Source organism: Novosphingobium sp. (assembly GCF_049240505.1).
GTDB lineage: Bacteria > Pseudomonadota > Alphaproteobacteria > Sphingomonadales > Sphingomonadaceae > Novosphingobium.
The window spans coordinates 1-57671 of the sequence record NZ_JBMLSM010000005.1 but is presented as its reverse complement, the minus strand read 5'-3'; the positions used below and the strand labels follow the sequence as shown (position 1 = coordinate 57671).

Below are 57671 nucleotides of genomic sequence, written 5' to 3'. Positions count from 1 at the left end.
GGTTGCGCGCAAGTCTCCCGGCCTGGACGGCACGAAGCGATAGAGCAGTCCGTCTTCGCGATCTTCGGTCAGATAGACGATGCCGGTTCGAGGATCGACTGCGGCAGCTTCGTGGTTGAAACGGCCAAGTCCTTTGAGCGGCACCGGATCGACCAACCCGCGCCCATTGGCGGGCACTTCGAACACCCAGCCATGATCCAGCCCAAGATTGGCCCCGGCGCGCGACATATCTTCCTCGCAGCTCAACCATGTGCCCCACGGCGTAATCCCGCCTGCGCAATTGCGGATGGTTCCGGCAAGCGAGGCGTATTGGGCCTCCACGCGCCCGCTCTTGAGGTCATAGACAAGCGTGGATGTGCCGCCGGGCAGGGCGCGGCCACCTTGCCAGCGATCGAAGGTGCGCTCTACGGTTCGGTCTGCATAGGGACCGCGTGCGGCATCCTTTGCAGAAAGTTCATGGTTGCGCACGAGCGCGACTTTACCCGGCGCAATGGCAAAACAGCCCATGCCATCGGCCTTGTCACCCACCACATGGCCATCGTCCATCGCATCGCCCATGCGCGAGATGATGGTGTAGCGCCATCCTGCCGGCAGATCGAGAATACCTGCCGGATCGGGCACCAGCGGGCCAACCGTGCGGCGTGATGGCGCATCTGCCATGCGTTCCGCACCGGCGCACCCTGCGAGCATCGTTGCAAGGCCACCGAACGCGGTAGCGGCAAGATTGCGGTTGAACGTGCGGCGGTCCATAGTGGTCAATCCTCAAGGCGAGCAGGCTTTATGCGCGCGCCTAGCAGGATTGACGTTTCACGATGATGACGCAAGTTCGGCGTGATCAGCGCCGGTCTTCGAGAATCAGTTCCGCCGCGCGTTCGGCCACGGCCATTGCGGGGCCATTGGTGTTGCCTGAAACCGGTGTTGGCATGATTGAACAGTCCACCACGCGCAAGCCGCCCACACCATGCACGCGGGCGCGCGCATCGGTGACGGAGGTGGCGGGATCGGTTCCCATTGAACAGGTGCCGGTGCCGTGCAGGCCGACCTCGACCATCTTGGCGAGTTCGGCAGTGATGGCGTCTTCGTCCTGCACATCGGGTCCGGGCATCCGTTCGGTGCCGATGAAAGGTTTCAACGGGTCCGACGCAGCAATCGCGCGGAACAGGCGGAAGAGTTCGAGGCTCTTGGCCTTGTCATAGGGATCGGCCCAGATTGCGGGATCGACCACGGGCGCATCGCGGAAGTGGGGCGAAGTCAGCCGGACGCTGCCACGGCTGCGCGGGCGCAGGTGGTAGCCGGAGAACGTAAGGCCGGGGTTGGGGGTAAGGGGGCTGCCGGGGCGGGCGGCCATTTCGTTTACCGTGCGCATGGCGAACGGCGCAGCGGCAACCTGCAGATCGGGCCAGTCGGCGTCTTCACCCTCACTGGCGATCAGCCCGGTCAGCGGCATTCCCACGCGGGCGAGGTGACCCGTCCCGGTCAGGAAATACTGGATCGCATTGCGATAGAGCCGCCAGCCAAAGAATTCGCGGTTGGTGCCGGGATGGTTGGTCAGATCGAACGACACGCCGAACTTGGTGTGATCGGCCAGTTGCCGTCCCACCATCGGCAGATCGCTGACCACCGGAATCCCCAGCCCCTGCAAATCGGCCCCTGCGCCAATGCCCGAAAGCTGGAGCAGTTGCGGCGAACCATAGACGCCCGCCGACAGGATCACTTCTGCGGCAGCGGTGTGGATGCGCTCCTCGCCGTGGGCTTCGGTGACCACACCCGTGGCCCGGCCATTTTCGATCAGCACTTGGCTGACCGCCGTGTGCGTCGCGATCGTGAGGTTGCTGCGCGAAAGGATCGGCATGACGAACGCCTTGTAGGCGCTTTCGCGCACGCCCTTGCGATCCACCGTATATTGGCTGCGCCCCACGCCATGCGTGTTCGGCGTGGTGATATCGTCCAGCCAGGGCATCCCTTGCGTGCCGAACCCGGCGGCCAGCGCATCGAACACCGGCGATTCATATGTCGATGCGGTAACCTGCAATTCGCCATCGCGCCCGCGCCCCGGATGCGCGCCGGGTTCGCGATAGGATTCGAACCTGGCGTAACAGCGAGCGATCTCGTCCCAGCCCCAGCCCGGCAGCCCGCGCTGCGTCCAGCCATCGAAATCCTTTGGCATACCGGTGAGATACCAGGTGCCGTTGATGGCGGAAGACCCGCCAAGCCCGCGCCCATAGGTATGGATGCCGGGCCGCATTCCCGGACGCGCTTCCATCGGGAACACGCGGAAGAATTCAGGGTTGCCCATGATCTTCACAAAGCCGCCCGCCATCTTGATGAACGGGTGCTGGTTATCGCCCCCATCCTCGATCAGCAGCACGCGATTGCGGGGATCGGCAGTGAGCCGGTTGGCCAGCACGCATCCTGCCGAACCTGCGCCCACGATGATGTAATCGAATTCCGCCATGACCCCTTGGCACCTGTCCCGAAATTAAAATAGAACTAGAGTTCGTTTTTTATCTGCCGGGCGCTTGACCGCGTGTCAAGCCACGATTAGAAAACATATTCTAATTGTAAAAGCGGGAGAGCAACGGTGCTGCCAGTCGAACGGGTTATCGGAGAAGAGGGGCTTGCCGCCACCAGCGGCGGGCTGAAACTGGCCATGCGCCTGCCGTGGTATCGGTCGCTGCCCTTCTCGGTGGTCGAAGTCGGACCGCTGGAAATTGATGGGAAAGCTGTGGATTTGTCGGACGCGCGCATCGAATACGATGGGCAGCAGTGGCCGCTTTCCGAAAACGGCGAGAAGGTCGACACGTTCTGGTTCGTGCGCGATTCGGCGTTCCTGATCCTGCCGTCGCACACCGCGGACGTTGGCAGCGATCACGAAGTCTCGCTCAACCTCTTCGTCAGCCCGCCCTACATCCCCGGCATGAAGCGGACCAATCCGCAGACGTCCACGCTTACCGTCGCTGCCTGAGAGAGGATCACCACGATGGCCACTACCTCAACCGGCCCGCAGGTCGGCGTTACGCTCTATTCCTTCACCAATGAATTTCTGACTCGCCAGTTCGAACTCGACACCTTGCTTACCGAAGTGGCCAAGCGCGGACTTGGCCCGAACATAGAGATCATCGGGTTCCAGAACTTTCGCGAATTCCCCGACGTTTCGGATGCCTTTGCCGAAAAATTCAAGCAGATGATCGCCGAGACGGGCCTCAACCCCGTTTCATGCGCGATCAATTCGGACCGCTTCCTCAAGCCCGGCCAGCAGCCGATCGACGACGCGGCGCTGGTCGAATATCACAAGCGCCAGCTGCGCTCCGCCAAGAAGATGGGCTTTTCGCTCGTGCGCTATCAGTTTGCGCTGCCGGTGCATCTCCTGCCCGAAATCGCGCCTTACGCCGAAGAACTGGACATCCGCATGGGCGTTGAAGTCCACGCGCCGATGTGGGCGGGCCACCCTGCCGTGCAGGCCTATGGCGAAATGTATGACAAGCTGAACACGCCCTATCTTGGCTGGATTCCCGATTTCGGCGGCACCGCCAGCCGCATCCCGGAATCGATGCTCGATGCCGCGCGGGCAAAGGGTGCATCGGAAGACCTGCTCGACAAGCTGAAAGAGGTCTGGCTGGAAGATGGCATGAGCCATGAAAAGGCCGGTCGCCTGCGCGAATGGGGCATGGCCCACGGCCACGCGCCGCTGCACATTCAGGCCGCGTGCCTGGCCTTCTTCATCCTTTCGAACCACGATCCCAAAAGCTGGGCCGCACTGGTTGATCGCACCATCCACATCCACGGCAAGTTCTATGGCGTGAGCGAGGATCTGGTCGAAGAAGCCATTGATTACGAAACGATTCTGCCGCTGTTCAAGGACGGTGGCTTCACCGGCACGATGGTTTCCGAATGGGAAGGCCACGCCTATGACACGCGCGATGCCTTCGAACAGGTCCGCCGCCATCAGGCGATGGCCCGCCGCATTTGGGGGGCCTGATCGCGATGGCCTATGACCTTTCCGTCAATCTCGAATATGGCTTCACCGAAGCGGGCGAGAAGATCGAGGACCGCATCGCCGCAGCCGCAGCAGCCGGTTTCCGCAAGGTGGAACTGTTCCTGCTGAAAGGGCGCGATCTGGCAGCGATCAAACGCGCGCTGGATGAAAACGGCGTCGAACTGGTCAGCACCGTGGCGGATTATGTCACGCAACTGGTCGATCCCGCTACGCACGAAGGCTTTTGCGATGTGTTCCGTGAAGCGGCGCAGGCCGCAAAGTCACTGGGTTGCAGAAACGTGGTAGTCACTTCAGGCCGAGGCGTGCCGTGGCTGAAGCGCCCGGTACAGCTTGCCATCTTCGCCGATGCCTTGCGCAAGCTGGTGCCGATTGCCGATGAACTGGATGTCACCATCCTGCTCGAATCCGCAAACACCCGCTTCGATCATCCCGGCGTGCTATGCTCCACCACGGCAGACAGCGTGGTCGTGGCCGATATGGTCGATCACCCGCGCGTCAAGGTACTCTACGATCTCTATCACTCGGTGGTAGAGGGTGAAGATCCCGAAACCGCACTGAAAGCGGCGATGCACCAGGTCGTTCACGTTCAGGTGGCAGACGCACCGGGCAGGGGTGAACCGGGATCGGGCGAACTCGATTGGCCGGGGGCCTTGGCGATGTTCGAACGGCTTGGCTATCGCGGCACGATCGGGCTGGAACTGCAGCCGACAAAGCCTTCAGCAGAAGCTCTGACCTATATCCAGCAGGTCTGCGCTGCCTGACCGCTTATTTGCACCGGGACCGCATCGCCGGTCCCGGTGTCTTACCAAAATTGCACGAGCCGCAAAGGTTCGGCCACCAAGGAGCAGGATCGTGAAAAAAGGCATCGCGCTGGCCATCGCCATCGGGCTTTCCGCAACATCGCAGGTCGCACTGGCGCAAGCCGTGGTTGCCACTACCGACGGCGCGGTGCGCGGGACGGACAAGGGCCTTGCCACGGCTTTCCTCGGCATACCCTATGCCGCGCCGCCGGTAGGGGAAAACCGCTGGCGCGAACCGCAGCCTGTCACAGCGTGGCAGGACGTGCGCGATGCTTCTGCATTCGGCCCGGTGTGCCAGCAGGGTGTGCCCGCGCCGTGGGGACCATATACGGCCGAATTTCTCGCCGCTCCACCGATGAGCGAGGATTGCCTGACGCTCAACGTGTGGAAGCCTAAGGCTGCGGCAAAGGCCCTGCCGGTGCTGGTGTTCATACACGGTGGCGGTTTTGGCGGTGGGGCAGGGAGCCTGCCGATCTATGATGGCGCGAAGCTGGCGGCAAAGGGCGCGGTGGTCGTGACGATCAATTACCGCGTTGGCGTGTTTGGTTTCATGGCGCATTCGGCGCTGACGGCGGAATCGCCGCTGGGATCGTCGGGCAATTATGGTCTTCTCGACCAGATTGCAGCGCTGCGATGGGTGAAGGCCAACGCCGCAAAGTTCGGCGGCGATCCTGCCAATGTCACCGTATCGGGCGAAAGCGCGGGCGCGGCTTCCGTGGCGGATCTGATGGTATCGCCAATGGCCCAAGGCCTGTTTGCAAAGGCCATCGCGTTCAGCGGGGCCAGCATGGCGGTGGATGTGCCGCCGCTGGCTGCAAACGAAAAGGTCGGCGTAGACCTTGCTGCGAAGCTCGGCACCAGCAGCACTGCGGCAATGCGCGCGGTTCCGGCGGAAAAGCTGATCGAAGCCACCCGCTATGTCCCCGGCGCAACCAGTGGCCCGCCACGCCTGATGTTCGTGCCCAATGTCGATGGCAAAGTGGTGCCGTTCGATCCCGTGCGCGCCAGCGGCCCGGTGGCCAGTCCCGTCCCGTTGATCAGCGGATACAACAGCGCCGAAATGATCGACCCATCGGTGCGCACCCCTGCGTAGTTCAAGGCTGCGGTTGAGGCACGATACGGCACTTCGGCGCAAAGCCTGCTCGCGCTCTATCCCCACGCCACTGATGCCGAAGCCGTCGCGTCGAACGCTCTGCTCGCGCGCGATCGCTACATGGCCGGGCTGATGCTGTGGTCGCAAGAGCGGACAAGAACCGCGCAACAGCCGGTCTATGCCTATCTTTATGATCACGCCTATCCCGTGGTCAAAGACGGTCAATCGTGGAGCGCGTTCCATTCGTCCCACCTGCCTTATGTCTTCGGAAACATCGGCCTTGGCGAACGCAAGTTCACCGCTGCCGATACCCGCGTGGTGCGGCAATGGCAGGACCGTCTGTTGGCCTTCATGCGCACCGGCACACCGGGCAAGGGCTGGGCGAAGGTCACGAAGACCAGCGCCACGATTATGGGATTGGGCGACAGCGAAACCATGCGCCCCGCCGTTTCCTCACCCGCCCGCTTCCAAGCGTTCAAGGCCTATGCTGCCAGCGGGGGCAAGCTGGGGTTGATGTGATAGCGTTGTTGGCGGGCAGGTTTTGTGCCGCCCGCCCACAAGACTTCACTTCGTCGGATAGTCCTTCGCTTCTTCCAGCACCGGCAGAGTGACTTTGCCCGTTGCGGCCCATTCGGTGCCTCGCAGGATCAGGGTTTGCAGTGGCTGGAAGTGCAGCGAAACCTCATCGTGCCCCAGCGTTACCGAAAAGACGCGGCCCTTGCCGTAATCGGCGGTCCACACTTGCGGGTGATCGGCGTCTATCCCCTTCATCGCCTTCAGCTTTTCGGGCGTATAGGCAGCAGCGGGATATTTCGGCCCGGTCAGCTTCGGGTCATAGGCGGCAGCGGCATCGTGTGCGGTGGCAAGGACGTGGATCTTCGCTTCGGGGTCCATCGCCATGTTGGTGTACATATCGTCGTTATAGGTCCAGACGAACTCGCGCATTCCTGCCGTGATCGGGTGGTTCCGGTCAACGATATGGACGGGGAAGGCTCCCGGTGGCGCACGACGGCTTGATCCCGGCTCCATCGCGCCGCCGATCAACCGCTTGTATTCGGGAATATCGCGTCCCCACGTGAAGCTGGAATGATAGGCGACCAACCCGCCGCCCTCGCGGACATATTGGTAGAGTGCCTTGAACGCGCCATCGGACCACACCTTTTGCACGGGGTCTGCGTAATTCCAGCGGCTCGAATAGTTCAGCAGCACCACATCGTAGGCTTTCAGCGTTTCCAGCGTGCCATTGTCGAAATCCTCGGTCACGCGCACGTCGAACCGTTTGGTGTCCTGCATCATGGTGCGCAGCATGTTGTTCACGCCGGTCCAGTCATGCTCATAGGAATTGCGGCCCGAGATGATCAGGACTTTGACCCGGTTCTCCGCCGGGTTCACCGGAATGCCCACGCGCTGCACCGTTTCTGGCGGGCGGTAATCGATCGTGACGATCACCTGCGCGGCTGCAGGCACGGCGATGCACGCCGCAAGAAGCGCGGCGACAGCTTTCTTCATGATACTCTCCCTTATTCCGCCGGAGCAGGGCTACGCCCGGCGATGTCGTTGCGGATCGTTTCGCGCAGGGCGTCCATCGGCCACGCCAGCATGACCACGGTCTGCAGGCCCAGCAGCAGCACGGCGCTGCCATAATAGGCCCAGCGGATCGCATCGCGCGCGGTGTCTGTCACGGCATCGGGCGCATATCCTGCGGCGCCCAGCACGAAGGCGAAGCCTGCCGTGCCGATGGCCATGCCGACTTTGGTCGAAAGGCTGATTCCCGCCGAAAGCAGGCCCTCGCGGCGGCTGCCGAACTTCCATTCGTGGTAGTCTACCGTCTCGGCAATCATCGCGAAGGCAGCGGTGATCGTGATCGATGTGGCAAGGCAGGCCGCGATATAGACCGTCAGGAACAGCGGGACGCTGCTTTCCGCCAATGGCAGCAGCGCAAATAGCACGGCGGACAGCCCCAGCACGAACACGCAGCCGCGCCGGATGCCGGTGCGCGCCAGAATGGGCGGTGCCACCACCGATGACAGCAGCAACATGCCCGATACCGCCGGCAGCATGATCGAAATCATCCACGGCTTGCCCAGCACATCGATGGCGAAATAGGCCGTCGCGCTCATCATCAGGCCGAAGCGGATGAAGTAGAGCAGGCACGATGCAAAAACGACCAGCCACGCCCTGTTCTGCAGCATTTCGCGCACGGCGGGCAGGATCGCAAAGTTGGCGGGTGAGGTATCCTCGAATCGCTCCCGACAATTGCGATAGAGCGCAATCGTGCAGACAAAGCCGATGGCGGCAAAGAGCATGGCCACAGACTGGAAGCCCTGCTTCTGGTCGCTGCCACCAAACAGGCCGACCAGCGGCATGACCGCCGCCGTACCCATCACCACCGAGATCGACGTGCCGACACCGCGCATTCCCGAAAGCTTCAGCCGCTCACCTGTGTCGAGCGTCATCATCGGCATTAGCGCGGTATAGGGAATCGCCTGCAACGACATCAGGATGCCCAGCGCCTTGAACGTGATGAAGGCATAGGCAAGCTGCGCCCCTTCGCTCCAGTCAGGCATGTGGAACAGCGCCACCGTGACCAGAGCATAGGGCAGGGCTACAAACAGGAAATAACCTCGCGTCCGCCCCCAGCGGCTGCGGGTCTTGTCTACCGCAATGCCCACCACCACGTCGATCACCGCATCCAGCAATCGTGCGATCAGGAATACCGTGCCCACGGCGGCGGCGGGCAGGCCGACGACATTCGTGTAGTAAAACAGCAGGAACCCGCTCGCCATGTTGTAGGCAAGGCTGGTGCCCATGTCGCCAAGGCCATAGCTGAGGCGTTCGGTTAATGTCAGTTTGGTCGCCACATCCCTCTCCCGGATCGCAGCAGGGATTTCTGTCAGAGCGCCAGCGTTTTGCGGGTCAGCTCCAGCGATTGGTCCATCGGCAGGGTCGGGAAATATTCCATCCCGATCGCCCCTGTATAACCAAGGTCATTGAGCGTGCGCATGACATGCGCCCAGTCGACTGTGCCGGTGCCTGGCTCGTTGCGGTCATCCATGTCGGCCACCTGCACATGGGCGACGAGGTGAGCGCGGCCCTGCAGCACATCGGCAATGTCTTCCCCCATCACCGCGCTGTGCCACACGTCGTACAGCAGGCGCAGATTGGGGCTGCCCACCGCCTCGACCAGATCAAGCCCCAGCGTCGTGCTGACCAGATACATCGCCGAAAACAGCCGCGTGTTGAGCGGTTCGAGCAGCAGCATGACGCCTGCTTCCTCGGCCAGCGCGGCCGCATCCTTCAACGCGGCAACGGCGTTGGCAAAGTGCTCTTCCTCGCTCATCCCTTCGACGCGAAAGCCCGATGCCACGATCAGCGGCGGCTTGCCCAGACAGGCCGTGGCGGCAATCGTCTCGCGCACCGCCTCCACCATCTCAGCCCGCTCGGCCGGGTCCACAATGGAGCGGCGCGGATCGACGCACAGGCCCGTCAGCACCATGCCAGTATCGGCCAGCGCGGCAGCGATGGCATCGACCGGCTTGTCGCGCCACAGATGGAACTCCACGGCTGCAAACCCTTCAGCCCTGGCGGCATGGATGCGCGCGGCAAGGTCTCCGGCTTCGGCAAACTGCCATTCGATGCACGATGAAAGCGTAAGGGCAGGCAACACGTCGATCTCCCAATCGGCGGCCCCGCGCAGCCGGATGACCGCGTTTGCCTGGCGACATTCAGCGTCGCTACTTTATTGGAATACAGGTTCTCATTTATCATGCCCCGCGTCAAGAGGGCTTGCCAGTGTCATCGCCAGACACCATGCGCGCCGCAACGGCAATGACGAAGGGCACCACGGCATGACACTGCGGCTGGAAAAGGACGGCGCCACCGCGCGCCTGCTGATCGACCGCGCGGACAAGCGGAACGCCTTCACCATCGCCATGTGGCAGAGCCTGCCAGAACTGCTGGCCGAAGCCGCCGCCGATCCCGCCTTGCGCGTACTGGTGGTCAAGTCGGCCAACGGCGGCGCGTTCTGCGCCGGTGCAGACATCGCCGAACTGCTGGCGCGCAAGGATGATGCGCAGTGGCGGGCCGATAACCAGAGCGCCATCAACCGCGCGCAGTATGAACTCACCCGCTTTCCCCTGCCGACCGTCGCGATGGTCGAAGGCGATTGCATTGGTGGCGGCTGCGGCATTGCGCTGGCCTGCGATATCCGCGTGGCCGGGCCGCAGGCGCGCTTCGGCATCACGCCAGCCAAGCTCGGCCTCGTCTATCCGCTGCACGATGTGAAGCTGCTGGTCGATCTCGTCGGACCGGGGCAGGCGAGGCGGATGCTCTACACCGGGATGCTGCTTGGCGCGCAAGAAGCGCAAGGTATCGGCCTTGTCGAGGAACTCGCGCCGAACGAAGACGCATTGGTGGCGCAAATCCTTGCCGCATCGCCCTTTTCCGCCCGCGCGCTCAAACAGTTCGTGCGGCAGGTGCTTGATGGGCAGGTGGCCGAAGACACGCAATCGCTAGACGTTTTCGCGTCTGCCTTCACCGGCACCGATTTCCACGAAGGCACCACCGCCTTCGTGGAAAAGCGCAAGCCTCGGTTCTGAGGTTCAGAACTCCGACCAGTCGTTGTCCAGCGCAAGATTCCCGCTCACCATCGGCGGCGGCGTGGGAATCATGCGTGGCGCAGGCATCGGCGTCACCGCCACATTGCGTCGGGCAGGCGCAATCCCGAACCCTCCGGGGCGCTCGTCCCCTATCTTGAAGCTGGCAAAGGCGCTGGAAAGCTGGCCCGCCTCCTGCGTCAGGTTCTTGGTCGCGGCATTGGTTTCTTCCACCATCGCGGCGTTCTGCTGGGTCATCTGGTCCATCGCACCGATGGCCTGGTTGATCTTGCGCAGCGCCACGCTCTGTTCGCCCGCCGTTTCGGCAATGGTAGAGATCGATGCGGTCACCGTGCCCACGCGGCTGATGATCGTCTCCAGCGCCGATCCTGTCTCGTTCACCAGCGAAACGCCCGAACGGACATGGCTGGTCACGGCTTCCACGCGCTGCTTGATGGCGTTGGCCGCCTCGGTCGCGCGTTGGGCCAGCGCGCGCACCTCGGATGCCACTACGGCAAAACCCTTGCCCGCTTCACCCGCCCGCGCCGCTTCCACGCCTGCGTTCAGTGCCAGCAGGTTGGTCTGGAAGGCGATGCCGTCGATCATCGTGGTGATGTCGGAAATCTCAGCGCTCGCCCGCGCCACGTTGTCCATCGCCTCGATGGCCTTGCCAACAACCTTGCCGCCGTTTTCAGCCTCGCTGCGCGCTTCCACCATTGATCCGCTCACGTCGGCGGCGATCTGGGCATAGTCCTCGATCTGCGTGGTCAGGTGATCCATTGCCGATGATGATGCCTGCAGGCTAGATGCCTGCTGTTCGCTGCGGTTGGCAAGGTCGGTGGTGGCCTGCTGGATTTCGCCGGAGGTCAGGTTGATCGCCATGATGCTGTCCTGCACCAGACCCATCGCCTGGCAAAGCCGCTCCATCGCTTCGTTGAAATCGTGCGCCACGGTCTGGAATGCGGGCGGCACATCGGTCAACCGAACCGAAAGATCGGCATTGGCCACTGCGTGCAGATGCGCGCCGATCTTGGCCATCGCCTGTTCGCGATCCGCCACGGCGCGCGCGCGTTCCAGCGCCGCATCGCGGAAGAACCGCACGGCCTGCGCCATCGCACCCAGCTCGTCACTGCGATCCGTGCCGGGGATGGAAGCGTCGTTGTTGCCATTGGCCAGCGCCGACATCGAATGGGTAAGGTCCGCAATCGGCGTTGCGATGGAATGGGAAAGTTTGCGTGAAAGCACCAGCGCAAGGCCAATCAGCAGCGCACCGCCCACGACAAGCCCGATCCACGCAAACATGATGGCGCTTTCCTGCCGCGCCGTCTCTGCGGTAATCGCCTCGTGCTGGGCATCGCGCACCGCACGCAGCGGCAGTACGGCGTCGCTGACCAGCACGGCCTTGCCTGCTGCGCGAATGGCCTCCTGCGCCACATCACGCTGCCCGGATTTGACCACGGCAACATATTTGTCGCCCCAGTTCTCGCGCCATTTCAGGGTTTCGCTTCGCGATGTGCGGACCAGTTCCTGCAAGGCGGGATCGGTCAGACGCGCTTCCAGCGCTGCCGATGCCTTGTCGTAATCGTCGCGCCCCTCGTAATACGATTTCAGATAGCTTTCGTCCGCCGTGACCAGAAATCCGCGCAACTGGCTATTCTGCCGCAGCAGCGCGGTTTCCAGCGTCAGCGTATCGGCCAGCACGGCCTGACTTTCGGTATTGCGCGCGGTTACGCTCGATACCATCGCCAAACTCACGCCGAACACGATCATCATGATCGCCGCTGTCACGTTGAGCGCCACGAACGAAAGGCCAAGCCTGCGTGGGATATTCATGCGATCGAGCACTGTCAGGGTATCCTCGAACTTGAAGACGATTGTATAGATTACAAACACATATCGTCATTGCGAGGAGGCGAAGCCGACGAAGCAATCCAGTGTCGGCCTAAAACGCCCTAGATTGCTTCCCCTCGCTACGCGAGGCTCGCAATGACGAATGCGAAAAGTGTGTGTTTGCAAGCTACATGATCGCCAACTTGAAGGTGTGGCCCGCCCCCGCAGGGGATGGAGGACGGGCCATCGGGGGGACTCAGAAGGAATAGCGGAGCGATGCGGTCACCGTGCGCCCGTTCATCACTTGCGCATTGGTCAGCCCGCCAGCGGGGATCGCCGCCGAGGCGATCTGCACGATGGCCAGCTTGTCGAACACGTTGAAGGCATTCACGCCCAGGGTGACGCGGTCCACGGGGCGGAACTGCACGAACGGGCTGACCAGCACATAACCCGGCTGCTTCAACAGGTTGCTGTCCTGCGCAAAGCTGCTGGTCGTGCCGTTCAGCACAGTGCCAAACGTAACCTTGTCCAGATTGACTTCAGGCCGCGCCTGGAACGACAGAGACGGGATGTGGCGCGGGCGGTTGCCTTCCAGCGCCGGATCGGTGAAATCCTTGGTGATCTTTGCCTTGGTCCATGTCGCCCCCAGCGTCAGCGCAAACGGCCCTTCGCGGACCTCGCCTTCAAACTCGATGCCCTTGGCGCTGTAGGTGCGGTTGATCGGGATCACCACCACCTGGCCGCTGGCGTCCGCGCCGATCTGGTAATTGCGCTCGCCGGTTGATGCCCAGAACCCGGTGACATAAGCCGTCAGCCCGTCCTTGCGGAATTTCACGCCCGCTTCAGCCTGCTTGACCACGTTATAGGCGGTCGATGGGTCGATCAGCGCGCCGCTATTGGGATCAAGCGATCCTGCCCCCAGAATGCGCTCTGCATTGGCACGCGCGCCCCGGCTGTAACGGGCGAAGACCGAAAGCGGTTCGGCCATGCGATAGTTCACGCCAGCGGAGTACGAAACGTAGTCGTAGTCATAATCCACCGCCGCAGGCTGCGTCAGCGGAAGGATCGCCACCTTCGTTTCCGCGACCGAGATCGTGCCGTTGCGATTGATGTCGAGAGCCGTTTCTCCGATACGCCCGCCGCCAAGGCTGGATGAAAAAACGCGCCCTTTCACCGTTCCGCGATCCCAGCGCAGGCTGCCACCGATCGCCAGCTTGCCGATCTGGTAGTTGGCCGAAGCATAGGGGGCCAGAACCTTGTAATTCAGGTCATATCGCGTGTGATAGGCGGCCAGCGGCACGCCGAAACCAAAGCCATAGGCATAGACCGCGCCATCGGTCAGCGGCACACCACCAGCGCTGGTCAGGTTCACCGGCGCATTTGCACCATTGCCTGCCAGATCGTTGATCGAATTGACAAAATTCCAATACATGTCGACCGTCTGCGACGAATTGTAGACGCCGGCCGTGGTCGTCAGCTTGCCTTCGCCCAGCGCCCACACGCGGCTTGCCCGCAGATCGTTGGTGGCATTGTCCAACTGGTTGTGTCTGGCGTTGATGCGGATCGAATAGGCCAGCAGTCGCGCATCACTGATCGCCTGCCCTGCCAATGGCCCGCCCGCATAGGTCAGCGTTGCACCCGATCCGCCAAACAGCCCCGCAACTGCCGGGGCAGGGGCGGTGATCATCGGCAGGGCTTCGTTATATTCACCGCTGATATCGGCAAAGCGGAAGCGATTGCTCACCGTCCATCCGGCCACGTCGAACTGTGCTTCCAGCCCGACCGATTTGGTCACGCCGCGCAAGCCGTTCTGCGCATCGAGGGTGGTCGGATTGTTGTTCTGGTCCACGCCCAGATAACGCGGGGTAAAGCGTGATTCATAGGCATCACGCCGAATGTCGTTGCCCGGCAGATCGTTCACCTTCGGCGCATCATTGCTGCCCGTCAGCAGGATCGGAAACAGCGAATAGTTGGGCTGCCGGTCATCCATGTATTTGGCATAGAAGCGGATATATCCGCCCGCGAACGCCTTGGTCACATTCGCCTTGATCTGGCCACCCTTGAACCCGTCATAGCCAATGGCACGCGGCCCTTCGCCCTGACGATAGAAGCCACCCACATGAAAGCGCCAGCCATCCCCCAGCGGGCTGCCATAGGCAAAATCGATGCGCTTCAGATCGTAGCCGATGCCGCTCGAAACCTGCACCAGCCCGCCTGCCGTTTCACCGGTGCGCGAAATCAGGTTCACCACGCCGCCGGGCGAATTGGAAGCGAACGTCGATGCCGAACCGCCACGGATCGCCTGCACCTGCGAAAGCGTCAGATCAGCCCGCAGGAACTGATCGGCAGAGGCGAAATGCAGATCGCCAAACTCCAGCACCGGCAGCCCATCTTCCTGCAATTGCAGGAACTTCGATCCATCTGCCGAAAGCGGCAACCCGCGCACGGTGATGGCCGAAAAGCCGTCGGTGTCCGATGTTTCTGCGCGAATGCCGGGAATGTTCTGCATGATCCCTGCAACCGAGCTGACGGAAAGCTTGGCAAGATCGGCCTCATCGATCACGCTTGCCGAAATCGCGGTGTCCAGAAGATCGCGCCCTTTGGCAACGCCGGTGCTGAACGCCTTCTTTGCCGGAGCCGCCTGCGCGGCCTTTTCGCCGGAGTTGCTTTCGCGGGCCGGCGCCTCGTCGGCAGCCCAGGCGGTATGCGGCGCGGTAGTGGCAAGCAGGGTAGCAGCAAGAAGCGGGAATTTGCGCATCGGTGTCCTCATGTCGACTTGGAATGGTCGATTTCTGTCGAGTATCACCAATAATCACGGGCTATTAACCCTGATGCTGCGCAGGGCTATGTAAAATTACCGATATTATCAGATATTTGTATCACCTTGCGCAGCGAATAGGGACTTACCCCTAGTTGGCATTGGCACCCTGTTGGGCATGAGCGCCTATTTTCGGCCTGCACATATTGCCGGTTTCAACGAAAGTATCTGTTTTGTCCCTGCCCGCGACAGTTCCCACAATTGACGAAACCATGAACCGGCCAGCGCCATGTGCCACAGGCCGGGCCGAGGCACAGTTGCGGATAGAGGCTGCAAAGGCGCGGGACTTCGGCAAAGGCTTCCTCGCTGCCATAATGACAAGCCTCGCGCGTGTCCTGCCCGATGCTCCGCAGATGCGCCAATGTATTGAACGCTGGCCAGGTGATCTTGCTGGTGCAGGCGTAATCTTCCGCCTCAACGCGGGGCTGCACGCGCTGGCCCGTTCGGGCAAGCACGGTGCATTGCAGCGGCTCTATCGCACTGCCACCGCAGAAACCTGCCCGGAACCCGAACAGCTTGACCGGCTTCTGGCCGATGTGTTGACCCACCACACCGCCGAACTGATGGAATGGATGGCAGGGCCGACCCAGACCAACGAAGTGGCCCGCGTCGCCGGTTTCGTGGCCGCCCTTCTGGAACTGAACGCGCCGGCTGCCCTGTCTTGCGAAGTGCTGGAACTGGGCAGCAGCGCCGGGCTGAACCTCAATCTTGCGCGCTATGGCTGCGTGATGGGCGAGACATTCAGTGGCGATGTTCACAATCCGGTGCAGGTTGCCCCGCGCTGGCATGGGCTTTCCCCGCCGCCCGGCCCGCTGGTCATCGAACGCGCGGCAGGCGTCGATCTCAGTCCGCTCGATATCGGCAACGATGCCGATTGTGAACGGCTTCATGCCTATATCTGGGCGGGCGAACGCGCCCGCAGCGTCCGCCTGCGCGCGGCCATCGCGGTTGCGCGGTCGCATCCACCACAAGTCGCCACGGGCCTCGCCAGTCGCTGGCTCGCCATGCAGCTTGCCCGTCCGCAAAGGCAGGGCACGCGGCGCGTGATCGTGCATTCGATGGTCGTGCAATACATGCCGCAAGTCGAACGCGCAGCGGTGGATGCCGCGCTCACTTTCGCGGCCACTGCTGCAACCCCTTCGCGCCCGCTGGCCCGCATCGGCATGGAATGGAGCGCGGATCGCAGCACGGTGGAACTGCGGGTCACCCTGTGGGATGGCAGCAGCGCCGCTGGCCGTACCGTGGTCGCAGCACACTGCCACCCCTATGCCGAATGGTTCGAATGGTACGGTCTGAAGGGCATTTTCTGAACTGCACCTAGATGCACCTAGCCGCACTTAGACCGCCGTTTCAGCGTCCTACGAACACGAAAGGCGCCCATAGCGCGGGGTCACGCAGGCCTGCATCACGCCCTTTTGCCATCGCCAGCATCGCCCGCTGAAGTGCCGTCGCCGGATCGCTTCCCCGCGCGAATTGCGACAGCGTTTCGACCGACAATCGCGCCGCCACATCATCGCGCACCGCCCAGTGCGAAACCAGCAGGTTGCCCGCCCCGGCGTGTAGAAAAGCCCGCGCCAATCCGCCAAGCCCGCTTCCGTCGATGCCTGAACCGGCGGCTGTGTTGCAGGCCGATAGAACCACCCAGGCCCCAGAAAGCCTGAGGTTCATGATCTCGTCCGCCGTCAGCAGCCCATCCCCTTCGCCCGCCGGGGTCAGCACCAGCGCAGGTTCGTGCAGCCCGTCGATCTCTCCGGCAACAAGCCCGTGCGTCGAAAGCGCAAGAACATCGACCTGCGCCATGTCCGCGCCGATCAACGCCGCCTCGGTCGCGTCTCCCCCCGTCAGCACCGTGCTTTCCCGCGCGCCAAGCGCCCGGCCCAATGCGGCCAGTTCCGCAGCGCTGGCGGGAAGGGGCGGGAGATCGGCGAGGCGCTGCGCATTCGCGGCGGAGCGGAAGGGGGTGGCGCTGGCAAGCTGGAGACCATCACGCCCAAGCTGCGGCGCACCAAGCGCAAGGTAAGCACGCGGTTTCTCGTGCGCTTCCCGAGGCTTGGCAGACATTGTGGCGAGGCTGGGCAAAGTTACGAGTGCGTGATCTTCCACCAACCAACGCGGTCGTTCTGCACTGCCGCCTGCCAGCACGGCAAAGGGCAGCGAGGAAAACGCACCACCTGCTGAAATGAGCACGCGCCTGCGCTTACCGATGATGTGGGCGACGGCTGCAGGCAGGACCATACCGCGCAGTTCCGCGCTGGCGGCATGATCAAAATTGCCCTGCGTTTCCAGACTCTTGCGCAATTTTTTGACCAAGTTGGCAGCGCGGCGCGACGTTCCGCTGCGCACGACGACCGCCGCCTTGCCATTGGCCGCGATGATGACCAGCCCCTGTGGCCCCGGCGCGACAATCAGCAGCGCTTCGTCTTTGTGCAGCAAACCCTGCGCGGCAGGCAAAGTAAGCCGGTCGGTCACTTCACTGCGCACCAGTTCGGGCGCGATTTCAGCCACTTGAGCCGTCAGGGCGTCAAGCCGCGCAGTGGCGGCGGTGCGCTCTGCCTCAAGCGCAACAAGCCGATCTGGCGCGGCGCCTTGTCCGGCAAGGCGCAATTGCCTGTCGAGCAGGGCCTGCACCGCCACCGCCGCATCCTGCCGTTCGCGCAAGAGCGCGGCCCTGGCTGGATCGAGCGCGGCCATCCGGCGCGCGGCAGCGCGGGCGGCAATCCCGGCTGAGCCTTCGACCACCGGCTGCGCCAAAGCAAAGGCCTGCGCCACATCGCCCGCCTGCGCCGCCGCTTCCAGCGCCCAGCCAAAGCCGGTGCGCAATGAACGGTCCAGCCCGGACCGGCGCGCCCCGGTCGCTTCCAGTTCGCGCAGGCGCAGGTCCAGCCCGGAGGCGGCGGCAAGGGCGCGGGCAAGCCCTGTCGGCGCATCTTGACCACCGGCATCGGCAAACACTTCGAACGCCGCAAGCCGCGCTTCACCCACCAGCGCGGCATTATCGGCCATCATGCCGCCCGCCTTGCGCAAATCCTGCGCGCCTTGCTGCACAGCGCGCGCCCGCGCAGGATCGCCCGCCTCGAAAGCGGCAATGGCAAGGCGATCTTCCCCATCGATCCTTTCACGATGGTGCGGCGGATAGCGGCGGGTGCGCACGTCGGATACCGTCGCATATTCTGCCAGCGCACGGTCCGTATCGCCTTCTGCAGCGAATGTCAGGGCCAGCGTTTCCCGCGCGAGCAGGGCGCGATCGGCCTCGCTCCCCAGATCCTGCACCATCTTGTCCGCCGCCGCGCGGGCAAGGTTCTGCGCCTCTGCCACCTTGCCATTTGCGGCAAGAATATTGGCGAGCGTGGCCACGTAGCTCAATGTTTGCTGGCTTTCGCCGAAGCGCGCATAGGCCAGATCCATACCCCTGCGCGCCACGTCCTCGGCTTCGTCCAGGCGTCCAAGGTCCATCAGCACGCGGGCCAGTGTGTTGAGATTGACAGCAAGGAACGGGTGCTTTTCGGGCAGGAAACTTTCCAGCAACGCCTGCGCCTTGCGTCCTTCCTCAGCCGCTTCTTCAAGCCTGCCCGAAGAATAGAGGAACGTGACGAGATTGGCAAAATGCGGCGCGGCATTGACGGGTATGGGCGATAGGCGGCGGTCGATGGCAATCGCTTCGCGCACGCTGGCAATGGCGCGGTCCGTCTCGCCATTGCGGATCTGCGCGTTGGCAAGGTTGGACCATGCAGCCGCAAGATTGGTGCTGGGCTGCCCGCCCGATGTGGCCACGCGCCAGTCAAGCACCTGCTGACCAAGCGCAGTTGCCTTTTCGAACTCGCTCAGCGTCAGATACATGACGACTTGCGCATTGGCGACGAGCATCCGCCGTTCGCGCCACTGCGGCCCCGCAGCATCAAGCACGGTTGCAATGCGTTCAAGCCGGGCAGCGCCGCCCTTCACATCGCCCTGCAGATAATCGGCGGTGGCAAGTTCTGCCTCAAGCCATGCCAGTTCGGCGTGGCCTTCGGGATAGAGCGTGCGACCATAAGCCAGAACCTGTTCGAAGGCCTTGCGATAGGCTGCGGGATCCGCCCCTTCATCCAGCGCATCGGCGGCGGCAAACATCGTGTCCAGCTTTGCGCGCTGCTGCACCGTCGGCTCGGCATGAGCCGTTCCGATGCCAAGCCCGATTGCCACCGCGCCGATTACGACGCACAGCCTTTTGCCAGCAATCCTTCCCATCGGCGCAGCATTGTCGAACGCTTGCGCAATGGCAAGAATCCTATTGAAAGATCGGCACAAACACCGCCCAGGCCAGCAGCGGCCCCACGCCCACGATCAATGCAGCATAGCCCAGCAGTTTGCGCAGCATTGCGGGACGTTCGGCTTCGGGCGAATTGCCGACGATCAGCGCGCCGTTGGTCGAGAAGGGGGACGTATCGACGATGGTGTTGGCGATGCACAGCGCCGATATCACCGCCATGACCGATAGCTGCGATCCCGCCAGCAGCGGCACCGCCAGCGGGATCATCACGCCGAGCAATGCGGTGGACGAAGCGAAAGCCGAGACGACGCCTGCCAGATAACACAGCAGCAATACCGCCAGAGCCGGTGAGCCGACCTGTCCGATCATGTCGCTGACAGCGGCCAGCGTGCCCAGCCTTTCCATCAGGCCCACATAGATGACGATGCCCGAAATCAGCAGGATCGTGGACCAATCGACCTGTTTCAGCGCACCGTCCTGTGTGCGCGGGGCGACGATGGCCAGCGCAAGGATCACCATGAGCGCCATGAAGCCGATGTCGATCTTGAACAGCAGTGCGCCGATGGCCAGCGCGGCAAGGCCGACCAGCGTCCACGCACCGTCGCGGCCCAGAACAGGGGGCGCTTCTGCGATGCCTTCGTGCGTAACGCCACTGGCAGCTTCGCGGCGCGCATAGAAGGCCCAGATCACCAGCGCCAGCGCGGCGTTGAAGGCGGCGCTGGCGAGGAACAGATACGTCGGATCAGGCTCTATCCCGCTGGACGCCAGAACCTTGTTGGTGATGCCGCCATAGATCGAGATGGGCGAAAACGCGCCCGCCTGCGCGCCGTGGACCACGAGCAGGCCCATCATCAGGGACGAGAATCCATGACTGCGGGCAAAGCGCAGCGCAATCGGCGCGACCACGGCAACCGCAGCGGGGCCGACCGCGCCCAGCGCTGTCAGCACGCCGGCAACGACGAAGACGAGCAAGGGCAGGAGCGCCGTATGCCGACCCAGCAGCGCGGCAGCACGCGCCACCAGCCAGTCTATCGCGCCGTTGCGGCTGGCGATGCCGAACAGGTACGTGATGCCCAGCAGCGTCAGGAACAGATCGGTCGGGAAGCCCGCCAGCACGTCCTTCACCGAAAGGCCGCCGACGAAAACGCCAAGGCCCAGCGCAGCGGCAAGGCCGATCAGCCCCATGTTGACCGGCAGCCAGACGGCAGCGGCAAAGATGACGATCAGGATCGCCACCGATAGCAGGATCATTGTTCTTACCCCCTCCCGACTTCGGTTACTGGCTGAAGAGTGTCCCGTAAGTCTCCCGTAGCAGGGCTTTTTGCACCTTGCCCATCGTATTGCGCGGCAGTTCTTCGACAAAGACGACCGCGCGCGGCTGCTTGAAGCGGGCGAGGCTGTCTTTCAGCGCGGCAAGCACTGCTGCCTGATCCAGCGCGCCATCGGTGGATTTGACCACCGCGACCACGGCTTCACCCATGTCGGCGTGCGGCACGCCGATCACCGCGCTTTCGGCAATGCCGGGAATCTCGTCCAGCGCGGCTTCGACTTCGGCGGGGTAGATGTTGAAACCGCCCGCGATGATCAGATCCTTGGCCCGGCCGACGATGTGGACATAGCCGTCAGCGTCGATAAAGCCGAGGTCGCCGGTGATGAAGAAACCGTCCGCGCGAAATTCCTGCGCGGTCTTTTCCGGCATCTGCCAGTAGCCGCCGAACACATTGGGGCCTTTCACTTCGATCCCGCCAATCTCTCCCTGCGGCAAAACGGTGGCAGTTTCAGGATCGGCGATCCGCACCGCCACGCCGGGCAGGGGGAAGCCGACGCTGCCGGGCTTGCGCAGGCCGTCATAGGGATTCGACGTGTTCATGTTGGTTTCGGTCATGCCATAACGTTCAAGGATGGCATGGCCTGTCAAAGCGCTGAATTCCTTGTGCGTTTCGGCAGACAGGGGGGCAGAGCCGGAGACGAACAGGCGCATCCCAGCGGCCAGTTCGCGCGTGAAACCGGTGTGGGTCAGGAGCCGCGTGTAGAACGTGGGCACACCCATCAGCACCGAGGCTTGAGGCATCAGACTGACAAGCGCATCGGCATCGAACTTCGGCAGGAAAATCATCGCCGCGCCTGCCGCGATCGTCACATTCGTGGCCACGAACAGCCCGTGCGTGTGGAAGATCGGCAGGGCGTGGAGCAGGCGGTCCTCTGCCGTAAAGCACCAGTATTCGCGCAAGGTCAGCGCGTTCGAGGCGAGATTGGCGTGGCTGAGCATCGCGCCCTTGCTGCGCCCGGTTGTTCCCGACGTGTAGAGAATGGCGGCAAGGCCATCAGCGGCGGCGGGCGCAGAATCGAAGGTTTCAGGCTGACCGGCGGCGGCATTGATCAGCGTTCCGCCGGTGCCATCGGCATCGAGCGTCAGCCACGCGGACACGCCAAGGTCGGTACAGAGCGCGGCCATCGCCGGTTCGTCATCCGGGCGGCACAGGACCAGCGATGGACCCGCATCACCCAGGAAATAGCGAACTTCGCCAATGGTATAGGCTGTGTTCAAGGGCAGATAGACCGCACCTGCCTGCAAGGCTGCGAGGTAGGTGAGCAGTGCGGTTTGCGACTTTTCCACCTGCACGGCAATCCGGTCCCCCGGCTGCACACCGCTTGCGCGAAAAGCATGGGCCAACTGTGCCGAACGCGCGAAGGCGGCAGCATATGTCAGCACGCTGCCATCCTGCGCGATCAGGAATGGTGCCTGTGGCGAAGCGGTGCAGGTGGCGAGGAACAGGGACAGGATGGACTGCGCGGCAGATTCGGCCAAAGGGGCACCCATTGTTGTTGGTGGTGAGCGACGGTTGTGATGACACCGGTTGTTTCCGGCCTTCGTGTATGCAAGATTCGCGTATTCGCACATTTGGGAATGCAACACCTGTGAATGCAGAGCAAGACCCCTCAGCCGCGCCGCTGCTGTCGGAACGCATCAGGCTGGCACTGGCTGACGAGATTACCGCCGGCCTGATCGCGCCGGGAACGCAACTGGACGAACAGCAGCTTGGCACCCGATTCGGCGCATCGCGCACACCGGTGCGTGAGGCTTTGCGCCAGCTTTCCGCATCGGGTCTGGTCGAGATGCGCCCGCGCCGGGGAGCGGTTGTGGCCGCGATGACCGCCGCACGCATCTTTGAAATGTTCGAACTTTCCGCAGAGATCGAGGCATTGTGCGTGCGGCTTGCCGCGTGGCGGATGACACCGCTGGAACGTAATCATCTGCGGCGAATCCACGAGGAATCGGCCGATGCCGTGGCACGCGGTGATATCGACGAATACGATCGGCTGAACTGGCGCTTCCACGATACGATCTATGAAGGCACGCATAACGCTTTCATCGTCGAACAGGCCAAGGCGCTGCGCGAACGCATGGCTGCGTTCCGCCGGGCGCAACTGCGGGAAGGCGGACGTCCGGCCCTGTCCCGGGGCGAACATCAGGGCCTGCTGGACGCCATCATGCGCGGTGATGGCGAGGATGCAGCCAAGCAGATGCGCGCACACATGTTCAACGCATCCGGCGCGCTGGAACGCTTCACATCGTTCCTTGATACGGATCGCAACTAGCAGGCCGTGCATACCAGACTGTCATTTTGATTAGTTTTCGTATGCCGAACTCCAAATTCGTTACAATTTGACACCTTTCTGGCTTGCGCTGTCAAAAGCTGTGTGCAAGATCATGGGAATAACGATCGGTGGCAAGTCATGCTGCGGACGGGGAGGAGCCAGAATCGCTGCACGGAAGCATACTTCCGGCGAATCTCTCTCCACGCTGCCAACCCTGTTGGCAGCGTTGTCCATCGATCGACGCAGGTTGTTTTGAGGGAGAGAGTACTATGAGGAAACTGCAATTTGCCTGTCTGGCGTCGGTGCTTGCGCTGACGGCAAGCCCGGTTCTGGCGCAAGAAGCGCAAGACGCCGCGGAAAGCCAGATCGCCGATGGCGATATCGTCGTGACCGCCAACCGCACCTCGTCGCTGCTGTCGAAGACCCCGATCGCCATGTCTGCCGTTGGCGGTGAAAACCTGATCCAGTCGGGCATCACCAACCCGACCCAGCTTGAAGAAACCGTTCCCAACCTTTCGATCGTGCGCGGCAACGGCCTGCAGATCACGATTCGCGGCGTGACCAGCACCGACGGCACCGAAAAGGGTGACCCTTCGGCTGCGTTCATGGTCAACGGCATCTACATCGCGCGTCCGCAGGCACAGGAAGTTTCCTTCTTCGACATCGAACGCATCGAAGTTCTGCGCGGTCCGCAGGGCACGCTCTATGGCCGCAACTCGACCGCTGGCGTGGTCAACATCATCACCGCACAGCCAAAGTTCGAATTCGGCGCACGCGCCGACGTGGTTTATGGCAGCTTTGACGCGATCAACGCCACCGCGTCGATCAACGTTCCGGTCAGTGACACGATCGCTTTCCGCGTGGCTGGCAACATGGACCAGCGCGACAGCTACCTGATCGACGGCAATGCCGCTGACGGCATCGGCATCGGCAAGTTCAAGAACAACAAGGCCGTGCGCGTTTCGGCGCTGTTCAAGCCGTCGCCCGATCTCAGCCTGCTGCTGATGGGCGATTACAGCTGGCAGAAGGGCAGCCCCAGCAACGGCGTGCCGGTTTCGAACTTCTACTCGAACATCGTCAGCGGCCCGCGCGCCACGTTCGAACGCCCGACCTATCGCGAACCCGATACCACTGCCGGCCGCACGCTTACCCCTGCGCAGGGCCAGTACACCTTCCGCGACAACACCGATCGCGGCGTGATGGGTGAACTGAACTACACGATGGGCAACGTCACGCTGACCTATCTCGGTTCGTACCGTGAATCGGACCGCAAGGAGTTCTCGAACCTCGGCGCGACTGCGGTGACGGCGGACTTCTACGGTTCGTACTGGCAGACCTCGCAGGAAGTGCGCTTGGCCTATGGCGGTGACGGCCCGCTGCAGGCGCAGGTTGGCGGCTACTACTTCAAGGAAAAGTCGGGCATCGCCTTCTTCATCAACAACCTGCTTGGCCCCAACACCCGCTATGGCTTCCCGCAGAAGCCCACCATCGCGGAAAACAAGTCGGCTTTCGGTCAGGTCACCTATGAACTGGTCGAAAACCTGAAGATCACCGGCGGCGTCCGCTACTCGCACGATCTCAAGTCGCGCGTGGGTGCAACCGTGCTCGACACCTACAGCCGCGTTGGCGATTCGGCGAACATCGGCAACTTCATCAGCCGCGCCACCTTCCAGACCAACGACGCTTCGCGCACGTTCAGCAAGGTGACTTGGCGCGCCGGTATCGATTATGACACCGCGCTGGGCCTCGTCTACGCTTCGGTTTCGACCGGGTACAAGGCAGGCGGCTTCAACGACGGTTGCGAAATCGGCAAGGGTCCGAACTGCGTGCTGCCTGCCAGCGTGCTGTACTACCAGCCGGAAGAGCTGACCGCCTATGAAGCAGGCTTCAAGTTCAAGATCAGCCCGGAATTCCGCCTGAACGGCACACTGTTCCACTACGATTATCAGGGCCTGCAGCTTTCCTCGCAGGGCAACTGCGCACCTCCGGGACAGCCGGAAGCGCCGTGCCAGATCACGCAGAACGCTGCGAAGGCCAAGGTCGATGGTGTCGAACTTGACGCCATGATCCAGCCAACCGACCGTTTCTCGGTTCGTCTGGCGCTGAACTATCTCGATGCGCGCTATGACCAGTTCAACCCGCGCCCGACGATCGATTTCAGCGGTCGCGCCCTGAACCGCAGCCCCAAGTGGAGCTGGATTGCAGGCGTGAACTACACGGTGCCGGTTGGCGAAGGTAAGGTGGTTCTTGATGCGCAGACCGCATCGCGTGGCCAGTACGAAGTTACCGATCTGACCAACTTCGTGTACTTCCAGCAGCCGGGCTATTCGAAGACCGACGCTTCGATCACCTACAACGCACCGAACGACCGCTTCTACATCGCGGGCTTCGTGGAAAACCTCGAGAACAACCTCGTGGTGACCGGCGCTTCGATCGGCGCGTTCGGCGCAGTCAACTTCTCGGACCCGCGCACTTATGGCGTGCGTGCCGGCGTGAAGTTCTAATTACTCTCCCTCGCCGACCTGCGTGCTTCCTATCAGCAGGTCGGCAATCGGGCGGGCGGTATCCTATTGGATCCGCCCGCCTTTTTTGTTCCGAGGAAACTGGCGCTTACCCCAGCTCAGAGAGGCGCAGGTGAAGGCGATAGGCGCGCGTGTCAGACCCTTCGACCGGTTCCTGCAACAAGGGCGCAACCCATTCGAAACCCGGGCGGAAAAGCATATCCGGCCCGAATATTGCGTGAGCCAGACACAGCAGCATGATATCGCGCGACGATTGCATGCCATAATGCTCTGAGACCTGCGTGCCTGCCAACGCGCGTCTATTCAGTTCATCGCGGGGCATCGTGGCGGCAAGATCGGGGTTGGCCGTGGCGATCACTTCGGCCATTTGCAGCGCAACTTCGGGAATGCGCTGGGCGGCAAAGGCGGCTGAAACGCCAGGCGATATCGCCAGCATCAGAACATCACCCAGCCATTGCTGATCATACCTGCGCGGATTTCGATCTCGAAATCGGTCGCACTGCCGGGGCCAGCGCGGAGCAGGGGCGTGCCATCAGAGCGACTGCACAAGAGCAATCGTCCATACGCGATCGGTTCAATCCGCACGTCCTCGTCACGGAAAGGTAGCAGGCGCAGGCCGCGCGCTTCATCCTGCAGCATCGCGCGGAAACCTTCGAGCTGCTGATCGGCGTTCTGTCCGATGGCCGCGCAGGTATCGCGAATGCCCGGCTCTGCCGCGTTGACCAACGCGTTGCTGTCTCCCTGTTCAAGCGACGCGGCAAGCCCGCGCAGCCAGGCGATCAACTGCGGTCGCGCGGATGCCGGATCGGCGGGAAGGCGGGAATTGCGCCAGCGCATTCCCGGCAGCGCAGCGGCCAGAAAGCGGTTTTCCGCACCGGTGGGGAAAGTCGGTTCGCCCTGCACATCGGCAATTCGCCAACGCGCCTCTGCCACAACCTCGCCGTTTACTTCGCCTCCGGTAAAGTCCGGCGGCAGACGGTGGACCTGTACCCACGCTTCGGCTTCGTCGAGCGCGGAGCCGAGCGGCTGCCCATCCGACCCCACGAAGCCGGGATCGCCGCCTCGCAGCACGCTGGGTCCGTGGACGGTAATGCGCAGCCGGTTCTCGCCATCCTCAAGCCAGCGGCCCGCAAATTCGATCACGTTGCCAACATTGGTGCCCGTCAGCGAAGCAAGCGGCACGTCGTTGAGCGAAGCAGTTGCCCGCACGTTGCGGCTATCGGCCTTGATGGCGTACATCATATGTCCTTCAAAGCTTTACTTCGTAAAACGGCTCGGTCTCACCGATGAGCGTGGCCGGGCCATACTTGCGCGTCCAGAAGAACACTTTGACCGATGCGTTCGCTTCTACAGGCGTGAGACCAACCGAAATGTTCGATTCTGGCGGTTGACCGATGCTGCCGTCCCACTTGCCAACTGCCTGAACGCCACCACTGACATCGGCAGAGATATGGATGATCTTGGCTGCAACAATGTTGCCTTCCAGCTTCAGCGTCACCGCGCCGGTCACGGTGGCCGTCCGCCCAACGACGGGCGAATTGGTCAGTTCTTCGTAAGAGCCCTTGAGTTTTACGCTGCCAGAGAGCGTGCCGATAATCCTGGCAGAAAGCAGATCTTCATCATCGGCCAAACCAGGGAATGCCACGCAAAGACCGAAACTGACTTCCAGCGCGGCATCGATAATAGTGATTTCAAGTTCCGCCCCGAAATAGCGACCGACCAACGCTTCGTCGGGGAGCTGTTTGATTCCCCAGACAACTTTGACTTCACCCGACAGCGCCTTGACCGAGCCGGTCACTTTCCAGCCGATCTGCACGCTGCGATTCAGCCAGTTGCCAAGCTTGTCCGCTCCATCGATGACCGATTTGGCCATCGATATCCATTCCACGAAGTCCTTGAACGATGCGCCCAGTTCAACGCCATCGTGTTCGACCGACACGCCGATGCCCGCGACATAGCCCAAACCATCATCGCTCTTTACGTTCTTGTACAACGAACCGCTGGACGCGCCTGAAGCCGGATCAAGCATATCAACGGAGCCATACGTGTGGGTCGTGTCGAAAGTGCCCGCGCCCTTGCGGTCAATCGTGCGGCCGATCTTCGCTTCCTGCTGGGAAACCTGTGTCACCATACCACTTTTGTCGGTGACTGTGATCTGCTTGTCCGAAAGGCTGGCCTTGCCGCCATCCAGGGCGACACCCCGTGCATCCCGCCCTGCATACTGATTGGTAAATTCGCCCTCGATCTTCTTTTCCACGGTCCGCGTCTGCGCGCCCGCATTTTTGTTGGTCGTCGTCGTTTTCGAAACCGACAAAGACCCGCTGATCGATTCCGGGAAGCTCAACTTCACGATCAGAAGCTTTTCCGGCAGTACTTTGATCTTGCAGGACATCCCGCTGACGGCCTGCGACGAATTACGGTTGCCGCAGGAATCCGAACTGATTGTATAAGTTCGGGAAAGATCCGTTTTGCGGATGAGCGCGGCAAGAAACGCCAGTGGCGTGAGCTTGGAACTGATCACAGGATCGGTAATCGGCGCAGCAAGAACGCTGAATTCACACGAGGTGCGCCCATGCATGGGGCTGGAAAGCCCCTTCGGCACCGGTTCGATCGAAAGATCGGGATGGGATTTCGCACCGCAAAAACCCGGCCCCGGCTCCAGCTTGACTTTGATTTTTTTTGGTTCGCCCTTGCGGCTGCCTTCAACCGGCGCGACCAATTGTAGATCGACCGTGCGCAGTTTCACGCGCCCGCTGATCCGTGCCGGAGGGACCGGCATCCCATCCAGCGGTGCTAACGTGATCGTCTGGAAACCGCTGGCGGGTTTCTCCTTGATCAGCTTTCCCAACCAGTTCTGCGATGTAAAGCGCGCCCACAGCGTTTCATCCGGCGGCGGCAGTGAAATCGTCATCGCGTTGAGATCGCATGGTTCCAGCGACTGTGGCTTGGGCGGCGCCAGCAAACCAGCCACGCCGCTGCTCTGCTGGCGCAATGGGCAGGATTGCACCGTTTTCAGCGGGGCAGGCGGGGGGACCGGGCAGGATGCAGGTACGGGGACAGGCTTTGCTGTCGGGGCGGAAGCGGGCGTTTGCGCGGGTGCGGGCAAAAGCAGCGGCGCAGGTCTTTGCGGGTCCAGCAGGTTCAGCGAATTGTTGGCCATGCGCGACCAGGCAGATGTTGCACCGGCCCCTTGGCCCGAACCGCCACCGAACTGTCCACCGCCCGCTTGCGAGGCCATGCCTCGTACTCCCCGTGCTGCCCAGAATCACGCTACCTGCAAATGCGCTATCCTGCAAAGCATGGTGCGCCGCTGTGCGTTGGCGCACGAATGCCGGGGCTTCGGAGCAGTTCTGGCCGATTCAAGCCACCGAACGGTTGAGTTCTGTCACCTTGCCATCTTCCACATCGTCTGCTTCCAGACATTCGCGGAAGCTTTCCAGCCACCACATCACGTCGCGGCGGCGCACGTCTTCGATCATTGCGCTCCAGCGCATCTTGCGTTCAGTCAGCGACATGCGCAGCGCGTGTTGCAGGGCGTCCGATAGTTCTTCGGCGCTGTATGGGTTGACCAGCAAGGCTTCCGGCATCTGTTCTGCCGCCCCGGCAAAGCGCGATAGGATCAGGACGCCCGGATCATCCGGGTCTTGCGCCGCGACATATTCCTTGGCCACCAGATTCATCCCATCGCGCAACGGTGTGACGAGGCCGATCTTCGCCGCGCGATAGACGCCTGCCAGCACATCGCGTGGGTAGCCCTGATTGACATAGCGGATGGGCACCCAATCGAGTTCGGCGTGAGCGCCGTTGATCCGTCCGGCAAGGCCTTCCAACGTCGACCGGATACGCTGATAGCTTTCCACCGCCCCGCGCGATGGCGGCGCGATCTGGAGCAGAACCAGACTGTTACGCTCTTCCGGGTGCTCTGCCAGAAAGCGTTCGTAGCCCAGAAACCGCTCTTCCAGTCCCTTGGAATAATCGAGCCGATCGACGCCCACGATAAGCGCCCGCCCGACAAGGCTGGCACGCACTTTTTCATAGGTGCGGCGCGCGGTCAGGCTGCGGGCCATCTCTTCGAACGCGCTTGCATCGATGCCGATGGGGCAGGCGACAAGGCGCACACTACGCCCATTGCAGCGGACAATGCCGTTGTCGTCCACCGTCGCGCCCATCTCTGCCTTCACGAAATCGACGAAGGAATCGAGCCATTCCTGCGTGTGGAACCCGATCACGTCATAGGCGAACAGCGTTTCCACCAGCGCAGCGGCTTCGGGCAGGGTGCCCAGCAGGCGGCGCGGGGGCCAGGGGATATGCAGGAAAAAGCCGATGCGGTTCCTGATGCCCCGGTTGCGCAATTCGCGGCCCAGCGGGATCATGTGGTAATCCTGCACCCACACCACATCTTCCGGTTCGATCAGCGGCAGCACGGTCTCGGCAAAGCGCTGGTTCGCGCGTTCATAGCCGCCGGCAAAGCTGCGCTCGTATTCGGCCAGATCGATGCGATAGTGGAACAGCGGCCAGAGCGTGCGGTTGGCATAGCCGTTGTAGTATTCCTCGACGTCCTGTTCTTCCAGATCGACCGTGGCGGTGGCGACGCCATCGGTGCGCTGGAAATTGATGTGGCCGGTGAATTGTTCGGTAACCTCGCCCGACCAGCCAAACCAGATGCCGCCATTGGCGCGCAATGCGGCCGACAGCGCCACAGCCAGTCCGCCCTGCGCCCCGCCGCCCGCGCTGACGCGGTTCGAGATGACAATCAGGCGGCTCATCGGATCGACGTCCAAGGTTTACTCAAAAGCCCTGCGCAGTTGATGATGCCGACCAGCGAATAAGTCTGCGGGAAATTGCCCCACAACTCGCCAGTAACAGGGTCGATGTCTTCGGACAGAAGACCCGATTTCGTGCGTCGCATCAGCATTTCCTCGAATAGGGAGCGCGCTTCATCCGTCCGTCCGGTCAGATGCAGCGCCTCGATGAGCCAGAAGGTGCAGACGTTGAACGCTGTCTGCGGCAGGCCGAAATCGTCCTCGGTAGCATAGCGCAGCATGTGCGAACCGCGCCGCAGACCTTGCTCGATGGCGGTGAGCGTTGAAAGAAAACGCGGATCGTCAGGAGCGAGGAAGCGCAGGTCGAGCAATTGCAGCACGCTGGCGTCCAGATCGTCACCCGCGAACGTGGCGGAAAGGCGCTGCGTGTCCTCGCGCCATGCCGAAGTCTCGATGGTTGCGCGGATCGTCGCCGCACGGTCGTTCCACAGCGCGGCACGATCCTGCAGCCCCAGCGTGGTGGCGATATTGCCCAACCGGTCGCAGGCGGCCCAGCACATCGCCGAGGAATAAGTATGGACCGATTGCCGCGTGCGCAATTCCCACAGGCCTGCATCGGCCTGATCGTGGCTGGCCCATGCGCGCTCACCCACCTTTTCCAGCGCCTCGAAATCCTCGATTCCTGCGGGGCGCAGCAGGCGCTGGTCGAAGAACGCCTGCGCGCTCGACAGCACAATCTGGCCGTAGGCGTCGTACTGGATCTGCTCATAGGCCTGATTGCCCACGCGCACCGGCCCCATGCCGCGATAGCCGGGCAGGTCGGGCGCAAAGCCTTCTTCCAGCCGCGCTTCGCCCAGCACGCCGTATAATGGCTGAATGTGCCCGCCCTTGGCATCGTCAACGATATTGCGCAGATAGGAGAGGTAGTTCTCCAGCACGTCGAGCGCGCCCAGCCGGTTCAGCGCCTGCACCGTGTAATAGGCATCTCGGATCCAGCAATACCGGTAGTCCCAATTCCGTTCGGACCCGGCATGTTCGGGAATGGAGGTGGTCAGCGCCGCCACGATCGCCCCGGTTTCCGCGTGCTGGCACAGCCGCAGCGTGATGGCGGAACGGATCACCGCGTCCTGCCACTCCAGCGGGATGGCAAGGCCGCGCACCCAGCCGCGCCATTCCACGCAGGTCCGCTCCAGCATCTCGTCGATGGTATGGGCGATATTGCCGGTAAAGCTCTCGTCCGGCCCAAGATAGAAATGCAGGGGCCGCTCCAGCCGGAACGTGCGCTCTTCGGCCACCATGCCCACAGGCGCGCTGGTGGTCAGCCGCATGGTCATGGCCGGGCCGGGATAGCGGATATGGCTGGTTCCGCCGATCACGCCGGGCGAGGGGCGGCCCCAATCGCGCGTGGCGCGAAGGCGCACCGTGATGCGCGGGCTTCCGTTGACGGGCCGAACGATGCGCGCAAAGGCCACCGGGCGGAAGGTGCGCCCGGAATGCCGGTAGAATGGGCAGAAGTCGGTCACTTCGATGGCGTTGCCGTGACCGTCTTCGTGCCGGGTAACAAGGATCGGGGTATTGCGCACATAATGCTGCGAGGTGACGACCACGCCTTCCAGCGCAATGTCCCACAGCCCGCTCTCTGGCGCTTCTCCGCCCAGCAGCGCGCTGAACAACGGATCACCGTCCACGCGCGGCACGCAGGCCCAGACGAACCGTCCAGCCTCGTCAACGAGCGCGGAAACGTGGCAATTGCCGATGGGCCACAATTCCATGCTCATGCCTCAATGTTCACGGGCGCGATCGCCCTTTCCAGCCAGTCCAGCACGTCACCAACGCCTTCCAGACGATAGCGGGCAGACGTCCTGCGCAGCGGGCCGACCAGCACACCCCATCCACCATGCGCGGCGGCAGCGGCAAAGCCTGGCTCGTCGGTGAGATCGTCACCCAGCATGATCGGCACGGCGCGATCGAACAGGGGCGTTTCAAGAAACCGCGCCACCGCGCTGCCCTTGTCGCCCCCGCGTGCGCGCAGTTCGACCATCATCTTGCCAGGTTGCAGGTATAGCCCGTGCGCCTCGGCCAATTCGCTCGCCAAGGCCAGACTCGCCGCCTCCAGCTCAGGCACCATGCGATAGTGCAGCGCCACGCCCAGTGGCTTGCGTTCGACGAGAAGCCCCTGATGCGCCTGTGCGAGACGATCGAGGGCTATGGCAACATCTGCCAGCGACAGCGGGATTTCCGGCACACTGGACCTGCCATCGGCAAAGTGGATTTCCTGCCCGTGGCTTCCGGCGATACCTATGGACTGCAGGCCAAGCTGCTTGCGCACGAAGTCCGCATCTCGCCCCGTCACGATGGCCAGCCTGCCATCAAGCCGCTCTGCCAGCGCAGCAACCAGATCGCGCACGCGTGCATTGGCCTGCACGGCATCGGGCCGATCGATCAGATCGACAAGCGTTCCGTCAAAGTCGAGAAAAAGCCCTGCTTGCGCTGGCAATTGCGACGGTGGAATATCGAGATCGCGCTGTGCAGGCGCGCGCATCTCTGCGGCTTGGGGGCCTTGCGGGTCCAATGCGGGGTCCAATTTCTGCTTGCTTTCAACGTGATGAATGCACGCCCAGCGCAGGGGTTCCCGCTTTTATTGCAATGCAGCATCACCGGACGCAGCGTTCAGCCCCGCCCGGTGATGCTGTTTGCGTGTCAGAAATCGATGGACGCGCTGGCCCGGAACGTGCGCGGTTGGCCCTGCAGCAGCGCGGCGGCGAACACATCGAATGCCGATGCCCAGTACCGCTTGTTGGCCACGTTATCCACGCCAAAGCGCAGCGTCAGTGGCTTGCCGCCAGCATTGGCGACAAAACGTGCGCCCAGATCGAAGCGTGTCCATTCGGGGATTTCCAGCGTGTTGGCTACGTTCACGGCCTGCTTGCCAGTGTGAACCACGCGGCCCGTCAGCGTGAATCCGGTTGAGGGGATATCCCACTCCACGCCGGCATTCCCGGTCCATTCAGGCACGCCCACGGCGCGGTTACCCTGGTTGGCCCCGCCCAGCGTGCGGCGCAGCTTCGCATCGATCACCGATGCACCGCCGATAAAGCGCAGGCCGTCCACCGGTTCGCCATTGAGCGTCAGTTCCACGCCTTCGTTGCGCTGCAACCCGTTCAGGCCAAAGCGCACGCGCCCGTCGCCGGTCCCGGCATCCACCGAATAGGCGACCGGCAGATCGATGCGGAACAGCGAAAGCCCCGCTTCAAACCGGCCCATGCGCAGCTTGCCGCCCACTTCATACTGCTTCGACCGGATCGGCCCGAACACTTCGCCCGAATTGATCACCAGCGCATCGATCGGCGCGGTCGGTCCCTGTTGCAGTGCTTCCACGCGATTGGCGAAGAGTGAAAGCCCCGGCAGTGGCTTCACCACCAGGCCGACAACCGGCGTCGCCGCAGATTCCCGATAGGTGCCGTCCAACAGGCCGCCGTTATAGGCGTTATAGCTTTTCACCTCGATGTCCTGCAGGCGAAGCCCGCCAGTGATCAGCACCTTGCCATCGAAGAGGCCCACCGTGTCAGACGCGAAAGCGGACAGCAATCGGCTGCGGCTGATCGGGAACGGATTATCCAGATCGCCGCCGACAAAGGCCGAAGCCGGGATTGCCGCTTCAGGCGCATCATAGATGTTGGTGGCGAAGCCTGCAAAACCGGGACCATAAAGGAAATCGAAGGCGTTGCGATTGACCTGCCACACCGCGCTGCCGCCAAAGTTGAACTCATGCGTGATCGCACTGCCCAGCTTTACCGTGAAGCCCGCTTCGATGGCTTCGTTGTTGTCCGTGCGCGGCACATAAAGGGCATTGCCGTTGGCCGCACCGGTGGTCGCGTTCAACACGGTGATGCCGCCATAGATGCCCTCTTCGCTGCCATCGCGCGTGCCTGCGCTGATGTGGAACATGGCATTGTCGCCCAGATCCTGTTCGAACCGCAGCACGCCAAAAATGTCGCGCAGATCAGTGTAGGTCCAAGGCTGCGCATAGTTGGCCGAGGCATCAGGCACGGTAGGGATCGTGGCCGTGCCGATCGTCACCTTGGGACGCAGGCCATCCACTTCCACCCGCTGATAGCCAAGATCGAGGAAAAGGCGGGTGTTGTCATCACGCCAGTCGAATGCCGCACCGATCACGGCAGTTCGGCGGAACTCGCCGTCCACTGCCACATCGCCGCTGCGGAACGCACCATTTATGCGCACGCCAAAAGCGCCATCATCGCCCATGCGGCGCGATATGTCGAAGCTGCCGCCGAAATGCTGGTCAGAGATATATCCAAGGGTGGCGCGGGTCAGCGGCACATCACCCGCGCGCTTCAACTGGAGGTTGACCGCCCCGCCGATCGACGAACCACCGGGGGCGGCACCGTTGAGGAACGCCGATGCGCCGTTCAACACTTCGACCGACTGGAATAGTTCGGGAGCGATCAACTGGCGCGGGGCGATACCATAAAGCCCGTTCAGGCCGACGTCGTCACCATAAAGGGCAAAGCCCCGGATCACGAACTGTTCGGCAGCGTTGCCAAAGCCGTAGCTGGTGCGAACAGTGGGATCGTTTTCCAGAACCTGCCCCAGGGTGACAGGCTGCTGGTTCAGAATCAGCGCTTCGTTGTAGGCACGAATGGTGAAAGGCACGTTCTCTGCCCGCTGGCGGCCCAGCGCGCCAAGATCGCCTTCGCCCATCACCTGCGATGCGTTCAGCGCCTTGGCACTGACGATGATGTCGTCGGCGCCGTCACTGTCCGCAGCATCCTGCGCAAGGGCAGGTGTGGCCATAAGAGGAAGCAGCGCGGCAGCGACCAGCAGCGATGTGCGACGGTTCATGATATTCGCTTTCATTTCAAGGCAGCGCGCCGGATGCGGCGACGCCAGAGGATGACAAAGAGCAGGCAGGGCAGCACCAGCAGCGCCACCGAAACGAAATCGCGCCAGCCATCACCGGTCAGACCCAGGACAAGGCCGATCAGCGCCAGCAAGGCCAGGAATAGGGGAACGCCAAGAATCGCTGTTGCGCTCCGCTGGCCGGTTCGGCTCATCGGCGCTTGCCCCACCATAGTACCAGTCCGGTCCACAGTACCCACAGCGTCCCCACGGTAAGCAAGGCCCATACGATTTTGAGCATGAGCCCGCCGTAATCGCCAAAGTGCAGCGGTTTCGACAGCATCAGCGCCTGCATATAAGCGGGCATCGGGCGCACATCGATCAGCCTGCCGCTGGCCGCATCGACCAACGCCGGGGTCAGCACATGGCTGGTCAGCGGCGTATCGCCCTGAAAGAAGATCGCGTAATGGCGGGATGATGACCATGCGCCACCGGGGAAGCCGATAAACTGCGGCATCTGGCCCGGCAGCGCTGCCTGCGCCGCTGCCATTGCCCTGTCGATCGAACCATAGTTCGCCGGGGCCAGCGCGGGCTGGCCGCCCTGCTTGGCCACCATGCTTTCCAGTTCGGTCACGCGCCACACATCGGTAAGCGGGTCGGCAAAAGCATTGATCGCGCCGGTCAGGCCAATCACCGCGATCCAGCCCAGCGCCAGCACGCCGATCAGGTTGTGCTGATCCAGATTGCGCACCCGTGCCGACCGGTCGTGCCGCAGCGTGCCAAAGGCAAGGCGGCGCATGAAGGGCACATAAAGCACCACTCCGCTCACCAGCGCCACGATGAACAGCACCGCCATCGTGCCAAGGAACAGCATTCCCGGCAGACCCAGCAGCAGATCGGTGTGCAATTGCAGCAGGAAGTCCATGACCCCATCCTCCACAACTTCACCCACGTTCGCGCCGCTCGCTCGATCATAGGAGAACAGCCGCATTTCAGATCCCGGCGCATCGGCACGCGGCCCAACTGTTACGGTGATCAACGGATTGTCGGGCGAGAAACCGATGAACAGCGGCACGCCGGGCTTGCCGGCAGCGCGCGCATAGTCCGCCAGCGCGGATGCCACCACCGCATCAAGCGGCTGCCCACTCCGGGCCGAAGCAGCCCCCTGCAACTCGCCACTTTCGGACAGGTGCTCGATCTCATCATGGAAGATCAGCGGCAGTCCGGTCAGGCACAGCATGAACAGCGCCAGCGTGCAGACAAGGCTGCTCCACTTATGAGCCCATGCCCAGGCGGTGATCGTTCGATTCTGCACGGGCGCGCACTAAGCCCGCACAGCGCTGGCGTCAATGCGAATGGCTTGCAATAGCACCTTGACGAATCGCTGAGCGCAAGTGCGAAAATCGTCGAGCCACTTTCCCGCCACGGCGCCGCTTTTCTTCGCATGACGGCAATTTTCATCGCTGTCGTGCGATTTCGCGCGTGCGAAGTGTGAAAACGCGCACATTACAATCCGCCCGTTTTGGATATTCCCCTCCCTGCGACCCGAAGGGCTCTGCAGATGCAGGGTTCTTTACACTTCAGGGGCGGCGATCATTCGCCGCCCTTTTTTTCGTCGTTGCGCCAGTTTTTGACAGATCATGTTCGGCAAAGGCCTTGGCGCTTCCCCCAGCCCATTGTTTTCGTCAGGTGCAGTCCGCACGGTTTGCGTCGAAACGCTAGACCAAACCAACGGATGAGGACGACGATCGTGACGATCAGCAGCGAAGCACTGGAAATGGCCGCCCGCGTAGAAGCCTTCGTGCGCGAAAAGGTGTTTCCTTATGAACAAGACCCGCGCCGCGATCATCATGGTGCCCCGACCGACGAACTGGTCATGGAACTGCGCGAACTGGCGCGTGAAGCCGGTGTGCTGACGCCGCATATCCGGGGCGATGGTGGCCACTTCAACCAGCGCGAAACCGCGGTCATCCTGATCAAGTCGGGCCTGACCCCGCTGGGAATGCTGGCCTGCAACACGCAGGCGCCCGACGAAGGCAACATGTATCTGATCGGCAAGGTCGGCAACCCGGAACTGAAGCAGCGTTTCCTTGAACCGCTGGTGGCAGGCCGCGCGCGTTCGGCCTTTTTCATGACCGAGCCGGCAGACCTGCAGGGTGCGGGCGCCGATCCTTCGATGATGATCACCACCTGCCGCAAGGACGGCAATCACTGGGTCATCAATGGCAAGAAGGCCTTCATCACCGGGGCCGAAGGGGCCAAGGTCGGGATCGTCATGGCCAAGTCGGAAGATCCGGACAGCAAGGGCGGTGCCTGCATGTTCCTGGTCGATCTGCCCGACCCCGCCATCCAGATCACCCGCGTGCCCAACACCATCGACAGTTCGATGCCCGGCAGCCACGCCGAAATCGATATCGTGGATTTGCGCGTGCCTGCCGACCAGATGCTGGGTGATGCGGGCGAGGGCTTCAAGTATGCCCAGATCCGCCTGTCTCCGGCGCGTCTTTCGCACTGTATGCGCTGGCTGGGTGGCTGCATTCGCGCGCAGGAAATCGCGGTCGATTATGCCAACCGCCGCATGGCCTTTGGCAAGCAGTTGATTGATCACGAAGGCGTCGGCTTCATGCTGGCCGAAAACATGATCGATCTGAAGCAGTGTGAACTGATGATCGACTGGTGTGCCTCGGTGCTCGATACCGGATCGCTCGGCACGGTCGAAAGCAGCATGACCAAGGTCGCCGTTTCCGAAGCGCTGATGCGCGTGGCGGACAAGTGCGTGCAGGTGCTGGGCGGCACCGGGGTGACCGACAAGACCATCGTCGAAACGATGTTCCGCGAAATCCGCGCCTTCCGCATCTATGACGGCCCGACCGAGGTCCACAAGTGGAGCCTTGCCAAGAAGCTGCGCCGCGATTGGCGCAACGCGCAATGATTGGGTTGGCCGACGCAAACACCGGCGCGGGCAAGGTTCGCGTCGCGTTTGATGAAGTGGCGCTGGAAAGCTGGCTGGCGGCAAATGTTGCGGGCTTTGCCGGTCCGCTCACCGTCGAGCAGTTCAACGGCGGACAGTCAAACCCGACCTATCGCCTGACCACGCCCGCTGCGCGCTATGTCCTGCGCCGGAAACCGCCGGGGCCTTTGTTGAAAGGCGCGCACGATGTGTTGCGCGAAGCGCGGGTGCAGCGCGCGCTCCACGGCACCGACGTTCCGGTCGCGCAGATCTTCGCGGTTTGCGAGGACGAAAGCGTGATCGGCAGCGCGTTCTACGTGATGGACATGGTGGAAGGGCGCGTGTTCTGGGACGCCGCGTTTTCCGAAGTTCCCAAGGCTGCACGCGCGGCCTATTTCGACGAGATGAACCGCGTGATCGCGGCGCTGCATTCGGTCGATCATGAGGCGGTGGGCCTGGGCGATTATGGCCGCCCCGGCAACTACTTTGCCCGTCAGATCGGGCGTTGGTCGAAGCAGTATCTCGAAGACGAAATGGCTGGCCGCCTGCCCGATATGGATGCGCTGGTCGAATGGCTGCCCACGGCCATTCCCGAAGGCGATGAAACTTGCGTGGTCCACGGCGATTTTCGCTGTGATAACATGATCTTCCACCCCAATGAACCGCGTGTTCTGGCGGTGCTGGACTGGGAACTGTCCACGCTCGGCCATCCGCTGGCGGACTTTGCCTACCACGCGATGATGTACCGGATGCCGGGCGATATCGTGGCGGGGCTGGGCGGGGCCGACCCTGCGCCGCTGGGTTTGCCGACGGAAGCGGAATATATCGGCGCGTACTGCAAACGCACCGGGCGGACGGAGATTGCCAACTGGGATTTCTACCTCGCCTTCAACTTCTTCCGCCTCGCCGCGATCTTTCACGGGATCAAGGGACGGGTGCTGCGCGGCACCGCTTCCAACGCGCAGGCGAAGGAACGGGCAGAGGCTTTGCCAAGGCTTGCCGCATTGGCGCGTGAAGCGATGGAAAACTGCCGTTCGGCGTGAGGTAAGTGCGCTTAGGTGCGCTTAGGTGCGCGTAGGTGCATCCAGGTGCACTTCAGAGAAGCAGTTGTTCGCGGTCCGCCAAAGCCGCCACAAGCTCTGCCTGCGCGGCGGCGTGGCGGTAGTTTGCGTCGATTTCGCGGATGGTGGCATCGGCCAGCGATTCCTCACGCAGGTTGACCAGCAGGAAATCGCTCGCCCCCAAAGTAAACCGCCGCCTCTCCGCCTCGGCCATACGGCGGGCCAGCGCAGCTTCGGCGGTGGCAAGGCCCGCCAGCTTTTCAGCGCCGCCGACCTGCGTGCGCAAATTGGCGATTTCCACGCCGATCTGCTCCTCAAGGAAACGCAGCCGCACCTGCAACGCATCCTGCTCCGCCGCCACTTCGGCAATCCGTCCCTTGGCCGCGCGCCGTTCCAGCGGGACCGAGAACCGCACACCCACCGCGCCTTCCAGCGGTCGGCGGACGGGCGATCCGGGGCCGAAATCCTTCGATGCTTCAGCCTTCACATCAAGCCGCGGCTTCAATTCGTTGGCGGCAAGGCTGGCGCGGATCCCCGCCTGTTCGATCCGCGTAACAAGCGCCTGCAAATCGGGGCGTCCTGCAATCGCGGTGTTCTGATCGACAAGGCGCGGGGTGACGCCATCAGTCAGGCGCGGGGGCAGGCGGTCTGCGGCGGGCACGATGGGTTGGCCCAAACCATCGCGCAGGAACAGCGACAGGGCGTTGGCCTGCAACTGCAGGTTCTGTTCGGCCTGCACCATCAGCGACTTCCGCCGCATGATGTTCTGCTGGTTCTCCACGCCAAGGATGGCCGGGCGCGCGCCCAGACGGATCTGATCTTCAATCGACTTCTGGCGGGTTTCGGCCAGTTCATAAAGCTCACGGTAGATGCGCACGCGCAATCCCGCCGCAACCCACTGCTGATAGGCTTCGATCGCCCGCCGCTGCACGCCGATGGCCACCAGATCGCGGTCGAGCGCGGCCAGTTCGATATCGGTTTCGGCAACCGCGCGCCGCCCGCGCCGCTCATCGATCAGCCGGTCGCGCAGCAGCGAAAACGTTGCTCCGGCTTTCAGTTCGCCCAACTGGTTGGTGATCTGTTTTCCATCGTAGCTGGCAAAGCTGCCGGTGGACACGCGATAGCCGCCATAGATCTGCCCGCCATTGTTCTGCATCGGGCGATAGGCCGAAACTTCAGCGGTGGAGCCATCATAATAGCCCAGCGGGCGGGTATTGGCTTCGGCGTTGAATACCAGATCGAACGCACCTTCAGCCGTGAGTGCGCGTGCATCCGCCTGCCGCTGGCGGGCCATCGCTTCGATGATCTGCGGCGCGTGTGTGGCGGAGGATTCCAGCACATCGCGCAGCGTCAACTGGCGGTCGGTGGGTGTAGAGGCAACAGGCCTATCCTGCGCCAGCGCGGGCTGGACGATGCCTGCCATTGCGGCCCATCCAGCGAGCATGAATGCAAGCCCCGGCCTTTTCCTTTCGTCATTGCGAGCCTTGCGCAGCGAGGGGAAGCAATCCAGAGCGGGTTGCACGATGGCTCTGGATTGCTTCGTCGGCTTTGCCTCCTCGCAATGACGAGGGGTATTTTCAAAGGCCGCCAGGGCCTTCGTCAAAGAGCGGATCATTTGCCGTCCTCGCTCCCGCTATATTCACTGTCATAGCTGCCCGACTTGCCGCCCTTTGCCTTCGCGCCAGCCTTGTCGGACAGGGCCTTGGCCGCCGTGCCCTTGTAGGGGCCAGGATCAACGGGTGTCGGAAACTCCAGCGGGAAATCGTTGAGCTGACGCCACAATTCATAGCCGATGGTAACGGTTTCCATCTGGACCCAACCCCGAACTTTCGAGCCGAGACGTATGTAGTTTTCGTCCGGCCAGCCCGGCTTCCCCGGCATGGGTTCGACCAGCACGCGGAACAACCCGCTGGTCTGCGCCGAAGGATCGATGGTCAGCACGCGGCCATCGAACATGCCCTGCGCCACCGAAGGCCAACCGCTGAACTGGATGGCGGGCCAGCCTTCGAGGTGCAGGCGCACCGGCTGTCCTTTCCGCACCAGCGCCACGTCGCGGCCATCGACCAGCAGCTCGACCACGCGCTGCGCATTGTCCGGGGCCAGCGTTGCCAGCATGTCGCCCGCGCTGACCAACGTAGCCCCGGCGGCAGTGTTGAGCGACTGGATGCGGCCATCGTGCGGTGCGCGCACCAGCTGCGCCGACTGGCGGCCCAGCGCGATGTCGACCTTGCTAAGCTTTGCGCGGGTTTCAGCCAGCTTGGCGTTGAGTTCGGCGACCTTGATCTGCGCGCCTTCGAAATCGCGGCGCGCGGCCAGACCTTCGGCATAGAGCTGCGAATAGCGGTTAACGTCGAGCCGGGCGGTGGCCATCGCCTGTTCTGCGGCGGCAATCTGCGCAATCACCTGTTCGCGTTCAGCGCCAAGGCGCACGAGCAGATCGGGATCGTTGTCGATGATGCGGGCAATGGGATCACCCTTCTTCACCTGCTGCCCATCGACCACGAACCATTTTTCCACGCGGCCCGGCACAAGCGCCGTCACCTGCTGCACGCGATCTTCGGGATTGAGCGCGATAACCTCACCCCGGCCCGGCGCGGTTTGCACCCATTTGACAAGGAACAGTAGCACAAGCAGCAGCGGAATGGTAATCGCGATCATCCGCCCCAGCACGCGCGTGGTGCGGGGTACTTTCAGGCTGGAAAAGGTGCGAAACGCACCCAGATCGTGATGACCGGCGCGCGTGCCCGATGGCGTATTTCCGATTGCCATGATCAACGCTCCCCTTTGGCAAAGGGCAGAATTTCGGACAGGTCCGTCGATTGGTGCTGCGCGTCCGTGCCGATCCACAGCCACGAATCGCGGTGCAAGCCTTCGGGCCGCTCGGTAAATTGCAGCACGGTGGTGCCATGTTCGCGCAATGCCGCCAGAACGCGCGTCAGCCGCGCAGGGGGGATCATGTCGTAAAGCGGGGACAGCATCAGCACGCGCGGCCGGGCCAGCACCGCACCTGCGAGTTTCAGCGCCATCGTCTCACCCACCGAGAGTGGCCAGCCCGAGCCGGATAGCATCGCATCCAGCCCGCCTTCGAGCGCGCCGACGCGGCGATCCAGACCGACGAGTTCGAGCGCTTCGATCATCGTTTCCGGGCGGCCCGGCGCGCTGAGGCCGAGGTATTCGCGCACGGTCATCTCGACGATAGTGGGGCGGTCCAGCACGATCACATCGGAGCGCAGGCGGTACATGTCGAACGTGCCGAGATCCGCCCCGCCGACCGAAACGAAACCGCTTTGCGGCAGGTCCAGTCGCTTGAGCAGGGTGACAAGACCGCGTTCCACCCCCGGCGCGGCCAGCACGCCCACTTGTGCGCCCGCGGGCACCAAAAAATCGAAGTGATGCCCGGCGTGGCGCACATCGCGCAGGCGGATAGCGCCATCGGGCAGGGAAGGCGCATCGGCATCGACCGGCGATTCCTGCGGAATTTCCCAGAACAGGTGCAGCTCTTCAAGGCTGGCGGACAGATCGTAGAACACTTCAAGATAAGTGCCGAGCTGTGCGATGCCGTAGAACACGCTCGACAGGATCAGTTCGGCGGCAACAAGCTGGCCAATCGACAATTCGCCCTGCAGAATCAGCCAGCCACCCATCGCCAGAAGTCCTGCGCTGGCAAAGGCATAGAGCAGCAGCAGCGCGATAGTCTGGCTGAAGGTAGAGCGGAAGTGGCGGCGATGCGCGGCGACATAGCCTGCGGTCACTTCATCCGATCGTTCGATGGCATAAGTCATATGCCGACTGGATTTGTAGATGCCGTTGGAATTGCCGACCGTGCCCAGCCAGTGAGCGGTAGCGTGCTTGGCATGGCTCTTGGCCACGGCGCTGGCAATGGAGGCATTGGCCCAGATGCGCCAGATCACCAGCACCGTCAGCACCAGCACCAGATTGAAGGCCAGGAAGAACGGGTGATAGAAGCTGGTCACCATCAGGCCGACGATGCTTTGCAGAACGATGGTGAAACCGGCAATCAGCAGGCTGGTCAGCGATTTCTGCACCAGCCCCATGTCGAAAAAGCGGTTGAACAGATCGCCGCGCCGCGAATCCACGAAGAAAGGGTTCTGCGCATGGACCGCCCGCAGGGTGATTTCACCGACAAGACGCGCGAAAAAGCGCCGCTCGAACGCGGCGAGCAGATGGACGCGGAACGCGCTGAGCAGGCCTGCCAGCAGCAGCAGTGCCAGCAGGATGGCCGCCAGAGTGAGCAAAGGTGCGGGCAGGGCGGTATTGGCCACCGAATTGATCAGCAATTGCACCGAAATGGGCGTGGCCAGCGATAGCAGCGATATCGCCACGCCATAGAGCAGCGCAAGCCGCACGAAGCCTGCATCGGGGCCAAGCACCTGCCGCGCCCATCGCACGAAATCGCGGAAACGCGGGGGATTGTCATGCGTCGCGCCAGAAACGGCGTGGGCATTCGGAGAGGCCATCGGTTATCGCAATTCCCTTTTTCGCAGATGCAGCATAAATGGAGTGCGTTCGGTTACTTTGTTGAAACCGTCCGTGAACTTTTTTTGCTGGAATGCAGGGAATGGCGCAGGCAAGCGGTGTCGCAAATACGTGCGATGGGGATGCTATAATACAGATGACGTGCCTTCGTGGTCGAATGTCGGAATCTTTTTGGGCGGCTAAAAATATTTGATCCTGGCGGATTTCACGATTTTGACCTTTGCAAACACACACCCATCCTCCGAGGGAGGCAAATGGCAAAATCAATCCGATGGCGGGACCATTGCGCCAGTCGCCGCGTTCTTGAACGCGCGGTCGGAAAGGTTCGGGGCGGTCTGACGAGATTGATAGGAAGTGATTGACGATGAACGATATTAGCGGATCGACCGTAGCGGAATTGATGGTGCAAAGCGGGGTGCCATTCGGCACCAGCGGCGTGCGCGGATTGGCCGACGCCATGACTGACAAGCTGTGCCACGCCTATGCCACGGCGTTTTTGCAGTATCTGCGCCAGATCGGAGAATTTTCCGACGGAGACAGCGTGGCGATTGCCGGAGACTTGCGCGAAAGCACGCCCCGGATCATCTCCGCCTGCGCAACGGCTGTTCGCGATTGCGGGGGCGAGGTGGTCTATTGCGGCAAAGTGCCGACGCCCGCGCTGGCCCTGCACGCGATGGGAAATGCAATGCCATCGATCATGGTCACCGGCAGCCACATTCCGGCAGACCGCAACGGCATCAAGTTCTATCGCCCGCACGGTGAAGTTTTGAAATCGGACGAGGCGGGCATCGTATCGCAGCGCGTCACGGTCGATCCGGCACGGTTCGGCAATGACGGCAGCTTGCTCGCGCCGGTGGACCTGCCGGAAGTGACCGACGTGGTGCCGGCCTATATCCACCGCTATGTCGAGCATTTCGGGGCCGATGCGCTGGAAGGACTGACGGTGGGCATCTATCAGCACACTGCCGTTGGGCGCGATGTGCTGGCGCGTGCGGTGGCGGCGCTGGGTGGCACCGCTGTACCTTTCGGGCGCGAGACGGTGTTCGTGCCGGTCGACACGGAAGCGATCCGTGGTGAGGACATCGCATTGGCAGCGGAATGGGCAGCCGCAAACAAGGTCGATGCGATCATTTCCACCGATGGTGATTCCGATCGTCCGCTGGTGGCGGATGCACAGGGCGTCTGGCTGCGCGGAGACGTGGTGGGTTTGCTCTGCGCACGGGCCGTGGGTGCGGACGTGGCGGTGACGCCGGTCAGTTCCAACACCGTGCTGGAGGTGAGCGGGGCTGTGCCCAAAGTGGTGCGCACGCGCATCGGATCGCCCTATGTGATCGCGGCGATGATGGAGGCGGCTGAGGCCGATCCGGCGGCTTGCGTCTGCGGGTATGAAGCGAACGGCGGGTTCCTTCTCGGCTCTGCCGTGGGCGCGCTGGCGGCGCTGCCGACACGCGATGCCCTGCTGCCGATCGTGGCGGTGGTGCAGGCGGCAAAGGACAAGCCGATTGCCGATGTGGTGGCGGAACTGCCGCCGCGCTACACGTTCAGCGATCGCGTGGCGGACTTTCCGCAGGCGCACAGCGCGGCGCTGATCGCGCTGCTTTCATCCGGCGCCGAGGACGAGCAACTGGCGCGGATCGCGCGTCTGTTTGGTGAAATCGCGGGCTTTCCGACCGCTATCGACAAGACCGATGGCTATCGCATGAGCTTTGCCGATGGCGCCGTGATTCACTTCCGCCCATCGGGCAACGCGCCCGAACTGCGCTGCTATACCGAGGCGGAAAGCGAAGCCAAGGCGCGCGACCTGAACGAACGGGCGCTGGCCCACGTTCTGGCCGATGTTGTGCCCGAAGCGGTGTCTCTCGAAAAGGCTGCCGAAAAGACCGATTGATAAATTTGTATGCAACACATACAATATCACCGGTTGAGAGGGTGAGGTAAAAACAATGGCCCAGATTATCGATGGCAAGGCGCTGGCCGCGCAAGTGCTGGTCAGCACCGCTGCGGATGTGGCGGAGATGGTGGCCGCAGGCGCGCCTGCGCCGGGGTTGGCAGTGATTCTGGTCGGCAACGATCCGGCCAGCGAAGTCTATGTCGGGCGCAAGATCGCGCAGTGCCGCAAGGCGGGCATCCAGTCTATCGAACATCGCCTGCCCGCCGAGACGCCGCAGGAACAGGTGCTGGCGCTGATCGATACGCTGAACGCTGATGCGGGCGTGCATGGCATTCTGGTGCAGTTGCCGCTGCCCAAACATATCGACGCCGCGTTTGTGCTGGACCGGATCAATCCGGGCAAGGATGTGGACGGGTTCCACCCGGTGAATGTCGGGCGGCTTTCTACCGGGACGGGCGGGCTGGTGCCTTGCACGCCATTGGGCGTGATGTTGCTGCTCGATAGCGTCATCGACGACTATCGCGGACTGAACGTGGTGGTGATCGGCAAATCGAACATCGTGGGCAAGCCGGTTTCGATGCTGCTGCTGGAACGTGAGGCGACCGTCACCGTCACCCACATCGAAACGCGCGACCTGCCCGATGTGGCGCGCAAGGCCGACGTGATCGTGGCCGCTGCTGGCGCGCCACATCTGGTGCGCGGATACTGGGTGAAGCCGGGGGCCGTGGTGATCGACGTGGGCATTACCCGCGTGGTCGATCACGATGGCAACACGAAGATCGTTGGCGATTGCGCCACGCACGAACTTGACCACGCCAAAGCGGTAACGCCTGTTCCGGGCGGGGTAGGCCCGATGACCATCGCCTGCCTGCTCAGCAACACCGTGACGGCGGCGAAGCGATCGATGGTTGCATGAAATGCAATTGAGATAGCGTGGTTCGCACTTGCGGAAACCGGTGTCACAATGGATAAGGAACCTGCCTTTCAGGCATCCTCTCCCAAACTTTCAAAGGGGGCCAGCGCAAGCCGGCCCCCATTTTTTTGGCTTGAATATGTGGGCTTAAATCAGCCAGATATCGCCAGCGCTCACGGCGGGCAGTCCGGTGAGTATGGCGATGTGGATCTGTGCCGCACCGCCCTTGCCATCGGCATCATAAAGCAGCGCACCGGTGGCCGGATTGTAGATCAGGTGGTGATCCACCGTGGCCGCAGCCGTGCCGACATGAAATGCGCTTGCCGCAATCTGCCCGGCAGCATCCCCGGCAAACGCGGTGAACACCGATCGGTCAAATTCGATACGGTCGGTTCCGCTGGCAAAATCGGTTATGGTATCCCGGTCCGCGCTGGGGCCAAGCACATCGAACACGAACGAATCCGCGCCGATTCCGCCGGTCAGCCTATCGCCCTGCGCACCACCGGAAAGGCGATCATTCCCCGCGCCGCCGATCAACGTATCCTTGCCCTCAAGACCGAACAGCGCGTTCGCGCCGTCATTCCCGGTCAGCACATTGGCAAGGTCGTTGCCGGTCCCTGAAAGGTTGGCCATGCCCGTCAGCACGACATTTTCGACATTTGCCGCCAGCACACCAAGGCTGACAGACGTGCGGACGGTATCTGTGCCCTGGCCTTCCAGTTCAATCAAAACGTCGCCAACGGCATCCACCACAAAGAGATCATCGCCAAACCCGCCATCGAGCATGTCGTCGCCGATTCCGCCATCCAGCGTGTCGTTGCCATAATAGCCAAGCAGGTGATCGTTCCCGCCGAGGCCCGAAAGCACATTTGCACCATCGTTTCCGGTAATGGTGTTAGCAATGGCATTGCCCGTGCCCGCAAGGCCGGTGGTGCCCTGCAACTGAAGATATTCCACGTTATCAGCAAGGGTTGTGCTGATCTTTGACAGTACGATATCAAACCCTTCGTCGGCCTGCTCGGTTACAGTGTCGGCAGTGTTATCGATCCAGTACCAATCGTTGCCTGCGCCACCAACCATTGCATCAATGCCAGTGCCGCCATCGAGCATATCGTTGCCCGCACCGCCAAACAGCCGGTCATCGTTGGCGTGGCCTAGCAGGGTATCGTCACCGTCACCGCCGGTAAGCGTGTCGTTCCCGGTGTCTCCGCCCAAGGTATCGGCACCGAGGCCGCCATCAATTACGTCATTGCCCGCGCCGCCGTTGATCACATCGTTGCCATCCAGCCCGAACATCGTGTTCGCGCCGCGATTGCCGACCATCAGGTTGCTCAGCGCGTTGCCCGTGGCGGAAAGCGCCGCCGATCCTGAAAGTGTCAACCTTTCGACATTGGCGGAAAGGGTGTGGCTGACGCTGGAGACGACCTCATCGATCCCGGCATCCTGATCCTCGATCACCACATCGCCCGCATTATCCACGATATAGCGGTCATTCCCGGTGCCACCGATCATGGTATCGGCACCGGTTCCGCCATCGATCACGTCGTCACCACCCAGCGCGGTGATATGATCGCTTCCGCCAAGTCCGCTGAAGCTGTCAGCGAAGTCCGAACCGATGATGGTGTCGGCGCCAGAGGTGCCGGTCCACACCATCGCGTCTCGCACATCAGCCACGTTCACCGTCACGTCTTGCACATCGGTGTCATGGCCATCGGAAACGGTGATCTGCACGGCATAAGTGTTGGCGTGGAACGCGGTGCCCTCGAAATCGGGAGCAAACCGGAACGCCAGCGCGCCCGTCTGCGCATTGATCGTGAAGTACCCGGCATCCGCGCCGCCGCTGATCGACCAGACCAGCTTGGCGTTCACATCACCGTCGCTGGCCGTGGCAGTGGTGACCGCAGTGGTGTTTTCAAACACGGTATAAGTTGCTGTTACGCCATCGCCCGATGTGATTTCCGGTGCATGGTTGGGGCCAAAGATGCGCGCCCTGATGCCGGTAACGTCTGTGTCCTGCGCATTGAAGCGCGGATCGTACCACCCGGCGAAAAAGCCGCCGCCCGCCAGCGCTTCAATATCGACGCCGAAATAGGGCTGCGCGCCAGTGCGATCCAGCCATGACTGGCCGCCCACTTTTGCCCCGCTCGCGTCGAAAGTCTGGACGGTAACGCCATAACCTTCGCTGACGATGAAGCCTTGCCCGTTGACGTAGAAGGACGGGCGCCGCCACGCCACGGTGAACGAACCATCAGCGGAAACCGCAAGATCGGGCAGTTCGTTGTAGGTATTGTCCAGATCGTTGACCAGAACCTGCCCGCCCACAGCCGCGCCATTGCTGGCAAAGCGCTGAAGATAGATGTCCTGCCGCCCGTTCAGCGCCACCACGCCCACGGCCACCATACCACCACCGGGCAGCGCTTCGAAATCCCAGCCCGAATAGTTACCACCAAGGCTGATGTGCCCGCCAAGGGCCACACCGGCGGCGCTGCAATTGCGCAGATAGGTCAGACCATCGGCATGGTTCGTGATTACGCCGAAGCTGCCATCGGCGCGGGTCACGATTTCGGCCTGCGCGCTTAACGGAAGGGCCGAGGCAATGACGAAAGTAGAGCCGACCGCCGCACCATCGGTATCGAAAACCTGCGCGCGCATCTTTTTCGCAGCGGTATCGAGCCATGATACGACCAGCTTGCCGTCAGCCAGAAATGCGATATCGCGGCTGAATTCGGTAAAGATCGTGGTGGTGAGATAGGAAAGCTCTGCGCCCACCTTGTTTCCGGCAGCATCGAACGCCTGCCCGCGCACGAAAACGTCCGTGCTTTCGCCAGAAAGATCGCTGCTGGTCCATGCTGCGATGAAGCCGCCGCCGGGCAGCGCACTGATAAGCGGGCGATCTTCAACACCCGCCTCGGTGGTGTTCAGCTGGATTTCCGCACCGATCTTGATCCCGCCTGCGGTAAAAATCTGCGCGGTGACCGAATTGAGATCGTCGTCCGCCGTGGTGACGCTGGGGAACACCATCACAATATTGCCATCAGCCAACTGCGTTACGCTGGGCGAGCCGCGCGTCGTCGTTGGGGTGGATTCGACGGTAAACTTTTCACCAAGCACCAGATTCGCCGTCATCTTCACCCTCGCACCAAACGTGCGCGAGTTTTACTTTCGCATTTCGCGAACGCAATCGTTTCTGATCAGCGCTGCGTCTTTGCGATGCGAACGAAGAACAACAACGGGACGGCAACAAGACAGGCCAGCGCCATCGCGTAGAAATCGTTGATATAGGCGATCATGGCCGCCTGCTGGTTCACCATGCCATCCGCAATGCGCAACGCGGCTTCGCCCGCAGTGCCATAGGCGCCCAGCTGATCGAGATTGAACGGCACGGCGGACTGCGTGACATGCGCGCCCAGTTCCGCGTGGTTGATCTGCACGTTGCGCGCCAGTTCCACCGATGCAGCAGAAATGCCGATCGAGGATCCGATGTTGCGCATCAGGTTGCCCAGACTCGAAGCATCCGTGCGATACTGGGGTGAAAGCGTGGCGAACGAAATCAGGTTCATCGGCATGAAGGTGAAGCTGAGGCCAAGTCCCTGCAGCAGCCCCGCCGCGATGATCGGCCCGCGCGGCATTTCTATTGACCACCCGGTCATCATCCACATCGATCCGCCCATCATCAGCAAGCCAACTGCCAGCAAAAGCCGCGCATCGACCTTGGCCATGAAGCGTCCGAACAGGGTGATCGATGCCAACATGCCGATCCCGCGCGGTGCCAGCAGCATTCCTGCCTGAAACGGCGTGTAACCATAGATCTGCTGCAGCAGGCCCGGCAGAAGTGCCATGACCGACATCATCACCAGGCCGATCAGGAACATGAACGCGAGGCCCACCGTGAAATTGCGATCCCGGAACAGCGCGGTGGGAAACAGCGGCTGCGCCGTGCCGGACAGGTGGAATATGGCCAGCCAACCAGCCCCGAAGGCCAGAACCGCATATGTCACGATCTCTGCCGAGGCGAACCAATCGAGCGTAAGCCCGCGATCGAGGATGAGCTGGACCGATGAAACGGCAATAGCGACCAGCAACCATCCCCGAAAATCGACGCGGCGTTCGCGCGTGGGCGTTTTCGGCAGGTAGAGCAGCAGCAGCAGGAAGCACAGTATTCCGACCGGAAGATTCACGTAGAATACCCAGCGCCAATCGAAATTGTCGGTCAGATAGCCGCCAATGATCGGGCCGGTGATCGGCCCCAGCATCACGCCTTGCGTATAGATGCCCATCATGCGCGGACGTTCTGCCGCCGTGCTGGAATCCAGCGTCACCGTTTGCGCCAGGGGTGAAAGGAACGCGCCGGCCAGCCCTTGCAGGATGCGGAACAGCACCATCTGTTCAAGGCTTTGCGCCACCCCGCAGAGCATCGACGCCACGGTGAACAGCAGGACCGATGCCAGCATCATGAAGCGAATGCCCAGCCTGTCCACCAGCCATCCGGCCAGCGGCAGCGCCACGGCAGAGGCCAGCACATAGCTGGTCAGCACCCAGGTGATCGTGTCCTGCGTTGCGCCCAGCGACGCCGTCATGTGCGGCAGCGCCACGTTGGCGATGGTCGTATCAAGCGTGTACATGACCATCGCGGCCATCGTACCGACCAGCATCAGCGGACGATTGCGCGAGACGATCGGCGGAGTGTCCGCCGAAGCGCCCGCGTTACTTGCCGACATAGACGGTGACTTCGGAACTCAACCCAGCAATCAGCGGCCTTTCCGACTTGCTGTCGATGGAAATGCGCACCGGCACGCGCTGGATCACTTTCACCCAGTTGCCGGTGGCATTCTGCGCGGGGAGGACGGAAAACTCCGACCCTGTGCCAGCGCCGATGGATTCAACCCGGCCTTTCAGCTTCAGACCCGGATAGGCGTCGATGCGGATGTCCGCCGACTGGCCGGGGCGCATGTGATTAAGATCGGTTTCCTTGAAATTGGCTTCCACGCGCGCGCTGCCATCGCGCACCAGCGAAACCAGCGGAACCCCGGGAAACACCATCTGCCCCACCTGCAACCGCGTGATCTGGGTGACAACGCCAGCGGCAGGCGCACGCACCACGGTGCGCTCCACATCGAGCGATGCCTTGGCCCGGCCTGCCTGCGCGGCGGCGATGGCGGGATTGACGCCGGGCACCTGTGCCCCGTTGGCCAACTCCGCCCGCGCCTGTGCAACGCCCGCTTCAATCGCCACGATCCGGTCACGCGCCACGGCAACTGCGTGGCGGGCGGCGTCCATGCGGGCACGGGTGTTGAAGCCCTTGTCCATCAAGGCCTTTTCACGGTCATGGTTGGCCTGCGCCAGCGCCAGATCATCGCGCGCTGCGGCAAGATCGGCGGCCTTGGCCGTGACATCGGCGGAAAGCGCCGTGACCCGCGCCTGCGCCGTGGCGATCTGCGCGTCTGCCTGCTGGATCGCGGCGTTGAACGTCGAAGGATCAATGGTGAACAGCACATCGCCTGCTTTAACGTGCTGGTTCTCACGCACGTTGACCTTGGTGATCAGGCCCGAAACCTCGCCCGCCACGCCAACGATATCCTGCTTGATATAGGCGTTGTCGGTTTCCACCACGCCGGGCTGGCCGAACCAGTACCACAGCCCGGCCCCCACGGCGAGGATCGGTCCCGCCAGCATCAGCACCGACCGAAGGCGGCGCTTCTTTTGCGGTGCCGCGCTGCCTGCGCCACCTTGAACGTCCGATGGGGGAAAGGGGTCTGCTTCAGCCATTATCTGGTTCCAGTGAAAGCTCGTCCGAAAGATTGGTACGGACCCGATCGAGCAGGGCGAGCAATTGTGCGTGTTCCGCATCCGAAAAGCCGGACACGGCATCGGCCAGCGTGGTCTGTGCGCAGCTTGACATGCGTTGCATCAGATCATCGCCCTTGGCCGTAAGGTAAAGCCGCCAGCGCCGCCGGTCTGTCGGATCGTCACACCGTTCGACCAGTTCCAGCTTTTCGAGCCGGTCGATCATGCGCCCGGCAGTGATCGGCTCAACTTCCAGCCAGTTTGCCAGCGCGCCCTGATTGGTGCCCGGTTCGCGCTGGATCGCTGCCATCATCCGCCATTGCGGGCCAGTGACGCCAAACTGGCGCGCGGCCACGCCAAACCGCTTGCGGAACAGGCGTCCGACATCAGATGACAAGAAGGCCACGTTGACTCGCATGTCGTGGCGATAATAGCAGTGCTTATGTTCGGCAATGCAGAAAAAGGTGAGGATGTTCGCGCAAGAACTTGAGGCGGCACGCACGTTGCGGGACACGGTCAAGGCTGCACTGGCGCAGCGGCTTGGCGATGATCGCATCGACGCCCATCAGCGCGCCGCCCACGGCTTTGCCTGGGTGGCGACAAGCGTTGCCGCGCTGGAGGCTGTGGCCGGATGGGCGACGCAATCAGGTTCGGAACTTGATGTGGACGTGGCCCGGCTTGCCTTTGCCGAGACGCTGGCGCAGCTCGTCGGTGGATTGTCGATGGGGCAGAACGAGGTGTTCCGCCCCGCCGACCTCGGCCTTGGCGCGGCGGCGCGTGCGCTGGCGGAGATGTGCTCCGGGCTGGTTGATGCAGACCACGCCGCCACCCGCGCCACTGTGGCCGCAGCGTTGGCGGCGGGGCAGGGGCCTTCCCAAAGCCTTGGCGATACCGATCTCGATACGATCCGCGACCAGTTCCGCCGTTTTACCGACGCGGAAATCCTGCCGCACGCACACAAATGGCACCTCGCCAATGCGCTGATCCCCGATGCCACGGTGCAGGCGATGGCGGACCTCGGCACGTTCGGCGTGTGCATTCCCGAAGCGTTCGGCGGGCTGGGTCTTGGCAAGCTGGTAATGTGCGTGGTGACCGAAGAACTCTCGCGCGGGTGGATCGGCGCAGGATCGCTTGGCACCCGGTCCGAGATCGCGGGCGAACTGATCGTGCTCGGCGGCACGGCAGAGCAGCAGGCGCATTGGCTTCCGCGCATCGCCAGCGGCGAAGTGCTGCCGACCGCCGTGTTCACCGAACCCGATACCGGGTCAGACCTCGGATCGCTGCAAACCCGCGCGCGGCGGGAAAGCGAAGGCTGGACCATCGACGGCGCAAAGACATGGATCACCCATGCTGCGCGATCGGATATGATGACCCTGCTGGCCCGCACGCTGCCCGATACGAAGGGCTACGTCGGTCTTTCCATGCTGCTGGTGCCCAAACCGCGCGGGACGGACGCAGAGCCATTCCCCGCAGACGGCATGACCGGCAGCGAAATCGAAGTGCTGGGCTATCGCGGGATGCGCGAATATGCACTGCAATTCGATGGAATGCGCGCGCCCGCCGATGCCCTGCTGGGCGGCGAAGAGGGGCAGGGCTTCAAGCAACTGATGCGCACGTTTGAAGGCGCCCGCATCCAGACCGCCGCGCGCGCGGTGGGCGTGGCACGGCGCGCGCTGGAACTGGGGCTGGACTATGCTTTGGGCCGCAAGCAGTTCGGCAAGGCCATTGTCCATTTCCCGCGCGTGGCCGACAAGCTGGCGATGAGCCTCGTCGACACGATCATGGCCCGCGAACTGACCTATGCCGCCGCCCGCGCCAAGGACAGCGGCAAGCGCTGCGATATCGAGGCGGGTATGGCCAAGCTGCTCGCCGCGCGCGCGGCATGGGCCAACGCCGATGCCGCATTGCAGATCCACGGCGGCAACGGCTATGCGCTGGAATACGAAATCAGCCGCGTGTTGTGCGACGCGCGCATACTCAACATCTTCGAAGGCGCGGCGGAAATTCAGGCGCAAGTGATCGCACGCGGACTGCTGGAAGGGCGCAACTGATGGGCCAGTGGGATCGCTGGATCGGGCGAAGCGAACAGCGCTCGGACCGGGTGGACGCGGGGCTGGTCACGCGCTGGCTTGCCACGCTTGATCGTGATGCCCCCGAAGATTGCACCGTTCCGCAAGGTCTGCACTGGTGTCTTTGTCTGCCCGATGCGCCCACAGCAGGGCTGGGCGCCGATGGCCATCCCTTGCGCGAGGACAGCGACAACGGCTTTCTTCCCCCGGTGCCCCTGCCGCGCCGGATGTGGGCATCCAGCAAGGTTGAATTTATCACGCCCTTGCGCATCGATGGGCGAATTGAGCGCGTTTCCAACATTGCCGCCATTACCGAGAAGTCCGGCAGCAGCGGCACGCTGGTCTTCGTCGATATCGCGCACGAAACGATCTGCGACAGCGTGCTGTCAGTGCGCGAAGTGCAGACGGTGGTCTATCGAGATGCCGCACCTTCCGGCACGCCACCGGTGCCGCCTGTGCCGGGTGAGGGCGCTTTCAACCCCGCGCCGTGGGCCTTGCATCGTGCGGTGGCCCCGACCGAAACCCTGCTGTTCCGCTTCTCCGCGCTCACATTCAACAGCCATCGCATCCACTACGATCTGCCTTATGCGCAAGGTGTCGAGGGCTATCGCGGGCTGGTGGTCCACGGACCGCTGACGGCGACTTTGCTGCTGGACATCGCCCGGCGCACGCTGGGGGACAATGCCTTGAAGCGCTTCACGTTCAAGGGTGTTTCCCCGGCAATCTGCGGCGAACCCCTGCATCTGGCAATGCGCGGCAGCGGCGAGGCCATCGAACTCGGCGCTTTTGCGGAAGACGGGCGCCAGATCATGGCGGCCACGGCTACGGCCTGACTCTACGCCAGAGGGCAGGGGCCACTGAGCACGAGCCGCACCAGATCGGCCTGACCGCTGGTTCCGGTCTTGCTGTAGATGCGCTTGGAATAGTTGCGCGCGGTTTCGGCTGTCAGGCCAAGGGCCAGGCCCGCCGCCACCAGCGGCTCCCCCCGCGAAAGCGCCTGCGCCAGCGCGGCTTCCTGCGCGGAAAGACCATAGAGCGCACGCAGGACCGATGCGCCCGCCTCGGCATCCTCGCGCCGATCAATCCGTAGCGCGCCGACCACTGCCGGACGCGCCGCAGGGTCATCCAGCGGAAGGTCAGCGCGGCGCAACAGCAGGTCCAACTGGCGGCGCGGATCGATCTGCAGAACGTAAACCGCCGAACCATCTCCTCTGGCCAGCGCAGCACATATACTTTCGAGTTGCCGTGCTGCATCCGGCAGCAGTTGTAGCCGCCGCCCGGCACGCGAGCCGGGTTCTGGCAGAAAGGCCAGCAGGCTTTCGGCGAATGGGTCTGCCGCCATCACGCGACCATCGGCATCCAGCGCGATCTGACCGACACCCATCCGCTCCAGCGTCGTTTGCGCAAGACTTGTCTGCAAACGCTGGCCGATCAGCGCCACCAGTGTGCGCAGGGCGGAGGCGAGGTGGGGCGCGATGGCAGAGAGAAGCGAGACGGCAGGGGCCGAGAAATCCTCGCGCAGGCGGACCAGCACCAGCCAGCCATCGGCTGCACCGCCCGCGCTAACCCGCAGCCAACGGGCATAGCGAATGCCCATGTCTTCCAGCGCTTCGCGCTGAAGGCCGAGCTGCGCGGGATTATCGTAATCCAGCATCTCTTCCAGCGCATAGACCCGTTCGGGGCGCAACGCATGATGCGGATGCAGGCGCAAACCATCCAGTCTGCGGAAATCGAGCGGCGGTTCATGTGCGGCACGCGGCGCGCTGACCGGGATGACGACGGGGGCCTGATCGGGCGCAGCGTTGGCCAGAGTGAGGATCAGAAAAGCATGGCGCGCGCCGGTTCGTGCAACGAGATTGCGCATGAACAGGCCAAACGGCGGCGTTTCATGAATGCCCTCGATCAGGGGCAGGTACAGTTCGCGCTGGTCTGCGGACGTAAAGGCCATACGCCCCGCTCCCATATGGGAGCGAAGGCGTCAAGCTGTTGGATGTTTCCCCGGGGAAACCATATTGGTTCGTGCCCACAGCCGCTGACGCTGATATTCTACGTTCGTCATTGCGAACCTCGCGTAGCGAGGTGAAGCAATCCAGAGCGTTTTGGGCCGACTCTGGATTGCTTCGTCGGCTGCGCCTCCTCGCAATGACGAGGCGAGGGGACACGCGATCCAATTACCTATGCCTTGGGCGTGACCTTGGCGATCTCTGCCAGCACCATATCGGCGTGTTCCTTCCGGCAGATCAGCAGATCAGGCATGTAGGTATCGGCCTGATTGTAAACTAGCGGGCTGCCATCGATGCGCGAACAGTGCAGGCCATGCGCCAGCGCCACGGCGACCGGCGCGCACGAATCCCATTCGAACTGGCCGCCGGAATGCAGGTAGATATCGGCATCGCCGAGAATCACCGCCATCGCCTTTGCGCCAGCGCTGCCCATCGGCACAAGTTCGGCGCCGATGGATTCGGCCACCGTCACGGCTTCGTGCGCCGGGCGCGTGCGGCTGACGACCATGCGCAGCGTTGCGGGGGCAGGCGGAACCTCGCGCGGCTGATCGGTGCGCAGGATGATGTCCGCACCCGGCAGGGCCACCGCGCCAACAGTTGCCACACCGTCAACCGCAAGGCCAACATGCACGGCCCAATCCGCGCGCGCTTCACCATATTCGCGCGTGCCGTCCACCGGATCGACAATCCAGGTGCGCGAAATGGCCAGACGATCGAGGTTGTCCTTTTCCTCTTCCGAAAGCAGCCCGTCTTCTGGCCGCTGTTCGCGCAGGGCATGAACAAGGAACTGGTTGGCGGTGGCATCGCCCGCCTTACCCAGCTTCTTGAGGCTCAGCATCCCGCTTTCGCGCACGGTCAGCAGCAGCTTGCCCGCCACTTCGGCAAGATGCGCGGCAAGTTCGGCGTCGGTCATGGTGGTGTTATCGCTCATGCCCTGTTCCTCAACCCACCAGCAGCGCGACGATGCGTTCAGCCGCATCTTCGGGCGATTCCGCCGTGGTATCCACGCGGATTTCCGCGCTTTCCGGCGCTTCATAGGGGCTGTCAATGCCGGTGAAGTTCTTCAGTTCGCCCGAACGCGCCTTCTTGTAGAGGCCCTTCACGTCGCGGCTTTCTGCCACTTCCAGCGGGGTGTCGATGAACACTTCAACGAACTCGCCATCGGCCATCAGACTGCGCACCATCTCGCGCTCGGCGCGGAAGGGGCTGATGAAAGCGGTGAGGACGATCAGGCCCGCGTCGGTCATCAGCTTGGCCACTTCGCCCACGCGGCGGATGTTCTCGATGCGGTCGGCCTCGGTAAAACCGAGATCCTTGTTCAGGCCGTGGCGCACGTTGTCGCCATCGAGCAGGAAGGTGTGCTTGCCGATCGCGTGGAG

General features: G+C 62.6%; 44 protein-coding genes (1 of these 44 running past the window's edge). 15 read left to right on the top strand and 29 right to left on the bottom strand.

Features of this window, described 5'->3' with window-relative positions; translation table 11 throughout:
• Nucleotides 1-750: the 5' portion of an alkaline phosphatase PhoX gene (locus ACOVQ0_RS00485; protein WP_421878644.1), read on the bottom strand. Its footprint begins 591 nt before the window's first position; only the first 750 of its 1341 coding nucleotides appear in the window; its start codon is at nt 748-750; the stop codon falls past the left edge of the window.
• 85 nt (nt 751-835) lie between these two features.
• Nucleotides 836-2455 (bottom strand): GMC family oxidoreductase, encoded by a 1620-nt coding sequence (locus tag ACOVQ0_RS00480; protein WP_421878641.1) that lies wholly within the window; start codon nt 2453-2455, stop codon nt 836-838.
• A gap of 126 nt (nt 2456-2581) precedes the next feature.
• Between ACOVQ0_RS00480 and ACOVQ0_RS00475 the strand changes: the two genes are divergently transcribed.
• From ACOVQ0_RS00475 to ACOVQ0_RS00455, 5 genes are all read left to right on the top strand, one after another.
• Nucleotides 2582-2965: a C-glycoside deglycosidase beta subunit domain-containing protein gene (locus ACOVQ0_RS00475; RefSeq protein WP_421878638.1), complete on the top strand. Its 384-nt coding sequence runs from the start codon at nt 2582-2584 to the stop codon at nt 2963-2965.
• 15 nt (nt 2966-2980) lie between these two features.
• Entirely contained in the window at nt 2981-3979 is a 999-nt protein-coding gene (locus ACOVQ0_RS00470; RefSeq protein ID WP_421878635.1) for a sugar phosphate isomerase/epimerase family protein, read from the top strand.
• On the top strand, nt 3967-4758 hold the full coding sequence (locus ACOVQ0_RS00465) for a TIM barrel protein (RefSeq protein WP_421878632.1): 792 nt from the start codon (nt 3967-3969) through the stop codon (nt 4756-4758). Before ACOVQ0_RS00470 ends, ACOVQ0_RS00465 begins: the two co-directional genes overlap by 13 nt.
• Nucleotides 4759-4849: 91 nt before the next feature.
• Complete coding sequence (locus ACOVQ0_RS00460) at nt 4850-5890, top strand: carboxylesterase/lipase family protein (protein WP_421878629.1); 1041 nt, start codon at nt 4850-4852, stop codon at nt 5888-5890.
• A 120-nt stretch (nt 5891-6010) separates the two neighbouring features.
• Nucleotides 6011-6409 carry a carboxylesterase family protein gene (locus ACOVQ0_RS00455; RefSeq protein ID WP_421878626.1) on the top strand — a complete coding sequence of 133 codons (399 nt, stop codon included), beginning with the start codon at nt 6011-6013 and terminating at the stop codon, nt 6407-6409.
• Nucleotides 6410-6454: 45 nt separating this feature from the next.
• Here ACOVQ0_RS00455 and ACOVQ0_RS00450 read toward each other — a convergent pair whose 3' ends face one another.
• Genes ACOVQ0_RS00450 through ACOVQ0_RS00440 form a run of 3 tightly spaced genes read right to left on the bottom strand, consistent with a single transcriptional unit; the run spans nt 6455 to nt 9557 of the window.
• Complete coding sequence (locus tag ACOVQ0_RS00450; RefSeq protein WP_421878623.1) at nt 6455-7399, bottom strand: ThuA domain-containing protein; 945 nt, start codon at nt 7397-7399, stop codon at nt 6455-6457.
• Between the two features lie 11 nt (nt 7400-7410).
• The gene (locus ACOVQ0_RS00445) at nt 7411-8751 is read right to left on the bottom strand and encodes an MFS transporter (RefSeq protein ID WP_421878620.1); all 1341 of its coding nucleotides are present in this window, start codon (nt 8749-8751) and stop codon (nt 7411-7413) included.
• Nucleotides 8752-8783: 32 nt separating this feature from the next.
• Entirely contained in the window at nt 8784-9557 is a 774-nt protein-coding gene (locus tag ACOVQ0_RS00440; RefSeq protein ID WP_421878617.1) for a TIM barrel protein, read from the bottom strand.
• A 181-nt stretch (nt 9558-9738) separates the two neighbouring features.
• Here ACOVQ0_RS00440 and ACOVQ0_RS00435 point away from each other — a divergent pair, with 181 nt between their 5' ends.
• Nucleotides 9739-10488, top strand: a complete 750-nt coding sequence (locus ACOVQ0_RS00435) for an enoyl-CoA hydratase/isomerase family protein (RefSeq protein ID WP_421878614.1) — start codon at nt 9739-9741, stop codon at nt 10486-10488.
• Between the two features lie 3 nt (nt 10489-10491).
• Here the strand turns inward: ACOVQ0_RS00435 and ACOVQ0_RS00430 are convergent, their stop codons facing one another.
• Together ACOVQ0_RS00430 and ACOVQ0_RS00425 are read right to left on the bottom strand one after the other, a co-directional pair.
• On the bottom strand, nt 10492-12318 hold the full coding sequence (locus tag ACOVQ0_RS00430; protein ID WP_421878611.1) for a methyl-accepting chemotaxis protein: 1827 nt from the start codon (nt 12316-12318) through the stop codon (nt 10492-10494).
• A gap of 253 nt (nt 12319-12571) precedes the next feature.
• On the bottom strand, nt 12572-15085 hold the full coding sequence (locus ACOVQ0_RS00425) for a TonB-dependent receptor domain-containing protein (protein ID WP_421878608.1): 2514 nt from the start codon (nt 15083-15085) through the stop codon (nt 12572-12574).
• Nucleotides 15086-15345: 260 nt separating this feature from the next.
• On the opposite strand from ACOVQ0_RS00425, the gene ACOVQ0_RS00420 reads away from it, so the two are divergent.
• Nucleotides 15346-16443, top strand: a complete 1098-nt coding sequence (locus ACOVQ0_RS00420; RefSeq protein ID WP_421878605.1) for a DUF2332 domain-containing protein — start codon at nt 15346-15348, stop codon at nt 16441-16443.
• A gap of 40 nt (nt 16444-16483) precedes the next feature.
• Here the strand turns inward: ACOVQ0_RS00420 and ACOVQ0_RS00415 are convergent, their stop codons facing one another.
• From ACOVQ0_RS00415 to ACOVQ0_RS00405, 3 genes are read right to left on the bottom strand one after another with little or no spacing between them, the layout of a single operon-like run.
• Nucleotides 16484-19357 (bottom strand): CHAT domain-containing protein, encoded by a 2874-nt coding sequence (locus ACOVQ0_RS00415; RefSeq protein WP_421878603.1) that lies wholly within the window; start codon nt 19355-19357, stop codon nt 16484-16486.
• Nucleotides 19358-19397: 40 nt separating this feature from the next.
• Entirely contained in the window at nt 19398-20630 is a 1233-nt protein-coding gene (locus tag ACOVQ0_RS00410; RefSeq protein WP_421878601.1) for an SLC13 family permease, read from the bottom strand.
• Nucleotides 20631-20655: 25 nt separating this feature from the next.
• Nucleotides 20656-22188: a malonate--CoA ligase gene (locus ACOVQ0_RS00405; RefSeq protein ID WP_421878598.1), complete on the bottom strand. Its 1533-nt coding sequence runs from the start codon at nt 22186-22188 to the stop codon at nt 20656-20658.
• 110 nt (nt 22189-22298) lie between these two features.
• Here ACOVQ0_RS00405 and ACOVQ0_RS00400 point away from each other — a divergent pair, with 110 nt between their 5' ends.
• Nucleotides 22299-22979 carry a GntR family transcriptional regulator gene (locus ACOVQ0_RS00400; RefSeq protein ID WP_421878595.1) on the top strand — a complete coding sequence of 227 codons (681 nt, stop codon included), beginning with the start codon at nt 22299-22301 and terminating at the stop codon, nt 22977-22979.
• 269 nt (nt 22980-23248) lie between these two features.
• The gene (locus ACOVQ0_RS00395; protein WP_421878592.1) at nt 23249-25483 is read left to right on the top strand and encodes a TonB-dependent receptor; all 2235 of its coding nucleotides are present in this window, start codon (nt 23249-23251) and stop codon (nt 25481-25483) included.
• Between the two features lie 106 nt (nt 25484-25589).
• On the opposite strand, the gene ACOVQ0_RS00390 is transcribed toward ACOVQ0_RS00395, so the two are convergent.
• The 9 genes from ACOVQ0_RS00390 to ACOVQ0_RS00350 form a co-directional block, all read right to left on the bottom strand.
• The gene (locus tag ACOVQ0_RS00390) at nt 25590-25937 is read right to left on the bottom strand and encodes a hypothetical protein (protein ID WP_421878590.1); all 348 of its coding nucleotides are present in this window, start codon (nt 25935-25937) and stop codon (nt 25590-25592) included.
• Nucleotides 25937-26743: a hypothetical protein gene (locus ACOVQ0_RS00385; RefSeq protein WP_421878588.1), complete on the bottom strand. Its 807-nt coding sequence runs from the start codon at nt 26741-26743 to the stop codon at nt 25937-25939. The genes ACOVQ0_RS00390 and ACOVQ0_RS00385 overlap by 1 nt, the downstream gene beginning before the upstream one ends.
• A gap of 7 nt (nt 26744-26750) precedes the next feature.
• Nucleotides 26751-28739, bottom strand: coding sequence for a hypothetical protein (locus tag ACOVQ0_RS00380; RefSeq protein WP_421878585.1), 1989 nt, complete (start codon nt 28737-28739; stop codon nt 26751-26753).
• Nucleotides 28740-28860: 121 nt separating this feature from the next.
• Nucleotides 28861-30267 (bottom strand): alpha,alpha-trehalose-phosphate synthase (UDP-forming), encoded by a 1407-nt coding sequence (locus ACOVQ0_RS00375; protein ID WP_421878582.1) that lies wholly within the window; start codon nt 30265-30267, stop codon nt 28861-28863.
• Nucleotides 30264-32042, bottom strand: coding sequence for a glycoside hydrolase family 15 protein (locus tag ACOVQ0_RS00370; protein ID WP_421878579.1), 1779 nt, complete (start codon nt 32040-32042; stop codon nt 30264-30266). Before ACOVQ0_RS00370 ends, ACOVQ0_RS00375 begins: the two co-directional genes overlap by 4 nt.
• Complete coding sequence (gene otsB, locus ACOVQ0_RS00365) at nt 32039-32836, bottom strand: trehalose-phosphatase (protein WP_421878576.1); 798 nt, start codon at nt 32834-32836, stop codon at nt 32039-32041. The genes ACOVQ0_RS00370 and otsB overlap by 4 nt, the downstream gene beginning before the upstream one ends.
• 128 nt (nt 32837-32964) lie before the next feature.
• Nucleotides 32965-35127: a TonB-dependent receptor gene (locus ACOVQ0_RS00360; protein WP_421878573.1), complete on the bottom strand. Its 2163-nt coding sequence runs from the start codon at nt 35125-35127 to the stop codon at nt 32965-32967.
• An 11-nt stretch (nt 35128-35138) separates the two neighbouring features.
• The gene (locus tag ACOVQ0_RS00355; RefSeq protein ID WP_421878570.1) at nt 35139-35339 is read right to left on the bottom strand and encodes a hypothetical protein; all 201 of its coding nucleotides are present in this window, start codon (nt 35337-35339) and stop codon (nt 35139-35141) included.
• Nucleotides 35336-36439, bottom strand: a complete 1104-nt coding sequence (locus tag ACOVQ0_RS00350) for a PepSY-associated TM helix domain-containing protein (RefSeq protein WP_421878567.1) — start codon at nt 36437-36439, stop codon at nt 35336-35338. Before ACOVQ0_RS00350 ends, ACOVQ0_RS00355 begins: the two co-directional genes overlap by 4 nt.
• 420 nt (nt 36440-36859) lie before the next feature.
• Between ACOVQ0_RS00350 and ACOVQ0_RS00345 the strand changes: the two genes are divergently transcribed.
• Together ACOVQ0_RS00345 and ACOVQ0_RS00340 are read left to right on the top strand one after the other, a co-directional pair.
• A complete protein-coding gene (locus ACOVQ0_RS00345) occupies nt 36860-38056 on the top strand; it encodes an acyl-CoA dehydrogenase family protein (protein WP_421878564.1) in 1197 nt (398 codons plus the stop codon).
• Nucleotides 38053-39117, top strand: a complete 1065-nt coding sequence (locus ACOVQ0_RS00340) for a phosphotransferase (protein WP_421878561.1) — start codon at nt 38053-38055, stop codon at nt 39115-39117. The genes ACOVQ0_RS00345 and ACOVQ0_RS00340 overlap by 4 nt, the downstream gene beginning before the upstream one ends.
• 52 nt (nt 39118-39169) lie before the next feature.
• Here the strand turns inward: ACOVQ0_RS00340 and ACOVQ0_RS00335 are convergent, their stop codons facing one another.
• The 3 genes from ACOVQ0_RS00335 to ACOVQ0_RS00325 all read right to left on the bottom strand — a co-directional run bounded on the left by ACOVQ0_RS00335 (nt 39170) and on the right by ACOVQ0_RS00325 (nt 43613).
• Nucleotides 39170-40579, bottom strand: coding sequence for a TolC family protein (locus ACOVQ0_RS00335; protein ID WP_421878558.1), 1410 nt, complete (start codon nt 40577-40579; stop codon nt 39170-39172).
• 167 nt (nt 40580-40746) lie between these two features.
• Nucleotides 40747-41904 carry an efflux RND transporter periplasmic adaptor subunit gene (locus ACOVQ0_RS00330; protein ID WP_421878555.1) on the bottom strand — a complete coding sequence of 386 codons (1158 nt, stop codon included), beginning with the start codon at nt 41902-41904 and terminating at the stop codon, nt 40747-40749.
• A gap of 2 nt (nt 41905-41906) precedes the next feature.
• Nucleotides 41907-43613 carry an ABC transporter transmembrane domain-containing protein gene (locus ACOVQ0_RS00325; protein WP_421878551.1) on the bottom strand — a complete coding sequence of 569 codons (1707 nt, stop codon included), beginning with the start codon at nt 43611-43613 and terminating at the stop codon, nt 41907-41909.
• A 383-nt stretch (nt 43614-43996) separates the two neighbouring features.
• On the opposite strand from ACOVQ0_RS00325, the gene ACOVQ0_RS00320 reads away from it, so the two are divergent.
• A complete protein-coding gene (locus ACOVQ0_RS00320) occupies nt 43997-45520 on the top strand; it encodes a phosphomannomutase (RefSeq protein WP_421878548.1) in 1524 nt (507 codons plus the stop codon).
• A gap of 55 nt (nt 45521-45575) precedes the next feature.
• Nucleotides 45576-46439 (top strand): bifunctional 5,10-methylenetetrahydrofolate dehydrogenase/5,10-methenyltetrahydrofolate cyclohydrolase, encoded by an 864-nt coding sequence (locus ACOVQ0_RS00315; protein ID WP_421878545.1) that lies wholly within the window; start codon nt 45576-45578, stop codon nt 46437-46439.
• A 144-nt stretch (nt 46440-46583) separates the two neighbouring features.
• Here the strand turns inward: ACOVQ0_RS00315 and ACOVQ0_RS00310 are convergent, their stop codons facing one another.
• The 4 genes from ACOVQ0_RS00310 to ACOVQ0_RS00295 all read right to left on the bottom strand — a co-directional run bounded on the left by ACOVQ0_RS00310 (nt 46584) and on the right by ACOVQ0_RS00295 (nt 52638).
• Nucleotides 46584-49562 (bottom strand): hypothetical protein, encoded by a 2979-nt coding sequence (locus ACOVQ0_RS00310; RefSeq protein ID WP_421878870.1) that lies wholly within the window; start codon nt 49560-49562, stop codon nt 46584-46586.
• 65 nt (nt 49563-49627) lie between these two features.
• Nucleotides 49628-51154 carry a DHA2 family efflux MFS transporter permease subunit gene (locus ACOVQ0_RS00305; protein WP_421878542.1) on the bottom strand — a complete coding sequence of 509 codons (1527 nt, stop codon included), beginning with the start codon at nt 51152-51154 and terminating at the stop codon, nt 49628-49630.
• Nucleotides 51141-52202, bottom strand: coding sequence for an HlyD family secretion protein (locus ACOVQ0_RS00300; protein WP_421878539.1), 1062 nt, complete (start codon nt 52200-52202; stop codon nt 51141-51143). Before ACOVQ0_RS00300 ends, ACOVQ0_RS00305 begins: the two co-directional genes overlap by 14 nt.
• A complete protein-coding gene (locus ACOVQ0_RS00295; protein WP_421878536.1) occupies nt 52195-52638 on the bottom strand; it encodes a MarR family winged helix-turn-helix transcriptional regulator in 444 nt (147 codons plus the stop codon). The genes ACOVQ0_RS00300 and ACOVQ0_RS00295 overlap by 8 nt, the downstream gene beginning before the upstream one ends.
• 52 nt (nt 52639-52690) lie before the next feature.
• On the opposite strand from ACOVQ0_RS00295, the gene ACOVQ0_RS00290 reads away from it, so the two are divergent.
• Together ACOVQ0_RS00290 and ACOVQ0_RS00285 are read left to right on the top strand one after the other, a co-directional pair.
• On the top strand, nt 52691-54271 hold the full coding sequence (locus ACOVQ0_RS00290) for an acyl-CoA dehydrogenase family protein (RefSeq protein WP_421878533.1): 1581 nt from the start codon (nt 52691-52693) through the stop codon (nt 54269-54271).
• Nucleotides 54271-55122, top strand: coding sequence for an FAS1-like dehydratase domain-containing protein (locus ACOVQ0_RS00285; protein ID WP_421878530.1), 852 nt, complete (start codon nt 54271-54273; stop codon nt 55120-55122). Before ACOVQ0_RS00290 ends, ACOVQ0_RS00285 begins: the two co-directional genes overlap by 1 nt.
• Before the next feature lie 2 nt (nt 55123-55124).
• Here the strand turns inward: ACOVQ0_RS00285 and ACOVQ0_RS00280 are convergent, their stop codons facing one another.
• The 3 genes from ACOVQ0_RS00280 to cysC all read right to left on the bottom strand — a co-directional run.
• Complete coding sequence (locus tag ACOVQ0_RS00280; RefSeq protein ID WP_421878527.1) at nt 55125-56237, bottom strand: helix-turn-helix transcriptional regulator; 1113 nt, start codon at nt 56235-56237, stop codon at nt 55125-55127.
• 227 nt (nt 56238-56464) lie between these two features.
• Complete coding sequence (locus ACOVQ0_RS00275; protein ID WP_421878867.1) at nt 56465-57205, bottom strand: 3'(2'),5'-bisphosphate nucleotidase CysQ; 741 nt, start codon at nt 57203-57205, stop codon at nt 56465-56467.
• A gap of 28 nt (nt 57206-57233) precedes the next feature.
• On the bottom strand, nt 57234-57671 hold a 438-nt coding region (cysC, locus tag ACOVQ0_RS00270; RefSeq protein ID WP_421878524.1), incomplete at its 5' end, for an adenylyl-sulfate kinase.

What these genes read in the sequence shown, in the direction of transcription:
- ACOVQ0_RS00395 (WP_421878592.1), top strand. Translation starts at nt 23,249, where the DNA reads ATGAGGAAACTGCAATTTGCCTGTCTGGCGTCGGTGCTTGCGCTGACG.
- ACOVQ0_RS00420 (WP_421878605.1), top strand. Translation starts at nt 15,346, where the DNA reads ATGAACCGGCCAGCGCCATGTGCCACAGGCCGGGCCGAGGCACAGTTG.
- ACOVQ0_RS00425 (WP_421878608.1), bottom strand. Translation starts at nt 15,085, where the DNA reads ATGAGGACACCGATGCGCAAATTCCCGCTTCTTGCTGCTACCCTGCTT.
- ACOVQ0_RS00325 (WP_421878551.1), bottom strand. Translation starts at nt 43,613, where the DNA reads ATGGCCTCTCCGAATGCCCACGCCGTTTCTGGCGCGACGCATGACAAT.
- ACOVQ0_RS00480 (WP_421878641.1), bottom strand. Translation starts at nt 2,455, where the DNA reads ATGGCGGAATTCGATTACATCATCGTGGGCGCAGGTTCGGCAGGATGC.
- ACOVQ0_RS00335 (WP_421878558.1), bottom strand. Translation starts at nt 40,579, where the DNA reads ATGCTCGCTGGATGGGCCGCAATGGCAGGCATCGTCCAGCCCGCGCTG.
- ACOVQ0_RS00455 (WP_421878626.1), top strand. Translation starts at nt 6,011, where the DNA reads ATGGCCGGGCTGATGCTGTGGTCGCAAGAGCGGACAAGAACCGCGCAA.
- ACOVQ0_RS00360 (WP_421878573.1), bottom strand. Translation starts at nt 35,127, where the DNA reads ATGAACCGTCGCACATCGCTGCTGGTCGCTGCCGCGCTGCTTCCTCTT.
- ACOVQ0_RS00315 (WP_421878545.1), top strand. Translation starts at nt 45,576, where the DNA reads ATGGCCCAGATTATCGATGGCAAGGCGCTGGCCGCGCAAGTGCTGGTC.
- ACOVQ0_RS00355 (WP_421878570.1), bottom strand. Translation starts at nt 35,339, where the DNA reads ATGAGCCGAACCGGCCAGCGGAGCGCAACAGCGATTCTTGGCGTTCCC.
- ACOVQ0_RS00295 (WP_421878536.1), bottom strand. Translation starts at nt 52,638, where the DNA reads ATGCGAGTCAACGTGGCCTTCTTGTCATCTGATGTCGGACGCCTGTTC.
- ACOVQ0_RS00380 (WP_421878585.1), bottom strand. Translation starts at nt 28,739, where the DNA reads ATGGCCTCGCAAGCGGGCGGTGGACAGTTCGGTGGCGGTTCGGGCCAA.
- ACOVQ0_RS00340 (WP_421878561.1), top strand. Translation starts at nt 38,053, where the DNA reads ATGATTGGGTTGGCCGACGCAAACACCGGCGCGGGCAAGGTTCGCGTC.
- ACOVQ0_RS00370 (WP_421878579.1), bottom strand. Translation starts at nt 32,042, where the DNA reads ATGAGCATGGAATTGTGGCCCATCGGCAATTGCCACGTTTCCGCGCTC.
- ACOVQ0_RS00330 (WP_421878555.1), bottom strand. Translation starts at nt 41,904, where the DNA reads ATGGCAATCGGAAATACGCCATCGGGCACGCGCGCCGGTCATCACGAT.
- ACOVQ0_RS00300 (WP_421878539.1), bottom strand. Translation starts at nt 52,202, where the DNA reads ATGGCTGAAGCAGACCCCTTTCCCCCATCGGACGTTCAAGGTGGCGCA.
- ACOVQ0_RS00470 (WP_421878635.1), top strand. Translation starts at nt 2,981, where the DNA reads ATGGCCACTACCTCAACCGGCCCGCAGGTCGGCGTTACGCTCTATTCC.
- ACOVQ0_RS00275 (WP_421878867.1), bottom strand. Translation starts at nt 57,205, where the DNA reads ATGACCGACGCCGAACTTGCCGCGCATCTTGCCGAAGTGGCGGGCAAG.
- ACOVQ0_RS00305 (WP_421878542.1), bottom strand. Translation starts at nt 51,154, where the DNA reads ATGTCGGCAAGTAACGCGGGCGCTTCGGCGGACACTCCGCCGATCGTC.
- ACOVQ0_RS00390 (WP_421878590.1), bottom strand. Translation starts at nt 25,937, where the DNA reads ATGCTGGCGATATCGCCTGGCGTTTCAGCCGCCTTTGCCGCCCAGCGC.
- ACOVQ0_RS00385 (WP_421878588.1), bottom strand. Translation starts at nt 26,743, where the DNA reads ATGATGTACGCCATCAAGGCCGATAGCCGCAACGTGCGGGCAACTGCT.
- ACOVQ0_RS00410 (WP_421878601.1), bottom strand. Translation starts at nt 20,630, where the DNA reads ATGATCCTGCTATCGGTGGCGATCCTGATCGTCATCTTTGCCGCTGCC.
- ACOVQ0_RS00435 (WP_421878614.1), top strand. Translation starts at nt 9,739, where the DNA reads ATGACACTGCGGCTGGAAAAGGACGGCGCCACCGCGCGCCTGCTGATC.
- ACOVQ0_RS00310 (WP_421878870.1), bottom strand. Translation starts at nt 49,562, where the DNA reads ATGACGGCGAATCTGGTGCTTGGTGAAAAGTTTACCGTCGAATCCACC.
- ACOVQ0_RS00290 (WP_421878533.1), top strand. Translation starts at nt 52,691, where the DNA reads ATGTTCGCGCAAGAACTTGAGGCGGCACGCACGTTGCGGGACACGGTC.
- ACOVQ0_RS00285 (WP_421878530.1), top strand. Translation starts at nt 54,271, where the DNA reads ATGGGCCAGTGGGATCGCTGGATCGGGCGAAGCGAACAGCGCTCGGAC.
- ACOVQ0_RS00375 (WP_421878582.1), bottom strand. Translation starts at nt 30,267, where the DNA reads ATGAGCCGCCTGATTGTCATCTCGAACCGCGTCAGCGCGGGCGGCGGG.
- ACOVQ0_RS00430 (WP_421878611.1), bottom strand. Translation starts at nt 12,318, where the DNA reads ATGAATATCCCACGCAGGCTTGGCCTTTCGTTCGTGGCGCTCAACGTG.
- ACOVQ0_RS00415 (WP_421878603.1), bottom strand. Translation starts at nt 19,357, where the DNA reads ATGGGAAGGATTGCTGGCAAAAGGCTGTGCGTCGTAATCGGCGCGGTG.
- ACOVQ0_RS00320 (WP_421878548.1), top strand. Translation starts at nt 43,997, where the DNA reads ATGAACGATATTAGCGGATCGACCGTAGCGGAATTGATGGTGCAAAGC.
- ACOVQ0_RS00450 (WP_421878623.1), bottom strand. Translation starts at nt 7,399, where the DNA reads ATGAAGAAAGCTGTCGCCGCGCTTCTTGCGGCGTGCATCGCCGTGCCT.
- ACOVQ0_RS00345 (WP_421878564.1), top strand. Translation starts at nt 36,860, where the DNA reads ATGAGGACGACGATCGTGACGATCAGCAGCGAAGCACTGGAAATGGCC.
- ACOVQ0_RS00280 (WP_421878527.1), bottom strand. Translation starts at nt 56,237, where the DNA reads ATGGCCTTTACGTCCGCAGACCAGCGCGAACTGTACCTGCCCCTGATC.